Source organism: Pseudomonas sp. RC10-4-2 (assembly GCF_050433085.1).
GTDB classification, from domain to species: domain Bacteria; phylum Pseudomonadota; class Gammaproteobacteria; order Pseudomonadales; family Pseudomonadaceae; genus Pseudomonas; species Pseudomonas aeruginosa.
In genome coordinates, this window is record NZ_JBNPXX010000001.1 from 1,004,288 (window position 1) to 1,061,460 (window position 57,173).

The following is a 57,173-nucleotide window of genomic DNA, read 5'->3' on the forward strand; positions in this document are numbered from 1 at the left end:
TCCCGCGTGTGCAACTCTAGGCCCTGCACCCCGCAACGGCGGTAGTAGCTCTGGCGGACGCGGGTGGCCTCGGCGCTGTCGCCGAACACCGAGACCACCGCCGCCACGCTGCGCTCGGCGAGGGAGTCGAGCAGCCGTTTCGGCTCGCGGAAGTTGCCCAGCAGGTTGAACGGCAGCAGGTACAGCGCGCGCGAGCCGACCGAGGCACCGCGCCTGGTGTGGTTGAGGATGTCGTCGACCACCGTGTCCGCGCGATCGCTCATGCCCTCGCGCTCGATCCGCGTGCGCAGCGTCTCGATCGCCCGCTGGTCGAGGTCGACGCCGAGATAGCGGGCATTGAGCAGGCGCGCGATCTCCAGCGCCCGGCCGTCGTAGCAGCCTAGCTCGACCAGTGCGTCGCAGCGCAGGTAGGCCATCGCCTCGAAGGTCATCAGGCTTTCCATTTGCAACAACGGCAGCACGTCGTCCGGAAAGTTGGCCAGGGTCATTATCGTCCTCGGTCCGAACTCCAGCTCGTAGAAAGCCGACTCCCGATGCGTCCCGATCGTGAGATCCATGTTCTGACTCACCTCTTCCTCCAGCGAATCTCGCTCTGGTGTTGGTTGATCGAAGGCGATGCGCGTTCCCATGTCCCGGCACCGCCTTCGCCTGGCAGAGAAGCGACGGAACGCCGGCGTTCGCTGGCCTCAGGCGGCGCGGTGCTTCTCGACCAGCTGGAACAGTTCGTCCACCGTTTCCAGCAGGTCGAGTTCGTCGTCGACCCCGGTGACGCCGAACTCCTTGCGCAGCTTCAGCGACAGCTCGCTGACCACCAGCGAATCGAAAGCCAGGTCTTCCATCCTGCTGTCCCGGCTGATTTCCTCCTTCGGCACGCCGCTGGCGACGCTGAGCACGGTGAGGAGATGGTCTTCCATGTCGTTGGGCATTGTTCTTCCCTCTTCAGTCCATTGTCGGAACGATCTTCGGCCAGCGCAGGGCGACCGAACCCCAGGTCAGTCCGGCACCGAAACCGGTGAGGACCATGTTGCCGCCGTCGCGCAGGATGCCTTGGCGCAGGCCGTGGGCCAGGGCCAGGGGAATCGAGGCGGCGACGGTATTGCCCACCTCGGCGATGTTGCTCACCACTCGCTCGACGGGAAGGTCGAGCTGGTCGGCGACCGCCGCGAGAATGCGTGTGTTGGCCTGGTGCGGGACCAGGTGATGGAGGTCCGAAGCTTGCCAGCCGACCCGGTCGAGCACCCGCCGCACCGAGTCGCTCATCTGCGTCACCGCCTGGCCGAACACTGCCTTGCCGTCCATCCGGAAGTAGTTGGAGGCCTGTCCGGAACTGCGTTCGGCGCGACTGACGGCGGGGGTCATCAGCAGGTCGAACTGGTGGCCGTCGCTGCCGAGGTCGAAGGCCAGCAGCGCGCCTTCTTCCTCGGCATCGCCGGCACGCAGCACCACCGCTCCGGCGCCGTCGCCGAACAGTGCGCGGGTCGAGCGATCGGCGGGGTCGAGGGTATGGCTGAAAGTGTCCACCCCGACCAGCAGCGCGCTGTCCGCCAGCCCGGCGCTGATCAGCGAGCCGACGCTGGCCAGGCCGTAGACGAAGCCGGTGCAGGCGGCGGACAGGTCGAACGCGAGCGCGCCGACCAACCCCAGGCGCGCCGCGACCCTGGGCGCGGTGGCCGGGCAGCAGAAGTCGCCGGTGCTGGTTGCCAGCACCACCGCATCGACTCGCTCCAGCCCCGCCGAGGCGAGCGCGGCGGAGGCCGCCCGCAGGGCCAGGTCGCCGCTGCCGAGGTCGCCGGCGATATGCCGCTGGCGCACGCCGGTGCGGCTGCTGATCCAGGCGTCGGAAGTGTCCAGCTCGGCGGCGAGCATGTCGTTGCTGAGCACGGCCTCGGGCAGGTAGCTGCCCAGGCCGCAGACCACGGCGGCGCGCGGCATGGCTCAGGCTCCCTGGACGATCTTGGCGGCGGCCTCGACCCCGCCCAGGGCCTCGAGGTGCCGCAGCGGATTCCAGAAGTCGCGGTAGAGCAGGATCTGTCCGTCGCGGGTGCGCAGCACCGAGATGTAGTCCTGCGCCAGCTTGCCGCCGGAAACGGTGGCCACGCCGTCGCCATGGAATTCGCCGATGGCCAGGTCGGGGTCGGCGGTCTCGTAGAACTGCACGTCGGTGAAGCGCACGGTCAGGTGCTCGGGAAACAGGCGCATGTGCGCCCAGATGGTTTCGCGGCCCTCGAAGCGGGTCTTCCAGCCCGGCGGGGCGTAGGGGAATTCGAGTACGCCTTCCGGATGGAACAGGTCGCACCAGCCACGGGCATCGCCGTTTTCCAGGAGGCGCAGGCTGTGGACGAGAATTTCCTTGGCATTCATTGGGCGATCCTCTCGATCGGGTTGGCGTGGGAGGCGGTGTTCGCCGGGGCGCTGCATCCGGTGCGCACCGGCACGCTGATCAGGGCGCGGAGGAAGGTGATCGGCAGCCATTGCAGCTCCGCGTGGGGCACCGCCAACTGGAGGTCGGGGAAGCGCGCGAGCAGGCGCTGGATGGCGATCCGCCCCTCCAGCCGGGCCAGCGAGGCGCCGACGCAGTAGTGCACGCCGAAGCCGTAGCCGAGATGGCCATCGGTGTTGCGGGTGAGGTCGAGGCGGTCGGGATCGTCGAAGCGCTCGGCGTCGTGGTTGGCGGTCAGGTTGGAGACCAGGATGTATTCGCCGGCGGGAATGGTGACCCCGTCCAGTTCCACGTCTTCTACGGTGAAGCGCAACATCGAGGCGCGCACCGGACTGTCGTGGCGGACCAGTTCTTCCATGGCGTTGGGCAGGAGTTCCGGCTGCGCCCGCAGCAACGCCAGTTGCTCCGGGTTGACCAGCAGGGTGACCAGCGCGTTGCCGATCATGTTCATGGTGGTCTCGAAGCCGCTCATCATCAGCAGGTGGGCCATGGAGACGAGTTCCGCTTCGCTCAACTGGCCGCTCTCGTCGGCGGCCTGCACCAGCCCGCTGTAGACGTCGTCGGCCGGCTGCCGGCGCTTGGCCTCGAGCAGCACGCGCAGGTAGTCGACCTGCGCATCGGCCAGGGCCTGGGCCTCCTCCGGCGACAGCAGTTCCGCCTGGCGCTCCCAGGACTGGCGGGCGTGTTCGCGCTCGGCCTCGGGAATGCCCAGCAGCTCGAAGATCACCGCGATGGTCAGCGGGATCGCGAAGTCGGCCATCAGGTCGGCCTGTTCGCGGCCGGCCATGGCGTCCAGCAATTCCTCGGTGATCCGTTCTATATGCGGTTGCAGGCGCTCCACCTGGCGCGGGGTGAACGCGCGGCCAACCAGCGAGCGCAGGCGGGTATGGTCCGGCGGGTCGAGGTTGAGCATGTGGTGGCTGAGTCCCTCACCGATCCCCGCGCGCGGGCTGCCGGTACGCTTCGCGTAGAGTTCGGCGGCCTGCCGGGCGTCGCGGCGGACGCCCGGATGGTTGAGGACCTTGCGCGCGTCGCGGTAGCGCGTCACCACCCACACCGGATGCTCGGCGGCGCGATGCGCGGGACGCGGCGCGCCGTCCACCTGCAGGCCGTCGTAGAGCGCGTGCAGTGGCGAGATCAGTTCCTCGCCCAGTCTCAGTTTGCGATCAGGCACGTTGCTCCTCCTTCGCCGCCGGGGCGGCGGTGACGATGGGGCGGAACATCCCGTCGATCACGCTATCGGGCAGCAGCCGCGCCAGCAGGGTACCGCGGCGCACGTCGGCGCCCACCCGGTAGCGGGTCCGCGGCTTGGCCGCGGTGAGCGCGGCATGCACCGCGGCGGCGACATCGGCGGGCTTGGTCGCGCTGTTGCGCGCGCCGTCCTCGTTGGCCTGGAGGAAGCGCAGGTAGGTATCGCGATAGAGGTCGGCGACGGCGTCGGGGGCGTCGGCCAGGGCGCGCTCGCCCTCGCTGGCGATCTTGCCCCAGATCGGCGTCCAGATCGCCCCGGGGCTGACCACCGAGACCTGGATGCCCATGGGTGCCAGCTCGCGGCGCAGGGCGTCGCTCACTCCCTCCTTGGCGAACTGCGCGGCGGAGTAGGCGCCCAGGTAGGGAATGGCGACCGAGCCGAGGCCCGAGGTGACGTTCACCAGGCGCGCCGCGCCGCCACGGCGCAGCAGCGGCAGGATCGCCCGGGTCACCGCGAGCTGGCCGATCAGGTTGACTTCCAGCTGGCGCCGCAGCAGGTCGCTGGAGACGCATTCCAGCGGCGCGGAAATGCAGATCCCGGCGTTGTTCACCAGGCCCCAGAGCCCGGTATCGCCGACTTTCTCCGCCACCTGCGCGGCGGCCCGGCCAATGGATTCCTCGTCGGTGACATCGATCAGCAGCGTGCTGATCCGGCCGGACGGGCAGGCGTTCGCCAGGCGCTCGCCATCCTCCTGGCGGCGCACCCCGGCGATCACCTGGAAACCCTGTTCGGCCAGGTGCAGCGCGGTTTCCCGGCCGAGGCCGCTGGAGGCGCCGGTGATCAGTACGTGGCGGCCCTGGGGCGAGAGAGGTTTGCTGGTGAATAACATGTCATTGCTCCTCGAGGGCGGATCGTTGGGGGGCGTGGATCGCCGACAGCAGGGTGCCCAGGCAATCTTCGGCCAGGCGTTCGGCGCGTTCGCCGGGGACCGCTTCGTCGATATAGGTGAAGTTCCAGAACAGCCGGCCATGGCTGGAGTTGATGGCGGCCACGAAGTAGCCGTTCACCGAGATGCCGGTGAGGAACTGCGCGTCGGAGAGGCGCAAGGCGCCGATCCGCTCGGGGAACGGATAGCGACCGATGTTGGAGGAGCACAGGTTGATCGGCCCTTCGGCTTCCATGAAGGCCATGAATGGCCGCGCGTCGGCCATGCAGCGCGGCGCAGCGCTGGCGACCAGGGTGACCAGGTTGAAATGATGGCCCTGGCGACGGCGTTCGCCGAGGTCGTCGGTGAGCGCGCGGGCGACCTCCCAGAACGGCCGGGCGATGTCCAGCACCACCGGTACCGTGGCGACGTAGGTGCCTACTTCGTCGGGGCGCACCGGCGGCTCCAGTTCGTCGCGGAAGTCGATCGGCGAGCCGATGGCGATGTGGCTAGGGCGGCGCTGGTGGTCGTGGCCGGCGGCGATGGCCAGCGCCGCGGTCAGCGCGCCGTGTACCGTGGTGCCGTGTTCGCGGGCGCGTCGTTGCAGCTGTTCCAGCTGCGCGCCGTCCAGCTCCCGGTGCAGCAGGCGGGTACGCCGCGCTTCCAGCGGCACCGGGTTGCTCGGCTCGATCCGGCCCGGGCGGTGGCGGCCGACCAGCGCTTCGTCCTGGGCGGTCTGCTCGGCCAGGCGCGCCGCGCCTTCGTCGCCGGTGAAGCGGCGCGGACGCAGATCCTCCGCCGGCGGCAGGGCGCTGGCGGTCCAGGGTTGCGCGGCGGGGTCGGCGGCCAGGGTCAGCCATTGTTCGGCGAGGGTCAGCACGGTAGTGCCGTCGGCGATGATGTGCGGTACCACGACCAGCAGGTCGTGGGCGCCGGCGTCGGTGGCGATCGCCACGGTACGGATCAGTGGCCCGCTGTCCGGATCGATGCGTTCCGGCAATTCGCGCTCGTTGATTTCCCGCAGCCATTGCTCCTCGCCGCCGCCGCGCACCTCGCGCAGCGGGATGGGCCGCTCGCAGGGCACCCAGCGCGGATCGAGCCCGGCATCGTGCTCGATCCGCGCGCGCAGCAGCGGATGCCGCGCCTGCAGCGCGTCGAGGCCGCGGCGCAGGTCGTCGATGGACAACCGGCCATGGACCCGCACCCGGGAAATCACGTTCAGCGCGGAGAACTGGTCGCTGAGCCAGTACCAGCGTTCCACCGCGGACAGCGGGCGTCGTATCTCGGCCATCATTCGACTCCTGGGAAGGTCAGTGCCAGTTCGTTCTGCCGGGCGAAGGTTCGCTCCGGAGCGAAGCGGAAGTAGAGATCGCGGGCGACGGTGCGCAGCGGATGCTCCAACTGCTCGATGCGGCTCAGCGCCCGCGAGGTCTCGACCATCGCCCTGGCGCGGTCGCGACGGCGGTTCTCGTAGGCGCGCAGGGCGGCTTGCGGGTCGTCGATGGTGGCCAGGCAGTGGGCCAGCACCGCGGCGTCTTCGATGGCGATGGCGGCGCCCTGGCCGAGGCTGGTCAGCATCGGATGCGCGGCATCGCCGAGCAGGGTCACCGGGCCGTCGCCCCAGCGCTCCAGGAACGGTCGGTCCTGGGCCGGCAGGCTGCTGATGTCGGCCTCCGGGGTCGCCTCGATGACCGCCTGCACTTCGTCGGCCCAGCCGGCGTAGAGGCGCTGGATGCCCGCCTTGCCGCCGCGCCAGTCCTTCGCCTGTTCGGCCGGCATGTTGCGGGTGCCCCACCAATAGACGTTGCCTTCGCCGATGTCGGCGAGACCGAAGCGCTGCCCACGGCCCCAGTAATGGGCGACGTAGCCCGGCGTCACCTTCGGATGGCGGAACGCCGGCGTGGCGCGCCAGATCACGTAGTGCCAGTCGGTGGGACGCTCCGGGCCGGTCATGGTGGCGCGGATCGCCGAGTTGAAGCCATCGGCGCCGATCAGCACGTCGGCGTGCACTTCGCGGCCGTCGCTGCAGAGCACGGTGACGCCTTCGCCGTCGGCGTGGCGCAGATAGCCGGTGGCGCTCACGCCCAGTTCGATGCGGCAGTCGCGGGCCTGTTCCAGCAGCGCCTGCTGCAGGCTCGCGCGGTGGATCGCCAGGCTCGGCTGGCCGAGCTGGCGGGCCAGGCCGCCGAAGTCGATGGCGCGGATCGGTCGCCCGCGCCGGGTGAGGAACCGTAGCGAGTCGAAGGCCTGGGCGCGGGTAAGGTCAGGGCGCACGCCGACCCTCTCCAGGGCGGTCAGCGCGTTGGGCATCAGCGACAGCGCCGAGCCGACCGCGCGCAGCTCCCTGGCCCGCTCGTAGAGTTCGACCTCGAAGCCGGCGGCTTTCAGGCAGGCGGCCGCGGCGAGCCCGCCGATGCCGGCGCCGGCGATGACGATCTTCAGGGGATGTCTGCTCATGGGCGGGTCCGTTCGCTGGAGGTGGAGGGTTCGAGCAACGCGGCGATCTCTGCCGCGACCGTCTCGACATAGGGTTCTTTCATCAGCACCAGGTGGTCGCCGGGTACGTCGATCACATCGAGGCGGCCGCTGGTCCAGTGCTGCCAGCCGTTCTTCGGGTCGCCGTAGTGGGTGCCGGCGGCGTCGTGCATCGGCTTCAGCGCCAGCGGCAGCGGGCCGTCCGCGCGCAGCAGGGTCATGTCCTGGTCGCTGACTTCCGGGCGATAGCCGATGAGTGCCTGCCAGCTCGCCCGGAACAGCTCGTAGAGCCGCTGCACGGTGGCGCGCGGGGTGCCGGCGGGAAGTACGCCGGCCTCGATGGCGCGTTCGACGATGTGGTCGAGTTTCTGCTCCAGGCTCGCGCCTTCAGGCAGCGGCTCGACCTCCTCGTCGCTGCGCTCGAACCAGACCAGTTCCCAGTAGAAGAACAGCAGCAGGGCTTCGTCGCTGGCGCTGCCGGCGTGGTTGCGGTCGACGGTGATGGAGTCGAGCACGATCAGTTGGGCGACCGCCTGCGGGTCGAGCGCGCGCAGTTGCCGGGCCATCTCGTAGGCGACGAAGCCGCCGAACGACCAGCCGCCGAGGTAATAGGGGCCTTCCGGCTGCACCCGGCGGATCGCCGCGAGGTAACTGGCGGCGATGTCCTCGAGGACCGCCAGCGGCGTACTGCCCTGGCCGGTGCCGGCCGCCTGCAGGGCATATACCGGCTGGTCCGGCGGCAGTGCGCGAACCAGCGGCAGGTAGCAGAGCACGTGGCCGCCGAGCGGGTGGACGAGGAACAGCGGCGGGCGGCTGCCGCCGGCACGGATCGGTACCAGCGGGTCGAAGGCGCGCACCGCCGAGCGTTCCCGCAGGCGTTCGGCGAGGCCCTCCACGGTCGGCGTCTCGATCAGCGCGGCCATCGGCAGGTCGACGCCATAGCGCTTCTCGATCAGCAGCATGAAGCGCATCGCGCTGAGCGAGGTGCCGCCGAGGTCGAAGAAGCTGTCGCGGATGCCTACCCGGGGACGATCCAGCAACTCGCCGAGGAGTCCGGCCAGGGTGCGCTCGTAGTCGTCGCGCGGGGCCAGGTACTCGATGTTCGTCCCGTGCTCCAGCGGCAGTGCGCGCAGGGCGGCGTCGTCGCGCTTGCCGCTGGGGGTGAGGGCGAAGCCGTCGACCCAGGCGAAGTGTGCCGGCACCATGTGTTCCGGCAGTTCGCTGCGCAGTGCCTGCTTCAGTTCGGCGAGATCCACCGCCTCGGGCTCGCCGAGCAGGAAGGCAGCGAGGAATGCATCGTTGCCCTGGCGCTCGCGAGCCACCACCGCCGCGCCGCGCAGGCCCGGCTGGCGCTCGGCCTGGCGCATGATCGCCAGCTCGACCTCGGCCGGCTCGATGCGGAAGCCGCGGACCTTGACCTGGGTATCGGCGCGGCCGAGCCAGACGATCTCGCCGTTGCCGAGGATGCGCCCGAGGTCGCCGGTGCGGTAGAGCCTGGCGCCGGGGCGCCAGGGATGTTCGACGAAGCGCTCGGCGGTGAGTTCGGGGGCGCGGTGGTAGCCGCGCGCGAGGCAGTCGCCGCCGAAGTACAGCTCGCCGGTAACGCCGACCGGTACCGGGCGCAGCGCGGCGTCGAGCACCTGCACCTCGACCCCGTCCAGCGGCCGGCCGATCGGCGGCAGGTCCGGGTAGTGCGCCGGATCGCCGCTCAGCGAGTGGTAGGTGACCTGGTGCGTCTCGGTGGGACCGTACTGGTTCTCCAGCAGCAGCCCGGGCATCGCCGCGCAGAACGCGCGGACGTCTTCGGTGATGCGCAACTGCTCGCCGGAGGACACCACCACGCGCAGGGCGCCGGGGCGCACGCCCAGCGCGTTGGAGGCCTCGGCGAGGCGTTGCAGGGCGACGAAGGGCAACAGCACGCGCTGGACCTGGCGGCGTTCGAGGACATGCAGCAGCGCGGAGGGGTCCATCCGCTCGCGGTTGGAGATGAGTTGCAGCTCGCCGCCGCCGCACAGCGTGGAGAAGATCTCCTGGAAGGCCATGTCGAAGCTCAGCGGCGCGAACTGCAGGGTGCGCAGCCCCGGTACGCCGCTGGCGACGCGCAATTGCCACTGGGTGTAGTTGGCCCACATCCGGTGGCTAAGCTCGACGCCCTTCGGCCGCCCGGTGGAACCGGAGGTGAACAGCAGCATGGCCAGCTCGTCGAGCTGCGGCGCGGCGAAGGTCTCGGGCTCGATGTCGGCGACCAGTTCCTCTACCGGCAGCACCCGTTCCGCCGCGGCGACATGGGCGTGCTCGGGATGCGCGACCACCCGGAACGGCTGTGCGGTCTCCAGGATCAGTGCCAGGCGCTGCGCGGGATAGCTGACGTCCAGCGGCACGCAGACCAGGCCGGCGCGCAGGATGCCCCAGATCGTCGCGATCATCTCCGGCGAACGGTTCAGCGCCACTCCGATCGCATCGCCGCGGCGCGCGCCGGCGCGGACCAGGCGGGTGGCCACGCAGCGCGCCACATGGTCGAGGTCGCGATAGGTCCAGCGTTGCTCCTCGAAGGCCAGCGCGGCGCTGCCCGGCAGCGCCTCGACCTGGCGTTCGAACAGGCTGACGACGTCGACCAGCGGCTCGGGCTGGGAAGCGGCGTCGCGGCGAGGGGCGAGGAAGGCGAAGTCGGCGGCTTCGTCGGGATGCTCGGCGAGGCGCCACAGGAGCTCGACGAAGGTCGCGCCGATCAGCGCGGCCTGGCTGCGGCTGATGCCGCGGCCGTCGCTGTCGATGCGCAGGTACATGCCGTCGCTGGGCGTGGCGATCACGTTGACCAGCAGGGCGAAGTTGGTTTCTTCCCAGACGTGGAAGTCGCGCAGTTGCCACAGCGGTTCGAGGACATGCAGGTTGACGTAGTTGAAGGCGCTGCTCAGTTCGTCGCCGACGATCTGCTGGATGGCGCTGAGCGGATAGCGGCGATGGGCGTGTCCGTCGCGCTCCTGGCGGAACAGCGCATCGGCTACCTCGATCCAGCTATGCCCGGCAATCTCCGAGCGGACCGGCACGGTATTCAGGAACAGGCCGACCATGCGGTCGGCGTCGGGCAGTTCGGGGCGGCCGTTGCTGATCGCGCCGGTGACCACGCTGTCGCTGCGGGAGAACAGATGCAGGGTCAGGCAATGGGCGGCGAGCAGCAGCGATTTCAACGGCAGTCCGCGTTGCGCCGCAGTGGCCTTGAGTCGTTCGAGCAGCCCGTCCGGCAGCGCTTCGCGATGGCTGGCCGGACCTTGCGCGGCTTGCGGCTCGTGGGCGCCGAAGCCGTCGAGGCGGGTCATCCTCGCGCCCTCCAGCAGCCCGGTCCAGTACCCCACGGCGGCCGGCGAAGCCAGCGCGGCCAGCTCCTCGCGGACATGGCAGGCCAGCGCCGGCGCGGGGCCCGGCAGCGGCTCGCCACGGTAGGCGGCGACCAGCGCGACGATCAGGTTGGCCACGCTCCAGCCGTCGAGGATCGCATGGTGGAAGCTGAACACCAGGTCCAGGCCGTCCTCGCGGACGAACGCGGCGAACAGGAATAGCCCGGGCTGTTGCAGCGAATAGCGATGGAAGCGGCGTTGGCGGATGTGCTCGTCGAGCACCGTCCCGGCCTCCGGGTTGCCGCGCAGGTCCAGGATCAGCGGTTCGCTGCGCGCCTGGGTATGCACCAGTTGCAGCGGTTCGGATGCACCGCTGAGGTCGAACGACGAACGCAGCGCGGGATAGGCGGCGACCACCCGGTCCAGCGCGTGGCGGAACGCGGCTTCGTCCCAGGCCAGGTCGAAGCGGTAGTGGAACACGTCGTGGTAGACCGACGAGTCGGGGCGCTGGCGGCTATGGAAGAGCAGGCCGAGACTCAGCCGGCTGGTCGGGAAGGCGTCCTCCAGCCCTTCCAGGCGCGGCTTGTCGACTTCGGAAACCAGTTCGAAGGGCTGGTAGCTTCGCTCCGCGAGCGGACGCACCAGGCGTTCGGCGAGGCCCGCCACCGTCGGGTTGCGCATCAGGTCGGCGAGTTCGAAGCCCAGGCCGCGCCGCTGTGCGGCGGCGCGGATGCGCAGCATCAGGATCGAGTCGCCGCCGAGGGCGTAGAAGTCGTCGTGCACGCCGACCTCCGCCACGCCGAGGACATCGGCCCACACCGCCGCCAGTTCGGCCTCGGTCGCCGTGCGCGGCGCAACCGCCGCCACCTGTTCCGGCGGTGCCGGCAGTTGCCGGCGGTCGAGCTTGCCGTTGGCGCTGAGCGGGAGGCTGTCGATGCGCACGAAGAAGGCTGGCAGCATGAAGTCCGGCAGCGTCGCCGAAAGTCCGGCGCGCAATTGACCGGGGTCGAGTTCCGCCGCAGCCACGTAGTAGCCGACCAGGTGCGTGCCGCGTACCGCCGAATCGCGTGCCACGACCGCGGCGTCGCGTACGCCAGGAAGCGCGGCGAGGCGGTCGCGTACTTCGTCGGGTTCGACCCGGTTGCCGCGGATCTTCACCTGGTCGTCGGCGCGGCCGAGGTATTCGAGGTTGCCGTCGGCCAGCCAGCGGGCCAGGTCGCCGGTACGGTAGAGACGGCCGCCGGCGACGAAGGGGTCGACGAGGAAGCGCTCGGCGTTCAGCTCCGGCCGGTTCAGGTAGCCGCGGGCGACGCCGACGCCTCCTATATATAGCTCGCCGACGGCACCGAGGGGCTGCGGCCTGAGCGCGTGGTCGAGGACGTACAGGCGCAGGTTGTCGATCGGCCGGCCGATCGGGACCCGCGTGGGGTTGTCGCTGGCGCACTCATGGTCGGACACGTCGACGGTGGCCTCGGTCGGTCCGTACAGGTTGACCAGTCGCACGGCGTCGCCGAACAGCCGGCGGAAGCGCGCGACCTGCAACGGCGCGAGGGCTTCGCCGCTGCAGAACACCAGGCGCAGCGAGCTTGCCGCCGTGCGGGCGGTCGGGTCGCCGTCGAGCAGGTCGAGGAACGGCGTCAGCATCGACGGCACGAAGTGGATGACCGTGACCGCGTCGCGCTGGATGCTCCGCAACATTTCCCGCGGGTCCTTCTCGGCGCCGGGCAGCAACAGCGACAGGCGGGCGCCGGTGAAACTCCACCAGAACAGTTCCCAGACGGACACGTCGAACGTCACCGGAGTCTTTTGCAGAAGCACGTCGCGTTCGCCGATCGGATAACGACGCTGCATCCAGTTCAGGCGGTTGACCACCGAGCGGTGCTCGACCATGACGCCCTTGGGCATGCCGGTCGAACCGGAGGTATAGATGACATAGGCCAGGTCGCCGGGCGCCACGTTGGCCGCCGGCAGGTCGCCGGTGCTCTGCGGCAGGCGTTCGAGGTGCAGCACGCGCGTCTCTCCGAGGCTCTCGCCGAGTGTCGCTGCGCGCTCGTCCACCAGCACCACGCGGGCACCGCAGTCTTCCAACAGCAGGCGGACGCGCTCCAGGGGATGGTCGGGATTGATCGGCACATAGGCGCCGCCGGCGCGCTGCACGCCAAGGATCGCCGGCAGCAGGTGGGGACCGCGGGCGACCAGTAGCGCTACCCGCTCGTCGGTCCTCACACCCGCTGCGCGCAGGGCGTCGGCCACGGCCTGGACCTTGGCGTCCAGCTCGGCATAGCTGAGCGTGCCGCCGTCGGCTTCCAGCAGCGCGGTGCGTTGCGGGGTGCGCGCCACCTGCTCGGCGAACAGTGTGGGCAGGGTAGCCTGCTCGGGGAATGCCTGGTCGGTGGCGTTGCGGGTGTGGATCAGTTCCTCGCGCTCGGCGGCCGACAGCGGATCGAGTTCGCCGAGGCGGCGCTCGCCGCCCTCCACCAGGGCGCGCAGGAAGGTTTCGATATGCCGCGCCGCGGCGTCCATGGGGAAGTCGGCGTCGAACACATCGCAGGCGTATTCGAAATCCACCTGCGCGTCGCTGTGCCCGTCGAACTCGGAGACCCAGATGGCCAGCGCGTCCGGGTCATGGGCGTGGGTTTGCGCCACGGTCTCGACGCTGGCGTTCGGGATCGCCTGGGCGGCGGGCCAGCGCATATAGGAAAGGGTGGTGTCGAACAGTGGCGAGGCGCCGCGCAACAGGTCGCCGAGGGGCATCTTCTGGTGGCGCAGCAGCGTCCGGGTCGCCTCGCGCAACTGCGCCAGGAATTCGTCGACGGTCTGTTCCGGCGCGGTGCGGATGCGTAGCGGCAGGGTATTGGCGAAGTGCCCGACCACTTGCTTGGCCGCGCGGTCGGCGCGGTTCAGCACCGGTACGCCGAGGACCACGTCGTCGTTCTGGTGGATCCGCGCCAGGTACAGCGCCACGGCGGCGGAGAGGAACAGGAAGGGCGATTCGCCACGATCGCGGATCGCATCGAGCAGTGTGCGTTCCAGCGTCAGCCTGTGGCGCGCGGTGCGGCGCAGCCCGGCCGGGCGCCTGCGGGTGAAGAGGGCCGGCTCCAGGCCCTCCAGGGCCTCGGCGAAATAGGCGCGGTCGCCGCGGTACTGTTCCGAACCGGAGTAGTCGTCGGTCTCGAGTTGCGCCAGGAGGGAAGCCGTCGGCATCTGCGCCTGTGGCTCGCCTAGCTCGCCCAGGTAGCCGGCGCGCACCCGGCTGAGGAATAGCTGCAGGCCCCAGGCGTCGCTGACGATATGGTGGGTGCGCACGTAGACGTAGAGCGCCTGGTCGCTATGCAGCAGGGCCAGGTCCACCAGGCTGCGGCCGTCCAGCGGGTAGGCGTGGCGGAAGGCGTCGCGCAGCCAGGATCGCACGGCGGCCTCGGGGTCGCGGTCGGCGCGCAGGTCGACGTGGCGCGCCTCGAACTCGGCATCCGTGTCCAGCCACTGGTACGGCGTACCGTCCGTCTCGCCGAGGCGCAGGCGGAACGCCTCGGTGTCTCGCGCCGCCTGCAGCAGCGCCCGTTCCAGGGCCTGGGTATCGACCTCGCCGGTGAAGCGGTCGTAGCTGAAGATGGTGTACTGGTCGAGTTCCGGAAACTGCGCGGCGGCGACCCAGATGTCCCGTTGGTAGGGCGATAGCGGCAAGCGAGCGAAACGAACCATCCCTGCGTCCTCTTCAACAATCCATCGATTCGGCGAACACGGGCACCGCACGCCTCGCCGGACAGGTTCCACCCGTCGACGTTTCAGCGCGCCGTAGCCAGCGTGGTTGGCAGGGAAGCGGCGGCACCCGAAGCAAGAGCGGGGTGTACTATTACTTTTGGCAGGCTCGAAGAAATAGCTGTTAATTCTTGCAGGGTAATCGCGTTGTTAACTGTTAATTCTGGTAGGTATTTACGAGGCAACTTACAAATCTGTTAGGTTCCGGGAAACGTGCGTCGCGGCCCTGCATGGCTATGCTTCACGAGATTACCTTCGCCGGTCTTTTCGAAGTTGAAGCAAGCCTTTCGAAAGTGTCTGGCTGATGCATAATGGGCCGCTCGGAAGAGGCGCATTAACGGATATATATCCGCGCCCTGGCGAACAACGAACGCATGCCCTGAAAGGTTTGCCGGATGGATTACCAACAGTTCCAGGAGGTTGCATGAAAACCGATGACAAGGACCGCGAAGGCGGCGACTCCCACGGCGCCATCGGCGCCAAGCTGATGGAGTACGCGCTCAAGGTCAGGAAGGTGTTCGTCACCGGCGGGGTCGACGAGAAGATGGCCAAGGACGTCGTCCAGCAGCTGCACATCCTCGCCTCGATCAGCGACGATCCGATCTACATGTTCGTCAATTCCCCGGGTGGCCACGTCGAGTCCGGCGACATGATCTTCGACGCGATCCGCTTCATCACACCGAAGGTCATCATGATCGGTTCCGGCAGCGTTGCCAGCGCCGGCGCGCTGATCTATGCCGCGGCGGACAAGGAAAACCGCTATTCGCTGCCCAATACCCGCTTCCTCCTGCACCAGCCGTCGGGTGGCATCCAGGGGCCGGCGAGCAACATCGAGATCTACCGCCGCGAGATCGTGCGGATGAAGGAACGCCTCGACCGGATCTTCGCCGAAGCCACCGGGCAGACGCCGGAAAAGATCAGTGCCGACACCGAGCGCGACTTCTGGCTGAACGCGGAGGAGGCCGTGCAGTACGGCCTGGTCAACAAGATCATCGTTTCGGAACGGGAGATCACGCTGCCTGGCCAGTGAGTTTCCGCAGGCCGGATAAATACGAAGGCGGGCGCGAAGAGCGTATTTCCCGATTCTCTTCTCGCTCGCTTTTCTTTCTTTAATTTCCGATCGATAGGGTAACTTTTCTTACTTTTATTTTGCTTGTTCTCAAAATGCCATCAGCAAGAATGGCTGGCTTTTGCAAAGTTTCACGTCGCGCGCCCGTTATTTTCAATCATTCTATCAAGCGACATTTTTCAGGCTTACGGAAATTACCTTCCGTCTGCCGGCCTTGTTTGACTCGACCTGACGTAACAATGGACAAGCGCCGGGAAAGTTCCAGCTTCCGCGGCGCTTGCCGGTATTTCCAGTGAATTGTTTTCAGGCGTTCGCCGCGCGCCGGGCCGCCGGCGAGTTGGCCAGGTATTCCAGGGCTTCCTGGGTATTCGCCTCGTGCTCGGGGTGGTACCAGGGATTGAAGTAACGGGCGACGTCGCGGAAGGTGCGCGCGAGGTTCGGCAGCAGGCCCTGCTTGCCGAGCCGCCACCAGGTTCGTAGGAATCCCTGGCGCTTGGCGCCGCGCAGGCTCGGGTCCTGGTCGAGGAGGGTGCGGGTGCCGTCGGCGAGCAGGTAGACCAGTATCGCGATGACCAACAGCATGGTCAGTTGCCGGGTGACGAAGCTGCCGCCCAGATGCACGTGCAGGTCGTGGGCGACGCTGCGGTGCTCGACTTCCTCGGCGCCGTGCCAGCGCAGCAGGTCGAGCATCACCGGGTCGCTGCCGCGGCGATCCAGCTCCCGGGCCTCCAGCACCCACTTGCCGAGCACGCAGGTGAAATGCTCCACCGCGGCGATGATCGCGCAGCGCTGGCGCAGCCACCAGCCGTCGAGGGCGCGGGTCAGGCGGTTCTGCCCCAGCGGGTAGTCGCAGAGCAGGCGTTCGAAAAGGAAATCCATCTTGTCGGTGAACGGCTTGGAGTCGATGTCGAACCTGCTCAGGTAGCGCTGGATCGCGCCGTCGTGGGCCCGCGAATGCATCGCTTCCTGGCGGATGAAACCCTGCACGTCGTCGCGCAGGCGGGCGTCGCTAACCAGCGGCAGGGCCTTGTTGTAGAGGCGGCAGAACCACAGTTCGCCGGAAGGCAGGAGCATGTGCAGGACGTTCATCACCTGGGACGCTTCCGCTTCGCCGGGAACCCAGTGCAGGGGGGTATCGCTGAAGTCGAAGCGGACCTTGCGCTGGACCAGCTTGTGGTGGAATTCGCTCATGGCAGGCTCTCAGGAAGTCAGGTCGAAGCGCGCGAGAAACCGCGTGGCCCAGGGCGCGAAGCGCCATTGCAGGGCGCCGAGGTGCACCTCGCTGCCCACCGAGACCACCGCCTTGTTGCGCTCCACGGCGCGCACCAGCTTTTCCCCGACGGTGTCCGGGCTGAGCCGGCGTCGCTTGTAGAAGCGCTGGATCTTCGCCTGGCGCCGCGCCTGGCGTTCGGCGTCCATGCCGACGAAGCGGGTGGCCTGGACAATGCCGGTATCGACGAAGCCCGGGCACACCGCGGTGACTCCGATCGAACGTCCGGCCAGTTCCGCCCGCAGGCATTCGCTGAGCATCAGTACCGCGGCCTTGCTGGTGGCGTAGGCGGGGTAGTTGCGCGACGGCGCGAAGGCCACGCCGGAGGCGACATTGACCAGGTGCCCCGGCTTGTTCGCCGCGATCATCTGCCGGCCGAACAGGCGGCAGCCGTCGATCACGCTCCACAGGTTGACCCGCAGCAGGCGCTCCCATTCCGCGGGCGAGGTGTCGAGCATCGGTCCGGCCATGCCGATGCCGGCATTGCTGACTACCACATCCGGGACTCCGAGGGTGTCGCGCACCCACTCGGCGAAGGTCTCCATGGCCTGGGTATCGCCGACGTCGACCTGGTAGACATGGGCCGTGGCGCCAAGGGCGCGGGCCAGTTCGGCGCTGCGTTCGGCGGCTTCCAGATCGAGATCGGCGGCGAGCAGGCTGGCGCCGCGCTCGGCGAAGCTGAGCAGGGTCGAACGGCCGATGCCGCCGCCGGCGCCGGTGACCACCACCAGCTTGCCGCTCATCGAGCGCGCGTCGGGCCGGACCTGGGCGCGTTGCAGGGCCGGCGGCGACTCGCCGGTTTCCTGGGCGTCGATGAACTCGCCGAGCCAGCCGGCCAGTTGCTCCGGCTCGGCCAGCAGTTGCCAATGGCCGACGCTCGCCTCGCGCCGCCACAGGCGTGGCGCCCACAGGCTGAGGTGCTGGAACAGCTGGGCGCCGACGTAACGGTCGCGGGTCGGTACGATCAGTTGCACCGGCACTTCGGTGTGGCGCTTGCGCGGACGGAACAGGCTGCGGATGAAGTTGCCGCGGTACAGCTTGACCCCGTGCCGGCCGTCGCTGGCCTGGGTCGGGTTGACCTGCGGATGGCGGACGCCTTCGGCGTGCTTCAGGAACTGCGGCCAGAGCCGGGCCAGGCCGGCGCTCCAGAGCAGCTCGGGTACGACGGGGGTATGGAAGAAGGCGATGTACCAGGAGTGGAGCAACTGGCCGAATACCGCTTTCAGGGCCTTCGGACTGCGCTGCCTGAGGTGTTCGCGCATCCAGAAACCGACATGGTCCAGGCAGGGCCCGGAGATCGAGGTATAGGACGCGATCAGCGGTCGGCACTGCGGATCGGTGACGCTTTCCCAGGTCTGGATCGAGCCCCAGTCATGGGCCAGCAGGTGTACCGGGCGGTCCGGGCTGGTGGCGCGGATCACCGCCTGCAGGTCTTCGCTGAGCCGCTGCAGGTGGTAGTCGCGGCTCCAGCGTGGCTTGTCCGAAGCGCCGGCGCCACGCACGTCGTAGGCGACGATGCGGTAGCGCCCGGCCAGTTGGCGGATCAGCGGCAGCCAGGTCTCGTGGTTGTCCGGGTAGCCATGCACCATCAGCAGCGTCGGCTTGCCGTTGTCCGGCGCGCCCCAGCAATGAACCGCCAGGCGCACGTCGCCGGATTGCACGAACAGGCGTTCCGGCTGCAGGTCGGGGAGGGCGAGGAGCGCGTTCATGCGGCCTCCCGTGCTTGCGGCAGCAGTCCGCGCGCCTGCCAGCGGCGGACGTGCGGCAGGTCGTCGTCGAGCCAGTAGGCGTCGTCTTCGGTGACCACCAGCAGTTCTTCGAACTTGGCGCCCACCCCGCGTAGCCCCAGGTGCGGTTCCACTGCCCAGAGACCGGGCGTCGGCGGGTGCTCGGAGCGCTTGCCGCTGGACCACAGCGGCGACCAGCCTTCGCGCTTGCCGGTGACCAGCGCGTTGCGCGTCAGGGTGTACAGGTTGCGCACGCCGAAGCGCGCCACCGAGGGACCGCGGCGGTTGCCGAGCTTTTCCACGCGATGGGCGAGCACTTCGAAGGGATAGGCCTTGTGCCGTGGCAGGGTGCCCTGGATCACGCAGAGCCGGTCGACCGCCTGGCTGACTTCGGCCAGGGGGCGCCGTTCGCGGACCAGGTCAAGGATGGTGCGTCGGTGTATCAGCAGGTCGTCCATCAGCCGCTCCTGCAACAGGTTGTGGCCTAGTGCGCCGGAGTAGCCGACATCGGCGGTATAGGCGCCGAGGGTCGGCGCGCAGTCGAGGATGAACGGCATGCCTTCCTCCAGGCGCTGCTTGCCGGGGTAGAAGGCCAGGTTGAAGCCACCGAGATGACGCAGGCCGTCGAAGCCCTTGAACGAGGTGCGGCTGCCGAACCAGGCGAAGGGCTGGTGGAACCAGTCGTCGACGCCATGATCCTGCAGCCAGGTCTTCATCAGCGCCGCGGCTTCCCTCTCGCTGATGCCGGCGCGCAGTTCGCCGTGGATGGTTTCGCAGCAGGTATAGGCCAGTCGCTGGACCTGGCGGAAGTGATCGAGATCGTCGGGAGTGGGTACCCAGGCGCCTTGGGACATGGCTCTCTCCAGGCTGGCTTGTCGTTATTGTGACATTGATTGATGTCATGGTTGATGCTGGCCCATAAGCAGGCGTTGCGCCAGCCCTGGGAAGTCTCTTCACGCCGGTGTTACGGCACTTGCTACCGGCGCCGGAAGGCCCGGGGCAGAAGGCTCGGGACGTTTCCCCCGGGTTTTGGCGGTGGTGCCGGAGAAGCGGCTGACCGACGAGTCCAGTCTTTGGTTGGCGCCCGCGCATCCGGACGCCGGCAAAGAGCGTTGCGCCCCCGGAGGTTGTGGCCGTTCGGCGGGCCTCGTTATGATCCGCCTCCATGAGCACACCCCTGACCCTCCTGCAGCGCCTGCTGCAACGTGGCGAGCAGCCGTCCGCCGAGGATGCCCGCGAATACAGCGTCGACGAACTGGCTCGCGCGGCCGGCAGCAGCGTGCGCAACGTACGCGCCTACCAGGACCGCGGCCTGCTGCCGCCGCCGGAGCGGCGCGGCCGGGTCGGCGTGTATTTCGACAGTCATCTCAAGCGCCTGCGGCTGATCAGCCAGTTGCTCGAGCGCGGCTATTCCAGCGCCAACATCAAGGAACTGCTGGAAGCCTGGGAACAGGGCCGCGACCTCGACCATGTGCTCGGCCTGGACCAGGCGATCATCGGCGAGTGGAACCTGGAGACGCCCGGCAGCATCGGCTTCGACGAACTCCAGGCGATCTTCGGCGACGAACTGAACGACCGGGTGATCGACAAGGCCCAGGCGCTGGGCCTGCTGCTGTTCGACGGCGAGCGCATGAAGATCCCCAGTCCACGGCTGTTCCAGGCCGGGCTGGAACTGTACCGCAGCGGCATCCCGCTGGAGGCGCTGCTCGATCAACTCGGCGAGTTGCGCAGCGACACCGAGCATCTGGCGGCGGGAATCGTCCGCCTGATCGTCACCCACCTGGTGGACGGCCGCGGCACCGACCTGCTGCCCGGGGCGCCGGACCTGCAGGAGCTGGCCAAGGTGTTCCTGCGCCTGCGCCCGCTGGCGGAACACGTGGTCCAGGTGGAACTGGCGCGCGGCCTCAAGCTGTCGGCCAACGAAATGCTCGGCGAGCGTGTCGGCGAGATGCTGCGCAAGCTGGAAAAGCCTTCCTGACTCTTCTTCAGATCTTCCGCGCCGCCGCCTGGATCTGTTCCCGCAGCCAGGCGCCGGCCGCTTCGCGCTCGGCGTCGCCGCGCCAGATCTGCACATAGTCGAAGCGCGGGATCGCCAGCGGCGGCTCGCAGAGCGCCAGTTCCTCGGGTAGCCGCAACCTTTCGAGGGTGCGTTCGGCGATGGTCAGTACCAGGTCGGTGCCGGCCAGCAGCGCCGGGGCCACGGTGAAGTGCGGCAGGGTCAGCGCCACCTGCCGGCGCAGGCCGCGTTTTTCCAGGGCGCTGTCGACTTCCTCGGCCGGGTTGTCCTGTAGCGAGACGCGCACGTGGCGGGCCGCCAGGTAGCGGTCGAGGGACAGGCCGTCGGGGCGGTCGAACAGGCTGCGCCGACAGACGCAGACGAAACGCTCCTCGAACAGGCGCCTGGCGCGCACGCCCTCCGGAAGCAGGGGGAATACCCCCAGCGCGCAGTCCAGCTGTCCTTCGGCGACCTGACGGGCGGTTTCCAGGCGCGGTTCCTGGACTATCCCGAAGCTCACCCCGGGCGCCAGCGCCTGTTGCTGGCGCAGCAGCGCCGGCAGCACCACCCAGGCGCCGTAGTCGGACATGCCCAGGCGGAAGTGGCGTCGGCTGCGCACCGGTTCGAAGGTCGGCCCGCCGATCACCCCGCGTACCTGGTCGAGGCTGGCCTGGAGCTTCGGCGCCAGCTCCAGCGCCAGGCTGGTCAACTGCATGCGGCTTTTCACCCGCACCAGCAGTGGATCGCCGAACAGTTCGCGGAGACGCCCGAGGGCGTGGCTGACCGCCGGCTGCGACATGGCCAGGCGCTGCGCCGCGCGGGACACGTGGCGCTCGCTGAGGAGCGCGTCGAGCACCACCAGCAGGTTGAGGTCGATACGGCGTAGGTCATGAATCTGCTGCATGGAAGGTGTACCAACTATCGATTTCCATTCGCGAAGTGGATAGCAAAAACTCTGCTCCAGAGGCAAGGGCCGGAGGAGGAGAATCAGCATGCCCAATTATCTGATGGTACTGATGGCAGTTTCGGTGGGCGGCATGGTGGTGCTGCAGGCCGGCAGCAACGCCTTGCTCGGGCGCCTGCTCGGCCATCCGCTGAGCGCCAGCCTGACTTCGCTGGGCGTCAGCCTCGGGGTGGTCAGCCTGGGCCTGCTGCTGGTGCGGGTGCCGCTGCCGGCTATCGCCAGCCTCGGCGGCGCGCCCTGGTGGAGCTGGCTCGGCGGGCTGTTCGGCGCGGCCTACCTGACGGTGGCGATCCTGGTCGCGCCGCGCCTGGGTGCCGCCACTTTCATCGCGTGCGTGGTGGCCGGGCAGATGCTGGTCTCGGCGCTCTGCGACCAGTTCGGCTGGGCCGGTTTCCCGGTGCGCCGGTTGTCCTGGGAGGGCTATCTCGGCCTGGCGCTGGTGGTGGCGGGGGTATTGCTCCTGCAATGGCGGGGAAGAGCGTGAGGAGAGTGCCGGCGAAGGCTGTCAAGTGGAATCTGGCCTAGACCAAAATCTTGATCTCAAATTGTGATGAAGTTGGCATGAATAGTTGTTGCAAAGCGTGTTGAAACCAAAGCGTCTTTTTCCCTCACTAGCGTCGTCGGGGTTCGAACAGCTTGCTGCCGAGTGAGCCTGCGGGCGTCATGGATGCGCTCGGCAGCCCTGTGCCACACCCTGACCTGGTGAGTCCCCCGATGATTTCGAAAAGCAGAAGAAGCTTCATCCGCCTGGCCGCCGGTACGGTCGGCGCCACCGTCGCCACCAGCATGCTGCCGTCGAGCATCCAGGCGGCCCTGGCGATTCCCGCGCACCGCCGGCATGGCAACCTCAAGGACGTCGAGCACGTGGTGATCCTGATGCAGGAGAACCGCTCCTTCGACCACTATTTCGGCACCCTCAAGGGCGTCCGCGGCTTCGGCGACCGCATGGCGATCCCGCTGCCCGATGGCCAGCGGGTCTGGCACCAGAAGGGCAGCAAGGGCGAGATCCTGCCCTACCACTTCGACACCAGCACCACCAGCGCCCAGCGCGTCGACGGCACCCCGCACACCTGGCCGGACGCCCAGCAGGCCTGGAACGAAGGGCGCATGGACAAGTGGTTGCCGGCCAAGACCGAGCGTTCCCTGGGCTACTACAAGGAGCAGGACATCGCCTTCCAGTTCGCGATGGCCAACGCCTTCACCATCTGCGACGCCTATCACTGCTCGTTCCAGGGCGGCACCAACCCCAACCGGCTGTTCCTCTGGACCGGCACCAACGACCCGCTCGGCCAGCACGGTGGTCCGGTAACCACCAACGACCACGACAGCAACGGCCCGGTGGAGCAGGGCTACACCTGGACCACCTATCCCGAGCGCCTGCAGGCTGCCGGCATCACCTGGCGGGTCTACCAGGACATGGCCGACAACTTCTCCGACAACCCGCTGATCGGCTTCCGCCAGTACCGCGCCGCGGCGCCTGACTCGCCGCTGATCGTCAACGGCCTGAGCACCTGGAAGCTCGATGCGCTGAAGCGCGACGTGCTGGCCAACAGCCTGCCGCAGGTGTCCTGGATCGTCGCCCCGGCCAAGTACTCCGAACACCCTGGCCCGTCCAGCCCGATCTGGGGGGCCGAGTACACTTCCTGGGTACTCGACGCGCTGACCGCCAACCCGGAGGTCTGGAGCAAGACCGCGCTGCTGGTGATGTTCGACGAGAACGACGGCTTCTTCGACCACGTCGCCCCGCCGGCCGCGCCGAGCCTGAACAAGGACGGCACGCTGCGCGGCAAGACCACCGCCGACGCCACCCTCGAATGGCACACCAAGGGCGATATCCGTTATCGCAACCAGCCCTACGGCCTCGGCCCGCGGGTGCCGATGTACGTGATCTCGCCGTGGAGCAAGGGCGGCTGGGTCAACTCCCAGGTGTTCGACCACACCTCGGTGATCCGCTTCCTGGAGCAGCGCTTCGGGGTCATGGAGCCGAATATCAGTCCCTGGCGTCGTGCCGTCTGCGGCGACCTGACCTCGGCGTTCAACTTCGCCAACCCGAACAACGAGCCGTTCCCCGAACTGCCCGACACCAGCCAGGCCGACGCCATCGTCGCCAGCCAGATCAAGCTGCCGAAGCCGAAGCCGCCGGCGGTGGCCGCCATGCCCAAGCAGGAAATGGGCATCCGTCCGGCTCGCGCCTTGCCCTACGAGCTGGGCGTGCATGCGCGCTACCGCAGCGGCGGAGATGCGCTGAGCCTGACCTTCGCCAACACCGGCAAGGCCGGCGCGGTGTTCCAGGTGTTCGACCTGCTCGACAGCGAGAGCCCGCCGAAACGCTACACCGTCGGCGCGCGCAAGCGCCTGCACGACAGCTTCCAGGGCGACGCCAGCGGCGACTACCACCTGGAAGTGCACGGTCCGAACGGTTTCCTCCGGGTCTTTCGCGGCAACCTGCGGCGCGACCTGGCGGAGCGCAAGGCGCCGCTGCCGGAAGTGCGGATCGACTACGAGCCGCTGTTCGGCAACCTGCGCGTGCAACTGATCAACCGTGGCCGCCATCCGGTCAAGCTGACGGTCAAGGACAACGTCTATCGCCAGGGCGAGCGGCGTACCGTCAACGTGCCGCCGGGACAGCGCCGGGAAGTCCGCTATTCGCTGCGCAGCAGCGGCAACTGGTACGACTTCAGCGTCAGCGCGCAGGGGGCGGACAGCTTCCTGCGGCGTTTCAGCGGTCGCATGGAAGATGGTCGCTCCGGCTTCAGCGATCCGGGCATGGGCCTGGGCACGCTGACCTTCTGACCCGGACGGCCGCGCCGGCTCCCTGCAATGGGGCGGCCGGCGCGGACGGCCTGCGCCCTAGTCGAGGGGAACCGGGTAGAGGGTATTGAGGATCCACTTGCCGTCCTTCAGGACGAAACCGTACGAAATCTCCTTGGCCATGTACGTATCCCAGCGCGTGCAGGCGCCCTGGCCGTCGGCCTGCTTGCAGGAGTAGGCATCGATCTTGCCCATGTGCAGCTTCTCCAGGGAAACCACCTGGAACTTGCTGTTGCCGCTGCAGTCCACCGGATTGTCGATGTATCCGTACTGGCGCCAGGCCGCGTCGTAGTTGCCTCTCGACTTGAACAGGGTCTTGTCTTTCTGCGACGAGCCGGACGGCGGCGTCATCCCGTAGATGTGCTGGGTCACGTGGCCGCCCATCGAGGTATTGCGCGTGGCGTCGGCGCTTTGCTGCACGCTGGTGATGTCGCGGCAGGCGGCGGCGTTGGCCGAGGAGGCCAGCAGCAGAAGGGCGGAGAAACCCAGGCCGGCGACGCACTGGCGTGCGTCGGGGCGGGGCAGTGAAAAGCGGTTCATCGGCGGCTCCTGTGAGATGGATTGCTTATGAAGGAACGCCGCCGCGCAGTTTTCGTGAAGATGCCTCAGTCGCGATAGCGTGGTGGCGGCGCGTAGCCGCCGCCGTTCCGGGCGTCGGCGGGAAATGCCTGCGGTCCGTCGGCCGGCGCCTCGCGACCGCTGGCCGGAGCGTCCAGCTCGAACAGGGCCACGCCGATCACGCCGAGGTTGCGGCTGTCGCCGGCCGCGCTGTTGCTGGCGTAGGCATCGTCGGGGCTGGCGAAGCGGAACGCCGCGACTTCCCGTTCGTTCTTGCGGAAGCCCTCGATCACCAGGCTCTCGCCCGGTTCCAGTACATAGCCGCGGTTCTTCAGGCTGCCCGGCTGGCCGTTGAGCACGTCCAGGCCGTCCACCGTGGCGACCACCTCGTAGGTCGCGCTGCCGAGGTTGTTCAGCCACAGTCGGTAGCGCTGGCCTTCACGACCCTGCAATTGCAGGGTGCTGCGGTGCTGCACGAGGTCGAACTTGCCGCCATCCTCGTCGAGTACGGCGAAGCCCACCCTGCCCTTGGCCAGGGGCAGTTCCTTGATGGCACGTCCATCGAAGCGGCTCGCGCTGTAGAACACCTGGCGGCGATCGACCGGTTGCTCCGATAGACGTCGCAGGGCCACCGAGGTGACCGGCGAGGCGACGCCTTCGCCCCATTGGGTGCCGAGCCGCTGCTCGGTCGGCGCGCCGGCCTGCTGTTGGGGCAGGCTGCAGCCGCCGAGGGCCAGCAGGCCCAGCAGTAATGCGGATAGCAGTGGTTTGCGCATGGTTCCTTCCTCTCCCTGGACACCTGGAGGCGGGGTGCCTCCCTGATGGCTCCGAGCACCGATGATGCCCGATCTTCGGCGGGCTTCGTAAATTTCCTCGAACGGGCGCGGCGGCGCGTTTTCCTATTGGCTGACCCAGCGCTGCCGCGCCCAGGCGCTCAGGCTGTCGACCCCGAGCACCAGGACCAGCATGGCCAGGATCACCGTGGCGGCCTGGGCCTGCTGGAACAGGCTCAGGCTGAAATAGAGCATCTGCCCGAGCCCGCCGGCACCGACGAAGCCGAGCACGCTGGCCATACGGATATTGTTCTCCCAGCGGTACAGGGTATAGGCCACCAGTTGCGGCCAGACCCCCGGCAGGGTGCCATAGGCGAATGCCGCGAGGCGTCCGCTGCCGGCCAGGCGCAAGGCCTCGGCGGGCTGCGCCGGGGTGTTCTCCAGGGCTTCGGCGAACAGCCGGCCGAGCACGCCGCCGGTGTGCAGCGCCAGGGCGAGGGTCCCGGCGTTCGGCCCGAGCCCGGCCGCCAGCACCATCAGCGCGCCCCAGACCAGCTCCGGCACCGCGCGCAGCGCATTGAGCAGGAGTCGCGCCAGGCTCTGCGCCGGCACGCCGAAGCGACCTGCCGCCGGCAGCGCGAAGAGCAGGCCGAGCAGCGCCGCCAGCAGGGTGCCGATGGCCGACATGGCCAGGGTTTCCAGCAGCCCCCGGCCAATCGCCCGCAGGTGCGGAGCGGACAGGTCGGGCGGGAAGAACTCGCTGGCGTAGGCGGCCATCTGGCCCAGTCCCTTGCCGCTGAAAAGACCTGCGGTGTCCATGTCCAGATAGGCGAACGAGGCGCCCACCGCGGCCACCACCAGCAGCGGCCAGAGCAGCAGGCGCCAGGTCCGGCTCATGCCAGCCTCCCGCGCAGGAAGCGGCTCAGCAGGTCGGCGAGGAGGACCAGCAGGAGGAAGGTCAGCAGGATGCTGGCAACCTCGCCGCCGGCGAACATCCGCAGCGACAGGTCGATCTGCTGGCCGAGGCCGCCGGCGCCGACGAAGCCCATCACCACCGAAGCACGGATCGCGCACTCCCAGCGATAGACAGTGTAGGAAATCATTTCCCCGGCGGCGTTCGGCAGCACCCCGTAGGCGAACGCCGCCAGCCGCGATCCGCCGCCCAGCAGCAGGGCGCGGGTGGGGCGCGGATCCACCGACTCGAAGATTTCCGCGTAGACCTTGCCGAGCATGCCGGCATAGGTGATGGCGATGGCCAACACCCCGGCGGTGGGCCCTAGGCCCACGGCGCGGACGAACAGCAGCGCCCAGACGATTTCCGGCACGCTGCGCAGGAGGATCAGCAGGCCGCGCACCGGCCAGCGCAGTGCCCGTGCCCACCAGGCCGGCAGGCCGCCGCGCGGCAGTGCCGAAAGCGACAGGGCGCGGGTCGCCAGCAGTGCGGCGGGAAACGCCAGGAGCCAGGCCAGGGCCATGCCGGCGGTGGCGATGGCGAGGGTTTCCAGGGTGGCGCGGCCGAGCAGGGCGAGGAACCCGGGATCGTGTGCCGGCGGCCAGAAGCCGGCGAGGAAACCGCCCATGGTGCGCGCGTTGTCGCCGCTGAACAGGCCGGGGATATCCAGTTCGCTGAGGCGCAGCCCCGGCCAGAGCAGCAGCAACGCGGCCAGGGTCAGCAGCAGGCGCGGCAGGGCGGCGGGGTCGCGCGGCGGAGAAGCGGCGTTCAGCATCGTGGGATGTGCACCACGGCGGGTTCGCCGGCCGGGCTGGCGCGCTCGGCCTGCAGTTGTTCGTTGGCGTAGAGGGCGTCCAGCGCGGCGCGGTCGACTTCGCCGGCGGGCAGGTCGAAGGCGATGCGTCCGGCGCGCAGCCCGATCACCCGGGGGAAGTGTTGCAGCGCCAGGTCCACCGCGTGCAGGCTGGCCAGCAGGGTGCTGCCGCGCGCGGCGGCCTCGCGGTTGAGCAGGGCCAGGGTATGGCCGGCGAGCACCGGGTCCATGGCCGAGACCGGTTCGTCGGCGAGGATCAGCTCGGCGCGCTGGTAGAGCACCCGGGCGATGCCGACCCGCTGCAACTGGCCGCCGGAAAGCTGGTCGCAGCGCTGGAACAGCTTGTCGCCGAGATCCAGGCGTTGCAGTGCGTCGTGGGCGCCGGCGCGGTCCAGCGGATAGACCAGGCTGACCAGGCTCTTCCATAGCGGCCACTGGCCGAGGCGCCCGGCCAGTACCGCGCTGACCACCCGCTGCCGTGGCGGCAGCGGTGGTGCCTGGTGGACCAGGCCGATGCGCGCGCGCAGGCGTTGGCGGGCGGCGGCGGATAGCGCCCAGGGCTCCTCGCCGAGCAGTTCGACACGGCCGGCGCTGGGCCGCCATTGGCTGGCGAGCACCCGCAGCAGGCTGGTCTTGCCGGCGCCGGAAGGTCCGATCAGGGCTACCCGTTCGCCAGCGGCCAGGCGCAGGCGGATGTCGGCAAGGGCGCGTTGGCCGTCGGCGTGGACCAGGTCCACGCCGTCGAGGCTCAGGCTCACTTCAGCAGGCCGGCGGCGCGTGCGGACTCCTCGATGCCCTTGTAGTTGTCCGGATTGGTCTCGATGAAGCGGCTGGCGGCCTGCAGGTCGAGGATCTCCTTGTCGGCCGGTTTCGCCGGGTCGAGGGCGAGGAAGGCCTGCTTGATCTTCTCGGCCAGGGCCGGGTCGAGGTTGCCGCGCACGGTCCAGTTGTAGTCGTAGTAGGTCGGCGTGGTGGCGAAGACCTTGACCTTGGCGGTATCGACCTTGCCGCTGTCCACCAGCTTCTGCCAGACCGAGGCGTTCAGCACGCCGGCGTCGACCTTGCCGGCCTGGACCCAGGCTACGGTGGCGTCGTGGGCGCCGGAGTAGGCGACGCGGGAGAAGAACTGCTCGGGGACGATGCCGTCCTTCTGCATGAAGTAGCGCGGCATCAGGCTGCCCGAGGTGGAGGAGACCGAGCCGAAGGCGAAGGTCTTGCCCTTCAGGTCCTGCAGGGATTTCACCTGGGGATCGGCCGTGATGAATTTGCTGGTGAACTGCTGGTCCTGCTCGCGCTGCACCAGGGGAATGGCGTTGCCGGTCTTCAGCCGCGCCTGGACGAAGGTGAAGCCGCCCAGCCAGGCCATGTCCAGGCGGTCGGCGGCCAGCGCCTCGACCACCCCGGCGTAGTCGGCCACCGGGACGAACTTCACCGGCATGCCGAGTTGCTTCTCCAGATAGGCGCCGAGCGGCTTGAATTTGCGCAGTAGCTCGGTGGGCGCCTCGTCGGGGATCGCCGAGACCTTGAGTTCTTTCAGGGTTTCGGCGTGGGCGAGCGCGGCGGACAGGGACAGGGCGATGCCGGCGGCGAGCGCCAGGGAGCGTTTCAACATGGGAGAGTTCTCCGGTTCAATGGCGGAAAAAACCCGGGGAGTATAGTGGTGCGCGGCCCGCTTGGGCAGCCGTCGCGGCGTTGCTCGCCGGCGCCTCGCGGGTAATATGGCGCTCCCCGTGCCCATTCGCTGCGTATTGGAGTTCGCCATGTCCGCTTCCCTGCCTTCCCTTGCCTTCGCCGGTCTCGGCCTGATGGGCGTGCCCATGTGCCGCCGGCTGCTGGCCGCCGGCTATCCGCTGGCGGTGTGGAACCGTTCGCCGGGCAAACGCGAGTTGCTCGCGGCCGAGGGCGCGAAAGCCGTCGAGGTCCCGGCCGAGCTGGCCGCCGACGCGGAAATCCTGATGCTTTGCCTGGCCGATACCGCGGCGGTGCGCGAAGTGGTGTTCGGCGCCGGCGGCATCGTCGAGAACGCCAGGCCCGGGCAGTTGCTGGTGGACTTCTCCAGCGCCGAGCCGGCCGCCACCCGCGAGATGGCCGCCGAGCTGGAGGCGCGCTGCGGCGTGCGCTGGGTCGACGCGCCGGTCTCCGGCGGCACGCCGGGCGCGGAAAGCGGCAGCCTGGCGATCATGGCCGGCGGACGCGCAGCGGATATCGAACGCCTGCGGCCGGTCCTCTCCCGGCTTGGCCAGCGCCTGACGCGCATGGGCGAGGTGGGCGCCGGGCAGGTGACCAAGGTCTGCAACCAGATGATCGTTGCCTGCAACGCCCTGGTGATCGCCGAAGTGGTGGCGCTGGCGGAGCGGGCCGGGGTCGACGCCAGCCTGGTCGCTCCGGCGCTGGCGGGCGGCTTCGCCGACTCGAAGCCGTTGCAGATCCTCGCCCCGCAAATGGCCGAGAGCCGTTACGAGCCGGTCAAGTGGCACGTACGGACCCTGCTCAAGGATCTCGATACCGCGGTGAAGCTGTCCCGCGAGCAAGGCGCGGCCACCCCGATGAGCGGGTTGGCCGCGCAGTTGATGCGTCTGCACGGCAGCCAGGGCTATCTCGAACGCGATCCGGCGACCCTGGTGGAGCAATACCGGACCGCCGTCGAGTGAACCTCAGGCCTGGTTCAGGCTGCGCAGCGGCGGCGCGGCGTCGAAGCGGTAGGCGCGGAGGAACTCTTCCAGGGCCGCCAGCGGCAGCGGCCGGCTGAACAGGTAGCCCTGCACCAGCTCGCAATGGTTCTCCCGCAGGAACGCCAGTTGCTGCGGGGTCTCCACGCCCTCGGCGACGACTTTCAGATGGAGCTTCTGGGCCATCGCGATGATCGCCTGGGCGATTTCCATGTCCCGCTGCGAGGCGGGGATGTCCATGATGAACGAGCGATCCACCTTCAGCGCGTCCAGCGGCAGGCGCCGCAGGTAGGCGAGCGACGAATAGCCGGTGCCGAAGTCGTCGATCGACAGGCTGACGCCCAGCTCGCGGAGGCGTTCGAGCAGCGGGATGGTCTGGTCGATGTTGTACATCAGCGCGTCCTCGGTCACCTCCAGTTCGAGGAAGCACGCCGCCAGCCCGGCCTGCTCCAGCGCATGACGGACTTCGTCGACCAGGCTGGCCCGGCCGAGATTGCTGGCGCAGCAGTTGACCGCCACCCGCAGCCGTTCGTGGCCGGCCAGGTGCAGGCTGCGCAGGTCGCGGCAGGCGCGTCGCAGCACCCAGTCGTCGAGCTGGTCGATCATGCCGTTGGCTTCGGCCAGGCCGATGAAGCGGTCCGGACCGAGCAGGCCCTGGGTCGGATGGCGCCAGCGCACCAATGCCTCCAACTGGTGTACCTCGCCGTCGGCGAGGGCGAGGATCGGCTGGTAGTGCAGCTCCAGTTGGTCGTCGCGCAGGGCCTGGCGCAGTTCCTCCTCCATCTGCAGTTCCTGGGTCGCCCGCACCAGCAGTTGCCGGCTGAAGAACTGCGCGTTGTTGCGCCCGCAGGCCTTGGACTGGTGCAGGGCCAGGCCGGCGTTCTTCAGCAGCTCCTCGCACTGCTCGCCGTCGTTCGGATAGAGGCTGACGCCGACGCTGGCGGTCATCACCAGGGTGCGCCCGTCCAGAGCGATGGGTTCCTTCATCTTCTGCATCAGGCGTTGCGAGAGGATGTGCGCCTCGTGGTCCTGGGTGAGGTCGGCGAGCACGCAGAACTCGTCGCCGGCGAAGCGCGCCACCACGTCGCTATCGCGCAACACGCTGCGGATGCGTTCGGAGACGATCTTCAGCAGTTGGTCGCCAGAGTCGTGGCCGAGGGAATCGTTGATCCGCTTGAAGTGATCGAGGTCGAGGAACATCACCGCCAGGCCCTTGCCTCTCAGGCGACAATTCTCCAGGTGCTGGACGAACACTTCGTTGAATGCCGTGCGGTTCTGCAGGCCGGTCAGGCTGTCGTAGCGAGCCATCTGGCGCAGCGAGGCGTGGGCGTGGTCGAGCTGGTTGAGCAGGGCGTTGACCCGGCTGTTTTCGCTGAGCCGGCGCTCCCGTTGTTTCTCCGACCATGCGGCCCAGATGCCGCAGGCGGCGATGGCGCTGGCGAGCACTCCGGTGAGCCAGCCCAGGCGCAGCGAGTCGGCGCTGGCTTGCAGTTCCAGCGGCGTGCCGGCGGGTACGCTGAGCACCAGCGCGGCCATCCCGGTGAAATGCATGGCGGCGATGGCGCCGGCCAGCAGCAGGCTGGCGATCAGTTTCATGTAGCGGTAGCGCGCGCTGCGCCGGCCGCGCAGGTAGGGGACCGCGGCGAGGGCGGTGAAGGCGGCGCCGATGGCGATCAGTACCGAAAGGGCGAACAGCGATGGCTGGTAGTACTGGGTGGCCACCGAGCGCATCGCCGCCATCCCGGTGTAGTGCATGGCGGCGATGCCCAGGCCGATGCAGCAGGCGGCGAGCAGGCAGGGCAGCAGGCCGAAGCGCGGGCGGGCGGTCATGTACATCGCCAGGTACGAGGCGGCGACGGCGATCAGCAGCGACAGGCCGGTGATCGGCAGGTCGTAGCGCAGGGCGATCGGCGCGTGGAACGCGAGCATGGCGACGAAATGCGTGGCCCAGATGCCGCTGCCCAGGCAGAACGCCCCGACCCATTGCCAGCGGCGCGGGTGGCTCAGGCTGTTGCCGACCCGCTCGACCATGTCCAGCGCCGTGTACCCGGCGAGGCAGGCGACGAGGAAGGCGAGCGCCACCAGCGACGGAGAATAGGTGCAGTTCTGCAGCACGTAGCCGTCGACGGGAGACTCTCCGAGGAAGCGCAGGCCTTGCCAATCCATAGCGGTGTCTCCCTGGACACGGAAAACCCGCGGACGGCGCGGGTGCGGGCTGGGGGTGGCATTGTGCTTCCAGTATAGATAGCGGGAGCCACCTGCAAGGTCGGCATGGAAGGAAGTCGCTGGCCGCCGACATACGGCCGGTTTCGGCATTTTCCCGGGGAGAAAAGGCATAGCTGAGCTTGTTCCGGCTCCATCGCCACGGGCATGATCGCTGCGCCCGCGAGGGCTCGCGAGGCTTCACGAAATTTTGACCAGGCGCCCGATAGAGTTCGGGCGCCCCGCCACGGGGGGTGGCGGCGGTCCGTTACGTTTCAGGAGTTGCTTCAATGGGTGGGGGTATCAAGCGTTTCTTGCCGGCTATCGGTTCGACCCGGCTGGTGATGCTGTTCGCGCTGGTTCTGGTGGTGTTCTACAACGCGGCGACCTGGAAGGCCCTGCATGGCCTGGTGCCGCTGCAAGGCTTGAAGGGCTTCGCGTTCTTCGCCTCGTTCGCGGCGTTCCTGTGGGCCGCCTTCACGCTCCTGCTGACCCTGGTTTCCTTCCGCCCGCTGCTCAAGCCGGCCTTGACCCTGGTCGCCCTGTGCTCGGCCGGCGCGACCTACTTCATGGGCAGCTACGGCATCAGCATCGACACGGTGATGGTGCAGAACGTCTTCGAGACCAACGCCACCGAGGCCGGCGACCTGGTCAACCCGACCCTGCTCGGCTATCTGCTGTTGCTCGGTGTCCTGCCTTCGCTGCTGATCTGGCTCTGGCCGGTACGCTACCGGCCGTTCTTCCGCGGCCTGCTGAACAAGATCCTGACGCTGCTCGGCTGCCTGCTGATCGTCGCGGTAATGGTAGGCAGCTTCTATTCCACCTACGCCCCGATCTTCCGCGAGGAAGACAAGCTGACCCACTTCATCAACCCGACCAACTACATCTACGCGGTGGGCAAGTACGCCAAGCAGCGCCTGGTGATCAAGGAACACCTGGTGGTCGAGCCGATCGGCCTGGACGCCCGCCAGGCGCCGGCTGCGCTGCAGCGACAGAAGAAATCGCTGCTGGTGTTCGTGGTCGGCGAGACCGCCCGTGCCGATCATTTCTCGCTGAACGGCTACGCCCGCGAGACCAACCCGGAGCTGAGCAAGCAGGACATCGTCAACTTCACCCAGGTCCGTTCCTGCGGCACTTCCACCGCGGTCTCGGTGCCCTGCATGTTCTCCCAGTACCCGCGCGAGGACTACAGCGACAAGAAGGCCAAGACCCACGAAGGCCTGCTGGACATTCTCCAGCGTGCCGGCGTGCAGGTGTTGTGGCTGGAGAACAACAGCGACTGCAAGGGCACCTGCCTGCGGGTGCCCAACCGGGACATCCCGAAGACCCAGCCGAGTCCGTTCTGCGACGGCAAGAACTGCCTGGACGAGTCGCTGCTGGTAGGCCTGCAGGAGTACATCGACGGGCTGCAGGACGACGCCATCATCGTCCTGCACTCCGATGGCAGCCACGGTCCCGAGTACTACGAGCGCTACCCGAAGGAGATGGAGCGCTTCCAGCCGGTATGCCGGACCAACCAGCTCGGCAGTTGCAGCAAGGAAGAGCTGGTGAACGTCTACGACAACACCATCCTCTATACCGACCACTTCCTGACGAAGGTGATCGAATTGCTCAAGCGGAATGCCGACAAGCGCGATACGGCGATGATCTACGTGTCCGACCACGGCGAGTCGCTGGGCGAGAATGGCGTCTACCTGCACGCGGCGCCCTATTCGATCGCGCCCCAGGCGCAGATCCACGTGCCGATGGTCATGTGGTTCGCCCCGCAGGCGCTGGGCAACTGGGGCATCCAGCGCAGTTGCCTGGACGGCAAGCGCGACGACAAGGACCTGAGCCATGACAACCTGTTCCACTCGGTGCTCGGCCTGCTGGACGTACAGACTTCGCTGTACCAGCCGGCGCTGGACATCTTCGCCAGTTGCCGCGCGCCCAGGGCAGCCCAGTGAGCGACGGGGGCTGAAAGAAAAAAGGCCGTGGAGGATTCCCCCCACGGCCTTTTTCGTCGGCTTTCGCCTTATTTGTCGCGGACCAGCAGGACCGGACGCGAAGCCACGCGGATCAGGCCTTCCGCCACGCTGCCGAGCATCAGGCGGCGCATGCCGCGACGACCATGGGTGCCCATGACCACCACGTCGGCATCGCTGGCCTGGGCCTCGAGCTCGATGCGCTCGGCGATTTCCTCGCTGGCGCGCTCCTGGCAGACGCGATCGAAGGTGGCGCCTTCGACGTTGCTCGCCTCGACCTTCTCGCGGGCCTTGGCCAGGACGTCATCGGCGGCTTTCAGCGCGGCTTCGCGCAGCGGCTCGGGGTTGTAGTACACCGCGTAGTCGGGAAGGTGGCGCAGCGGGCTGTCGACGATGGTGATGACGCGCAGCTTGCCGCCGCTGAGGCCGGCCAGCTTGATGGCCTCTTCCAGGGCGCGGTCGGAGACCGGGCTGCCGTCCACGGCTACCAGAATGCGATCGTACATAAGGTGTCCCTCCAGAGTGAGTGTCCGCCCGCCGGGCGTTCTTGAAACTTCAAGGACACTGTAGACCCTCGCGGCCGGCGGACCTTTGCCGGAGGTCAATAAGTCGCAGGGCGACCGTCGCGATTCCGCTGCGACGCCTGGCTCGCGGCCCGGCGGGGGCCGGGGAACGGGGCGAACGGTCGCCGCGCGGCCATTCGCCGTTGCGGCCTTCGCTGGAAATGAAATGAAAGAAGCCATGGGGGATGCCCATGGCTTCTCGTTTCGCGCAGCCGTTGCCGGGCGTCAGCCGGCGACCAGGATGCGGATCGCCTCGAGGCGCAGGGAGGCCTTGTCGAGCAGGGCCAGGCCTTCCTCGCGCTGGGTGCGCAGGCTGTCCAGCTCGCTGTCGCGGACGCTCGGGTTGACCGCCTTGAGCGCGGTCAGGCGCGCCAGTTCCTCGTCCATGGCGGCGGCGAACTGCTGCTTGGCCCTGGCCACGCGTTCCTCGTGGCGCGGGACGATCTTGCCCTCGGCCACGTCGAACTGCTTGGCCAGCACATCGCGCTGGGCCTGGACGAACTTGTTGGCGCTGACCCGTGGCACGCTTTCCAGCTGGTCGTTGAGGGTTTCCAGGGACACCCGGCCGGCCAGGTCGTTGCCGTTGGCGTCGAGCAGGCAGCGCAGGGCCTGCGGCGGCAGCCAGCGGCCGAGCTGGAGGGCGCGCGGTGCCACGGCTTCGCTGACGAACAGGAGTTCGAGCAGCACGGTGCCGGGCTTTAGCGCCTTGTTCTTGATCAGCGCCACCGAGGTGTTGCCCATCGAGCCGGACAGCACCAGGTCCATGCCGCCCTGAACCATCGGATGTTCCCAGGTGAGGAACTGCATGTCCTCGCGGGCCAGCGCCTGGGCACGGTCGTAGGTGATGGTCACGCCTTCGTCGTCGCCGAGGGGGAAGCCGGCGTCGAGCATCTTCTCGCTTGGCTTGAGGATCAGGGCATTTTCCGAATGGTCTTCGCTGTGGATGCCGTAGGCGTCGAACAGGCGCTCCATGTAGATCGGCAGGGCGAAGTCGTCGTCCTGTTCCTCGATGGCCTCCACCAGCGCCTCGCCTTCGCCGGCGCCGCCGGAGTTCAGCTCGAGCAGGCGGTCGCGACCGCTGTGCAGCTCCGCTTCGAGGGCTTCGCGACGGGCGCGGCCTTCGGCGAGCAGCGCGTCCCAGGCCTTGTCCTCGCCGCCGTCGAGCAGCGGCAGCAGGCGCGGGCCGAACTCGTGTTGCAGGGCGTTGCCGGTGGGGCAGGTATTGAGGAAGGCGTTCAGCGCCTGGTGGTACCACTGAAACAGGCGCTGCTGGGCGCTGTTCTCCAGGTGCGGTACGTGCAACTGGATGGTGTGTCGCTGGCCGATCCGGTCGAGGCGGCCGATGCGCTGCTCGAGCAGGTCCGGGTGGGCCGGCAGGTCGAACAGCACCAAGTGGTGGGCGAACTGGAAGTTGCGGCCTTCGCTGCCGATTTCCGAGCAGATCAGCACCTGGGCGCCGAACTCTTCGTCGGCGAAGTAGGCGGCGGCGCGGTCGCGCTCGAGAATGCTCATGCCTTCGTGGAACACCGTGGCGGAGATGCCCGAACGCAGGCGCAGGGCGTCTTCCAGGTCGAGGGCCGTCTCGGCGTGGGCACAGATGACCAGGACCTTGAACTGCTTGAGCATCTTCAGGGTATCGATCAGCCACTCGACGCGCGGGTCGAAGCGCCACCAGCGGTTGTTGTCGTCGCCGTCTTCCCACTGCTGCTGGAAATTCACTTCCGGATACAGGTCCGGGTGTTCGCCGGCCGGCAATTCCTCGTACTGGCTCGGCATCGGCAACGGATAGGCGTGCAGTTCGCGCTGGGGGAAGCCCTGCACGGCGGCACGGGTGTTGCGGAACAGCACGCGACCGGTGCCGTGGCGGTCGAGCAGCTCGCGGACCAGGCGCGAGCGAGCGTCTTCATCGCCGCCCTCGACGCTGGCCAGCAGCTCGTCGCCCTCGCTGCCGAGGAAGCCGTGGATGGCCTTGCGCGCGCCGGCGGAAAGACTGCCGTGGTCGAGCAGTTCCTGCACCGCTTCGGCGACCGGGCGATATTGCTCGCTCTCCCGGCGGAACGCTTCGAGGTCGTGGAAACGATTCGGATCGAGCAGGCGCAGGCGCGCGAAGTGGCTGTCCTGGCCGAGTTGCTCCGGGGTCGCGGTGAGCAACAGGACGCCGGGAATGATCTCCGCCAGTTGCTCGACCAGCGCGTATTCGGCGCTGACCTGGTCCTGGTGCCAGACCAGGTGGTGGGCTTCGTCGACCACCAGCAGGTCCCAGCCGGCGGCGAACAGGGCGTCCTGGGCGCGTTCGTCTTCCTTCAGCCACTCCAGGGCGACCAGGGCCAACTGGGTGTCCTCGAAGGGATTGCTGGCATCGCTTTCGGCGAAGCGCTCCTTGTCGAACAGGGCCACCTGCAGGTTGAAGCGCCGGCGCATCTCCACCAACCACTGGTGCTGGAGGTTTTCCGGGACCAGGATCAGCACCCGCCCGGCGCGGCCGGAGAGCAACTGGCGATGGATGATCAGGCCGGCCTCGATGGTCTTGCCCAGGCCCACTTCGTCGGCCAGCAGGACGCGCGGCGCCATGCGGTCGGCGACTTCGCGGGCGATGTGCAACTGGTGGGCGATCGGCTGGGCGCGGGCGCCGCCGAGGCCCCAGAGCGAGGACTGGAGCAGTTGGCTGCGGCGTTCGAGAGTGTGGTAGCGCAGGGAGAACCAGGGCAGGGGATCGATCTGTCCGGCGAACAGACGGTCGCTGGCGAGGCGGAACTGGATGAAGTTGGAGAGCTGGGTTTCCGGCAGGGTGCGCTGCTCGTTCTGCGCGGTGAGGCCGTGGTACACCAATAGGCCCTCGCTTTCCTCGACCTCGCGAACGGTCATCTTCCAGCCTTCGAAGTGCGTCACTTCATCGCCGGGGGCGAAGCGCACGCGGGTCAGCGGCGCATTGCGCAAGGCGTATTGGCGGGTATCGCCGGTCGCCGGATAGAGCACGGTGAGCAGGCGGCCATCCTGGGCCAGGATGGTCCCCAGGCCCAATTCCGCTTCACTGTCGCTGATCCAGCGTTGCCCCGGTTGATACTGCGCCATGTCCACCTCCCAAAAAAGCCGGGTATGGTACCGCAACGCGTGGCGTTGAGCGACGCTTGGCGATGGATTGCGTGTTGCGCCACGGCTTCGTCGGAGAGCCGTCCGTCGGTACGGGAGCGCCCGCCTGGCGGCTGGTTCTCAAGTCGAGCGGCGGGTCGACCGATAACCCTTGTAGAAGAACGCCGCAAACCGGCACGCTGCGAGAACCCATGACGCGGCACTACCCAGAGAGGTTGCCTGCATGCTTCCGCCGATCCCCCAGGGCCTGATCCCGGTCACCGTCCAGCAGGACCCGCCCAAGCCCCGTCCGGCCACGCCGCCGGTCGCGCCGACCCAGGCTGGCGCGGGCAGCGATGGCGTCGCCTTGCGCCAGGAGCGCGACGAGGAAAGCTGGCTGGAAGAGGAATACCGCCGTCGCCAGCGCCGCCAGGGCGGCGAGGCGCACGCGCGGAGCGACGAGGGGGACGAGGCGCCGGCTGACGAGGCGGGGGAGAGCGCCCAGGCGGACGAGCTGCCGCGCAAGGGACAATTGATCGACATCGAAGTGTAACCCTGGTTTTCCAGGCTTCAGCAGCGGCCTTGCGGCGTAGTAACCTGCGGCCCATGGACCTGTTCGCCGACGCACCCCTGACCCTGCCGGACGCCGACCTGCGCTATCTCCCGCATTGGCTGGATGCGCCGCTGGCGAGCGCCTGGCTGTTGCGCCTGGAACAGGAAACGCCCTGGGAACAGCCGATCCTGCGCATCCATGGCGAGGAGCATCCGACCCCGCGCCTGGTGGCCTGGTACGGCGACCCTGACGCCGCCTACCGTTATTCCGGCCAGGTCCACCGGCCGCTGCCATGGACCGCGTTGCTCGGCGAGATCCGCGAGCGCGTGGAGCGCGAGGTCGGCCAGCGGGTCAACGGCGTGCTGCTGAACTACTACCGCGACGGCCAGGACTCCATGGGCTGGCACAGCGACGACGAGCCAGAGCTGCGCCGCGATCCGCTGGTCGCCTCGCTCAGTCTCGGCGGCAGCCGCCGCTTCGACCTGCGGCGCAAGGGCCAGACCCGCATCGCCCACTCTCTGGAACTGACCCATGGCAGCCTGCTGGTCATGCGCGGCGCAACCCAGCATCATTGGCAACATCAGGTGGCGAAGACCCGCCGCTCCTGCATGCCCCGTTTGAACCTGACCTTCCGCCTGGTGTACCCCCAGCCATGAACGACGACGACAAGGTGATCGACCTCAGCGCCGAGCGCGACAAGCGCATCCACGACGTGCACGAGAAGCGCCTGCAGGAGGTCCGCAAGGCCTTCGAACAGGTGTTGCCGCTGGGCAAGCCGCGGAAGAAGCCGAAAGGCAAGCCGAAGAAGCGCTGAAGCCTCCGCCGCCGCGTTCGCCGGCGGCGCATTCCTGCGGGCAACGTGCGGCGATCGGGCAGGTTTTTCCCGGTTATCTGCGGCGTCCGACCGCATTCTCCCTCCTGCGAAACTTGACCTGGGTCAGTGTCATGCACCTGGCCGAAAAAGCCCGTCCGGGCGATTGATCCAGGTCAATATTGCGCCGCCGCGCCTCGCTAATCTGAGCCCATCGAGCAACACCCAACCGGCAACTGGAGGCCATCAACATGTTCATCGACGAAGTGGTTCTCGCAGGGATTCTTACAGTAGGCCTCATGGTCGCTTTCTTCGGTGGGGTCGGTTACTTCATCTGGAAGGATTCCCATAGCCGCAAAGGCTGATCCTCCCGGATACACAGAGCACGCAAGGCACTTAGGGCGACTTCGGTCGCCCGTTTTTTTTGCGCCTGGAAAAACACCGGCGCAGCGATCGGGATACTACGAATGTCGCTGGACGATATTGTTAGCAGCCTAATAATATAGGCTGCACATATCGCCTCGGCGTTCGCCGGCTATCTATGCTGATGTAGACCCCGTTTCGGAAGACCCTGTGCCCATTCACTGGAAGCCGTTCCTGGCACCCTCGACGCTGGCGCTCAAGTTCGCCATCAAGACGCTCCTGGCCGGCGGCCTGGCGTTGTGGTGCGCCTTTCGCTTCGACCTGGAGCAGCCGCAATGGGCGCTGATGACCGTGCTGATCGTGTCCCAGCCGTTGTCCGGCATGGTGGTGGCGAAGGGCTTGTTCCGCCTGCTCGGCACCCTGGTCGGCACCGCGATGTCGGTGCTGATGATCGCGCTGTTCGCCCAGGCGCCCTGGTTGTTCCTGCTGGCCATCTCGCTCTGGCTGGGGCTCTGCACGGCGGCCTCGACCTCCCTGCGCAACCACGTTTCCTATGCCTTCGTACTTTCCGGCTATACGGTGGCGATCATTGGCCTGCCGGCGGTGGACCAGCCGCTGCTGGTCTTCGAGCAGGCGGTGGCGCGTTGTACCGAGATCTGCCTGGGGATCATCTGCGCCTCGGCGGTCAGTGCGATCCTCTGGCCGCAGCGGGTCGAGCAGAACCTCGACAAGCAGGCCCACGCCACCTGGCTGCTGGGCATGCAGGCCGCGCGCGGCGAGATCGACCCGCGCCAGCGGCAGCCGCAGGGGCTGCTCAACGCGCTGAGCAAGATCGTCGAGGTCGATGCGCAGCGCGACCATGCCTGGTTCGAAGGCGAGCGCGGGCGGCGCCGGGCCGGCGCCCTGGCGTTGCTCTCGCGCGACCTGCTCAGCCTGTTGCGCACCGCGCGCGGCGTGGCCCGGCAACGGGCGCGGCTGAGCGAAGAGGAAGAGCGCCGGGTGGAGCGCTGGCTGGCCGCGCTGGCCAGCGCCCTGGAAGGAACTGATCCGGCGTCGATGCAGGCGCTGCGCGAGGAGTTGGCGCAGGTCGCGGTCGAGCCGCAGTGGAGCAACGACCAGCGTTACCTGCTGACCCGCTGCTCGGTGCTGCTGCTCAAGGCGGTGAATGCCGAGAAGGGCATGCGCGCGGTGGCCAGCGGCGAGGTCGAGGGGCGGGTGGGCAGCGCCGGCACCCTGTCCTGGCACCGCGACCTGCAGATGGCGCTGTTCTACGGCGCGCGTAGCGCCCTGGCGTTGCTCGGGCTGTCGGTCTACTGGATCTATACCGCGTGGCCGGCGGCGTCCGGCGCGATGCTGCTGGCGGCGGTGGTGTGCAGCCTGTTCGCCAACCGCGACAACGCGGTGGCCATCGGCCTGAGCTTCCTGCGCGGCATCGTCTACGCGATCCCGGCGGCGATGCTGGTCAGCCAATGGCTGCTGCCGCAGTGGAATGGCTTCCCGCTGCTCTGCCTGGCGATGGGCGTGCCGCTGTTCTTCGCCACCCTGGGCATGGCCGTACCGGTTACCGCCGGCACCGCCACCTCGTTCGCGATCCACTTCATCGTCCTGGTCGCGCCGCGCAACCAGATGGACTACAACCTCGCGACCCTGCTGAATTCCGCCCAGGGCGTGCTGATCGGAGTCGGCTTCGCGGTGGTGATCTTCCGCTTGCTGACCTTGCGTCCGGGCTGGCTGACCCGACGCCTGCTGGACGCCACCTGCGTCGATCTCGGCCGCCTCACCCGGCGCCCGCTGGCGCAGGCGGAGAACTGGTTCGGCGGGCGCATGGCCGACCGCCTGTTGCGCCTGGCGCGGCACGCCAACCTGTTGCCGGAGCAGGAGCGGCGGCGTTGGGACGATGGCCTCCTGGCGCTCGACCTGGGTAACGAACTGATCCACCTGCGGGCCTGCCTGGAGGGCGCCCGTGGCGTCCTGCGCAAGGCGCGCGACCGCTTCCTCGGGGAACTGGGCGAACTGCTTGAGGCCGGTCCCGCGGGTCCGCGCAGTGACCGCCTGGAGCGGATCAGCCTGCCGTTGCGCGAAGCCCTGGAGCGTGACGCTCGCCACGACGACGAAGCCAGCCGCCTGGCGCGCGCGGCCCTGGCGCAACTGCTGTTCACCTGGCAGCAGTGGTGCCATCAGGAGGAAAGCCATGAGTCTGCATGAATCGGCCTGGGGCGGCGTCTACCTCAGCCCGCTGTTCGTCTATGCCCTGCTGGCGCTGGCGGCCACCGCCGCGCTGCGGGTGCTGATCCAGAAAACGCCGTTGCGTCGCTGGGTCTGGCACGAGGCGCTGTTCGACTGCGCCCTGTTCATTTTGATGTTGAGTGGCATTACCTGGGCGGCTACGACCTGAATCGTCGCCCCGAGAAGGAGATTCGCATGCGTGCATCGCTTCGCGTCGTCGTCACCCTGCTGGTGGTCGCTGCCGCTGTCCTCGCCGGCATCTGGCTCTGGCGCTACTACATGCTCTCGCCCTGGACCCGCGATGCCCGGGTGCGGGCCGACGTGGTGGTGGTGGCGCCGGACGTGTCCGGCTGGGTGACCGACCTGGAGGTCAAGGACAACCAGGTGGTCAAGGTCGGCGACGTGCTGATGCGCATCGACCAGGAACGCTACCAGGCCAACCTGGAGCAGGCCCGCGCCGTCGCCGAGACCCGTCACCAGCAATACCTGTTGCGCCAGAACGAGGCGGCCCGGCGCAGCCGCCTGGGCATCGGCGCGATCAGCGCCGAGGACAAGGAAAACGCCCAGATCAATGCTGCCATCGCTCGCAGCGAGTACCAGGAGGCGCTGGCCCAGGTGAAGATCGCCGAACTCAACCTCAAGCGCAGCGAGCTGCGCGCCGCGCGCAACGGCCAGGTGACCAACCTGCGCCTGGCCCAGGGCAACTACGCCACGGCGGGCCAGGCGGTGATGGCGTTGGTCGACCAGCAGTCCTTCTATGTGGTCGCCTACTTCGAGGAAACCAAGCTGCCCGGCATCCGCGTCGGCATGCGCGCCCAGGTCCGCCTGATGAGCGGCGATCAGCCGATCGACGGCACGGTGGAGAGCATCAGCAGCGGTATCACCGACCGCAACTCGACGCCGGACGGCCAGTTGCTGGCCAATGTCGAGCCGACCTTCAACTGGGTGCGCCTGGCGCAGCGTATTCCGGTGCGCATCCGCCTCGACCAGGTGCCGGCGGATGTCCACCTGAGCGCCGGGATGACCGCCAGCGTCACCGTGCAGGGGGACTGAACGGCAGCGCTTGCGTGGCGCCATCCAGCGTGCTGGCGCCAAGCGCGCAGGCCAGCGCCGCCAGCACCAGGGCGAGGCCGACCCAGGGCGTCGCGGCGACTCCCAGTGCCGCCACCACCAGGCCGCCCAGCGCCGCGCCGAGGCCCACGCCCAGGTGCATGGCCGAGGTGTTCAGGGCGACGCCGGCGGAACCGCTGGCCGGATCGCTGCGCAGCAGGAAGCTCTGCACCACCGGCGAGATCATCCAGCTGATCGCGCTCCAGACCATCAGTACCGGCAGGAACCCGATGCTGCCCAGGCTCAGCGGCACCGCCGCCAGCGCCAGGGCGAAGGCCGCCGGTACCAGGCGCAGGGCGCGCCGGTGGCCGAGGCGGTCGGCCAGCCAGCCGCCGATATAGCCGCCGCTCAGCGCTGCCAGGCCGATCAGCAGGAGGATCAGGCTGATCTCGCTGGGCGAGCGAATACCGGCCATGCTCGCCAGGTACGGGGTGAAATAGGCGAACAGGGTGAAGTGCCCGCCGAGCAACAGGATCGATACCAGTTGCGCGAGCCACAGCGCGGGCTGGCGCAACTGCCGCAGGTAGCCTTCGCGGCCGGGCAGGTCGCCGGCCTGGCGTTGCGGCAGGTAGCGCCAGAGCAGCAGGCACAAGGGCAGCGAATAGACCGCGATGCCGGCGAAGATCCAGCGCCAGCCGAACCAGTCGCTGATCTGTACGCCCAGTGGCACGCCGAACACCAGCGAACCGCTGATGCCCATGAAGATCAGGCCGATCGCCCGGCCGCGCTGGGCCGGGGCGGCCAGCTCGGCGGCGAGCAGGCTGGCGAGGACGATCAGCAGCCCGCAACAGGCCGACATTCCCAGGCGAGCCAGGAGCAGGCCGAGATAGCCCGGAGCGAGGGCGGCGAGCGCGTTGCTGAGGGCGAACAGCAGCAGGGTCGCCAGCAGCAGGCGGCGGCGTTCGATGCGCCGGGTCAGCCAGCCGAGCAGCGGTGCGGCGAGGGCGAAGCCGAGGGAGAACAGGGTGGTGAGCTGGCCGGCCAGGCTGATGGAGACCCGCAGGTCTTCGGCCAGGGGCGGCAGGATGCCGATCAGGATGCTTTCCGCCAGGCCGGCGGCGAAGGTGGTCAGGGATAGCAACAGCAAGCGAAGGTCCATGGCGGCTCCGATTCCCGGTAAGGGGTTTCGGGCGGTGGAGTGCCTTCGGTTATCCCTGATGATTGAGGTAAGACAGCGGACAGGGTAGAGCAGCGCGCGGCGGCCCGGCAAGTCCGCCGGGCCGGATGGCCCGACGGTAGGGAAAGCCGCTCAGCCGATGCTGATCGGCGGCAGTTCGGCCAGCTCGACGCTGAGCTTCTCTTCCGGCGCCATGATCTCCGCTTCGCCGTCGACCACCTGCTTGCCTGCCTGGTTGAACACCCGCGTGGCCATGCGCACGCGATTTTTCGGCAGCTTCTCGAGGACTTCCAGTTCGACCTTCAGGTCGTCGCCGAGCTTGACCGGACGGGTGAAGCGCAGGGTCTGGCCGAGATAGATGGTGCCTGGGCCGGGCAGCACGGTGGCGATCGCCGCGCTGATCAGGGCGCCGCTGAGCATGCCGTGGGCGATGCGTTCCTTGAACTGGGTGGTGGCCGCGTAGGCGGCGTCCAGATGCACCGGGTTGCGGTCGCCGGAGACTGCGGCGAACAACTGCAGGTCGCGCTCGGCGATGCTGCTGGTGTACTCGGCCTTTTGCCCGACCTCTAGCTCGGCGTAGGGAATGTTCTGGACCTGGCTCATGTTCTCTCCTTTGTCGAATGATCCCGGCGGTGGCGCAGGGCCTGTTCCAGCCAGTCGATCAGGTCTTGGGTGACCGCGTCGCGGTTGCTCTCGTTGAACAGCTCGTGACGGGCCTCGGGATAGGTCTTCAGGGTCACCTGGCGCAGCCCGGCACTGCGCAGGGCGTCGGCCAGGTCGCCCAGGCGCTTGCCCTGGCTGACCGGGTCGCGTTCGCCGCCGATGATCAGCAGCGGCAGGTCGGCATCGATCTGCCGCAGGTGGGTGGGCGGGGTGATATCGGCCAGGCCGCCGAGCAGGTCCACCCACAACTGGTTGCTGCAGCGGAAGCCGCACAGCGGGTCGGCCACGTACCTGTCGACTTCCTGCGGATCGCGACTGAGCCAGTCGAAGGCCGTGCGATTGGGCTTGAACGCCTTGTTGAACGAGCCGAACGAGAGGAAGTCGATCAGCGCGCTCTTGCCCAACGGCCCCTGGCGCCAGCGCTCGAAGCGGGCGATCAGGCGGGCGATCCGGTAGAGCGCTTGCGGCTGGTAGTTGGAACCGGAAAGGATCGCCCCTTGCAGGCTGCAGCTGTGGTGCAGCAGGTAGGCCATGGAGATGTAGCTGCCCATGCTGTGGCCCAGCAGGAAGATCGGCAGTTCCGGGTGCTGCTGGCGGATATGGTGGTTCAGGCTGGCCAGGTCGCCGACCACCTTGCCCCAGCCGCCCTGGTCGGCGAAGTGGCCCAGCTCGTCGGCTTCGGCGGTCCGGCCGTGGCCGCGCTGGTCGATCGCATAGAAGTGGTAGCCGGCAGCGTTCAGCGCGGCGGCGAGACGCTCGTAGCGACCGGCGTGCTCGGCCATGCCGTGGGACAGCATCACCGCGCCGACGGCCGTTGCGCTCGGCCAGTGGCGGGTGTACAGCGGGGTTTCGTCGCTGGCGGGGAGCCAGTAGGCAGCGGCGGGCATGTTCGTTCCTTGTGCCGGGCGGACGCGTTCCGGCGCATTCTAGCAGCGTACGCGGCTTCGTCCCGGAAAAGCGCCACCCTTGGGCACGGGCCGCTCTGGAATGGCGGGCGGCGAAGAGCGACAGGCTGGAGATTCACACTATCAATAAGGGCAGGAGGAGTATTTGCGCTGTCCGACGCAACTGCTAAGTTGCCCGATGCCCCGCACATGCGGGCCAGACCCGCTCAGGTAAGAGGACAAGAATAAATGCAACCTGAATTCTGGAACGACAAACGCCCGGCCGGCGTACCCGACAGTCTCGACTTCGCCGCCTACCGTTCCGTGGTCGAGGTCTTCGAGCGCTCCTGCAAGAAATTCGCCGACCGCCCGGCCTTCAGCAATCTCGGCGTGACGCTCAGCTATGCCGAACTCGATCGTCTGTCCGCCGCCTTCGCCGCCTACCTGCAGAAACAGACCGATCTCCAGCCCGGCGACCGCATCGCGGTGCAGATGCCCAATGTCCTGCAATATCCCATCGCGGTGTTCGGCGCCTTGCGCGCGGGGCTGGTGGTGGTCAACACCAATCCGCTGTACACCGCCCGCGAAATGCGCCACCAGTTCAAGGACGCCGGCGTGCGTGCGCTGGTCTACCTGAACGTGTTCGGCAAGCTGGTCGAGGAAGTGCTCCCGGATACGCGGATCGAGTACCTGATCGAGGCGCGCATGGGCGACCTGTTGCCGGCGCTGAAGGGTTGGCTGGTGAACAGCGTGGTGAAGTCGGTGAAGAAGATGGTCCCCGATTATCGCTTGCCCCAGGCGCTGCCGTTCAGGCAGGCCTTGAAGCAAGGCCAGGGCCATGCCCTGCAGCCGGTCAGGGTCGGCCTGGAGGATGTCGCCGTGTTGCAGTACACCGGCGGCACCACCGGGGTCTCGAAGGGGGCGATGCTCACCCACGGCAACCTGGTGGCGAACATGCTGCAGGTCCACGCCCAGCTTTCCCAGCTCGGCAAGGATGGCCTGCCGCTGATGAAGGAGGCGCAGGAGGTGATGATCGCGCCGCTGCCGCTCTACCACATCTATGCCTTCACCGCGAACTGCATGTGCATGATGGTCAGCGGCAACCATAACGTGCTGATCACCAACCCGCGCGACATCCCCGGTTTCGTCAAGGAACTGAAGAAGTGGCGTTTCTCCGCGCTGCTCGGCCTCAACACCCTGTTCGTCGCGCTGATGGAGCACCCCGGGTTCAAGGACGTCGATTTCTCCAACCTGAAGCTCACCAACTCCGGCGGCACCGCACTGGTCAGCGCCACCGCCGAGCGCTGGAAGGGCGTCACCGGCTGCACCGTGGTGGAAGGCTATGGCCTCACCGAATGCTCGCCGGTGGTGACCACCAACCCCTACGGCGAGCAGGCACGCCTGGGTACGGTGGGGATACCGGTCGTGGGCACGGCGCTCAAGGTGATCGACGAGCAGGGCAACGAGCTGCCTGTCGGCGAACGTGGCGAACTCTGCGTGAAAGGTCCGCAAGTGATGAAGGGGTACTGGCAGCGTCCCGAGGCCACCGAGGAGATTCTCGATGCCGAAGGCTGGCTGAAGACCGGCGACATCGCGGTGATCGACGAGGACGGCTTCGTGCGCATCGTCGATCGCAAGAAGGACCTGATCCTGGTCTCCGGCTTCAATGTCTACCCCAACGAGATCGAAGACGTGGTGATGGCCCATCCGAAGGTGGCCAGTTGCGCGGCAGTGGGCATTCCCGACGAGAAGTCCGGCGAGGCGGTGAAGCTGTTCGTGGTGGCCCGCGACCCCAGCCTGTCGGTCGAGGAACTCAAGGCCTACTGCAAGGAAAACCTCACCGGATACAAAATTCCGCGACAGATTGTGCTCAAGGATGCATTACCGATGACGCCTGTGGGTAAAATCCTCCGTCGTGAGCTGCGCGAAATCGCCTGATAGCCTTACAAGGCTCTGAAACGGGCATTTGCCGGGGACAGGAAAGACCGTGACCGAGACTAATGTCTCGGTCATTTTTTTGACCGAATAGGTCATGTTTGGTGCTGGTCTGCCTCTGGCAAAGCTGATAATCTCGGCGCGCCTAATAGCCCTGGGTCCAGGGTTAGCGAGCAGATCACAACAAGATGCCGCCATGAGCGGTGAAGATTAGCTGTTGCTTAGGAGTGGGCTTCCATGATCGAAAACTTCTGGAAGGACAAGTACCCAGCGGGTATTGCTGCCGAGATCAATCCCGACCAGTACCCGAACATCCTGTCGGTACTGAAGGAGTCCTGCCAACGTTTTGCCACCAAGCCCGCGTTCACCAACCTGGGCAAGACCCTGACCTACGGCGAGCTGTACAAGCTGTCCGGCGACTTCGCCGCCTACCTGCAGCAGCACACCGATCTCAAGCCCGGCGACCGCATCGCCGTCCAGTTGCCCAACGTCCTGCAATACCCGATCGTGGTCTTCGGCGCCATGCGCGCCGGCCTCATCGTGGTCAACACCAACCCGCTGTACACCGCGCGCGAACTGGAACACCAGTTCAACGACTCCGGCGCCAAGGCGGTGGTCTGCCTGGCCAACATGGCCCACCTGGTCGAGGGCGTACTGCCGAAGACCGGCGTCAAGCAGGTGATCGTCACCGAAGTCGGCGACATCCTGCCGCCGCTGAAGCGCTTCATCGTCAACTTCGTGGTCAAGCACATCAAGAAGATGGTGCCGGCCTACAGCCTGCCGCAAGCCACCAAGCTGACCGACGCGCTGGCCAGGGGCGCCGGCAAGTCGTTCCAGGAAGCCGCGCCGCAGGCCGACGACGTCGCCGTGCTGCAATACACCGGCGGCACCACCGGGGTCGCCAAGGGCGCCATGCTGACCCACCGCAACCTGGTGGCCAACATGTTGCAGTGCAAGGCGCTGATGGGCGCCAACCTCAACGAGGGCTGCGAGATCCTCATCGCGCCGCTGCCGCTGTACCACATCTATGCCTTCACCTTCCATTGCATGGCGATGATGCTCACCGGCAACCACAACATCCTGATCACCAACCCGCGCGACCTGCCGTCGATGCTCAAGGACCTCGGCCAGTGGAAGTTCACCGGCTTCGTCGGCCTGAACACCCTGTTCGTCGCCCTGTGCAACAACGAAACCTTCCGCAAGCTGGACTTCTCCGCGCTGAAGCTGACCCTCTCCGGCGGCATGGCGCTGCAACTGGCCACCGCGGAGCGCTGGAAGGAAGTCACCGGCTGCGCCATCTGCGAAGGCTACGGCATGACCGAGACCGCGCCGGTGGTATCGGTCAACCCGTTCCAGAACATCCAGGTCGGCACCATCGGTATCCCGGTGCCCTCGACCCTGTGCAAGGTGATTGGCGACGACGGCCAGGAAGTGCCCCTGGGCGAGCGCGGCGAACTCTGCGTGAAGGGTCCGCAGGTGATGAAGGGCTACTGGCAGCGCCAGGAGGCCACCGACGAGATCCTCGACGCCGATGGTTGGCTGAAGACTGGCGATATCGCCATCATCCAGGAAGACGGCTACATGCGCATCGTCGACCGGAAGAAGGACATGATCCTGGTCTCCGGCTTCAATGTGTATCCGAACGAACTGGAAGACGTGCTGGCGACCCTGCCGGGCGTCCTGCAGTGCGCCGCGATCGGCATCCCCGACGAGAAGTCCGGCGAGTCGATCAAGGTCTTCGTGGTGGTCAAGCCGGGGGCGACCCTGACCAAGGAACAGGTCATGCAGCACATGCATGACAACCTGACCGGCTACAAGCGGCCGAAGGCCGTGGAGTTCCGCGACAGCCTGCCGACCACCAACGTCGGCAAGATCCTGCGCCGCGAACTGCGCGACGAAGAGCTGAAGAAAGCGGGCCAGAAGTAAGTCCGCCGTTGCCTGAAGAAGCCCCGCCGATGCGGGGCTTCTTCGTTGCAGGCAGTCGGTTGCGGATGAGCGTGCCTGTGCTGGCGTGCCGGCAGCGCATCACCTGCCGGAGGCCCCCCCATGGCCCGCCTCGATCCTGCCCTGGCCGAAGAAATACGCCGTCTGCCGATCAGCCGGCGTCTGGAACTGACCCAGGCATTGCTGCATCGCGCCGGCCTCGAGGTGGAGCGCCAATGGCTGCGAGTGGCCGAGGATCGCCTCGCCGACTGCCGGGCGGGGACCGCCGATGCGCTGCCGCTGGCCGAGATGCTCAAGCGACTGGGGCGCTGAGAGGGCCATCGCCCACCTGCAGCGTCGGCCGTATCGCGGCAGCGAGCGTTAACCGGGATTCTTCCTCTTCCGCTCAAATCTGCGACAATTCCGAATATTTTTCGCCTCGGCAGTGGCCGGAGCTTCTCCCGTCCTCCGCGACTGCGGCACGCTCACAGCATTCGAAAAGCCTAGATGACCGACCAGACTCCTTCCCTCGACCAACTCGTCCGGCGCCTCGACCAGGCCCAGATCAGCGACCGCCACCGCTTGCGCCGGCAGCTCCACGAACTGCGCAAGCAGCCCGACGACGCGCGCCTGGCGCAGTGGGTCGAGCGCTTCCAGACCTCCTGCGCCAAGGTCGAGGCGCGGCGCGCCAGCGTGCCGGCGATCCGCTACGACGACAGCCTGCCGATCGCCGCCAAGCGCGACGAGATCAAGGCCGCTATCGCCGCCCACCAGGTGGTGGTGATCGCCGGCGAGACCGGCTCGGGCAAGACCACCCAGTTGCCGAAGATCTGTCTGGAGCTGGGTCGCGGCATCCACGGCCTGATCGGCCATACCCAGCCGCGTCGGCTGGCGGCGCGCAGCGTGGCGACGCGGGTCGCGGAAGAGATCGGTACGCCGCTGGGCGCGCTGGTCGGCTACCAGGTGCGCTTCGAGGACCAGAGCGACGACAGCACCCTGGTCAAGCTGATGACCGACGGCATCCTCCTGGCCGAGACCCAGCACGACCGCTACCTGGAGCGCTACGACACGCTGATCGTCGACGAAGCCCACGAGCGCAGCCTGAACATCGACTTCCTCCTCGGCTACCTGAAGACCCTGTTGCACCGGCGTCCGGACCTGAAGCTGATCATCACCTCGGCGACCATCGACCTGGAGCGTTTCTCCCGGCATTTCGACGGCGCCCCGGTGATCGAGGTTTCCGGCCGCACCTATCCGGTGGAGACCTGGTACCGGCCGCTGGCGGCGGAAACCGACGAGGAGGGCAACCGGGTCGAGGACGACCTGTCGGTGGACCAGGGCATCCTCGCCGCCCTCGACGAGATCGCCGCCCACGAACGCGAGGTCGGCAAGCGGCCCGGCGACGTGCTGGTGTTCCTCCCCGGCGAGCGGGAGATCCGCGACGCCGCGGAGATGCTGCGCAAGGCCAACCTGCGCCACACCGAAGTGCTGCCGCTGTACGCGCGACTGACCCCGGCCGAGCAGCAGAAGATCTTCCAGCCGCGCCCGGGACGCAAGATCGTGCTGTCCACCAACGTCGCGGAAACCTCGCTGACGGTGCCGGGCATCCGTTACGTGATCGACAGCGGCACCGCGCGGATCAGCCGCTACAGCTACCGCGCCAAGGTCCAGCGGCTGCCCATCGAGGCGGTGTCGCAGGCCAGCGCCAACCAGCGCAAGGGCCGTTGCGGACGGGTCGAGCCGGGCATATGCGTGCGTCTCTACAGCGAGGAGGACTTCAACGCGCGTCCGGCCTTCACCGACCCGGAAATCCTCCGCACCAACCTGGCCGCGGTGATCCTGCAGATGCTGCACCTGCGCCTCGGCGACATCGAGGCGTTCCCCTTCATCGAGCCGCCGGACGGCAAGGCGATCAAGGACGGCTTCACCCTTCTGCAGGAACTGTCGGCGGTCAACCGCGAAGGCCAGCTGACCCCGCTGGGGCGCCAACTGGCGCGCCTGCCGATCGACCCGAGGCTGGGCCGCATGCTGCTGGAGGCGGCCCAGCAGGGTAGCCTCGAGGAAGTGTTGACGGTGGCCAGCGCGCTGTCCGTGCAGGACCCGCGCGAGCGTCCGGTGGAGCGGCAGCAGGCCGCCGACCAGGCGCACGCGCAATGGAAGGACCCGGATTCCGACTTCGCCGCGCTGATCAATCTCTGGCGTGGCTTCGAGGAGCAGCGCCAGGCGCTGGGTTCCAATGCCCTGCGCAGCTGGTGCCGGAAGAACTTCCTCAACTACCTGCGCCTGCGTGAGTGGCGCGACGCCCACCGCCAACTGACCCTGATCTGCCGCGAACTGAAGCTGCCGTTCGGGCGTCCGGCCAAGGCCGAGGCGCGCAAGCCGGAGGCGAAGAAAGGCGCGTCGGCCGACAACGAACGCGAGGTACCGGGGATCGATTACGCGGCGGTCCACAAAGCGATCCTGTCCGGCCTGCTCAGCCAGATCGGGCAGAAGGCCGAGGAAGGCGACTACCTCGGCGCTCGCCAGCGACGTTTCTGGATCCATCCGTCCAGCGGCATCGCTCGCAAGCGCCCGCAATGGATCATGGCCGCGGAACTGGTGGAGACCACCAAGCTGTTCGCCCGAATGGTCGCGAAGATCGAGCCGGACTGGCTGGAGCCGCTGGCTGGGCACCTGATCAAGACCAACCACTTCGAGCCGCACTGGGAGAAGCGTCGCGGCCAGGTGGTGGCGTTCGAGCAGGTCACCCTCTACGGCCTCATCGTCATCGGTCGACGTCCGGTGCACTACGGTCCGATCGACCCGCCGGTGGCGCGCGAGCTGTTCATCCGCGAAGGCCTGGTGCGCGGCGAGATCAACAGCCGCGCCAAGTGCCTGAGCGCCAACCGGCAGTTGCTGGAAAAGCTCGACGAGCTGGAAGCCAAGGCACGCCGGCGCGACATCCTGGCCGACGAGGAAACCCTGTTCGCCTATTACGACGCGCGCCTGCCGGCGGATATCTACCAGACCGCCAGTTTCGAGAAATGGTACGCCCGCGAGCGGCAGAACCAGCCGGACCTGCTGCTGATGCGCGAGGAAGACGTGCTGGCCCGCGAAGCCAGCGAAGTCACTGCGGCGCAGTACCCGGATCGCCTGCGCCTGGGCGATCTGCACCTGTCGCTGAGCTACCAGTTCGAGCCCGGCACCGCGCGCGACGGCGTCACCGTGCGGGTACCGGCGCCGCTGCTGCCGCAATTGCCGGCCGAACGCATCGACTGGCTGGTGCCCGGCCTGCTCTACGACAAGGCGGTGGCGTTGGTGCGCAACCTGCCGAAGGCGATCCGCAAGAGCTTCGTGCCGGTACCGGACTTCGTCCGCGCCGCCCTGGAGCGCATCACCTTCGGCGAAGGTTCGCTGCCGCAGGTGCTGGGCCGCGAGCTTCAGCGCATGACCGGCGTGCGGGTAGCCGACGAGGCCTGGGCCGAGGCGGCGACGCAGTTGGACGATCACCTGCGGATGAACATCGAGGTGGTCGACGCCCAGGGCAAGTTCCTCGGCGAGGGCCGCGACCTGGCCGAACTCACCGCGCGTTTCGCCGAAGCCAGCCAGGCGGCGCTGGCGATACCCCAGGCCGACAAGGAACAGCAGCGTCCGGTGGAGGCCAAGGCCTTTGCCAGCGTCGCCGAGAAGGCCCAGCAGAAGGTCGCCGGATTGTCGATGACGGTATACCCGGCGCTGGTGGAGGAGCAGGGCGAGGTCAAGGAAGGGCGCTTCCCGACCCAGGCCGAGGCCGACTACCAACACCGCCGCGCCCTGCAACGACTGCTGTTGCAGCAACTGGCCGAGCCGGCCAAGTACCTGCGCGCCAAGCTGCCGGGGCAGACCGAGATGGGCCTGCTGTACCGCGAGCTGGGACGGGTCGAGGCGCTGGTCGAGGACATCCTCCTGGCCAGTCTCGACAGTTGCGTGCTGCAGGGCGAAAGCCTGCCGCGCGACGGCGCCGCCCTGGCCGCGCTGGCCGAGCGCAAGCGCGCTGCCTGGAACGAGCACGCCGAGCGCCTGGCACGCCTGGTGCTGGATATCCTCAAGCTCTGGCACGGCCTGCAGAAGCGCTTCAAGGGCAAGGTCGAGCTGGCCATGACCGTGCCGCTGAACGACGTCAAGGGCCAACTGGCCAACCTGGTGTATCCGGGGTTCGTCCGCGCCACCCCGCTGGAGTGGTTGAAGGAGTATCCGCGTTACCTCAAGGCCATCGAGCAGCGCCTGGACAAGGTCGCCGGCCAGGTCCAGCGCGACCGGGTGTGGAGCGGCGAGCTGGGCGAACTCTGGGCGCAATACCAGGTGCGCCTCGCCAAGCACGCCCAGGAAGGCAAGCGCGACGCCGAGTTGCAGGTGTATCGCTGGATGCTGGAGGAGTACCGGGTCTCGCTGTTCGCCCAGCAACTGGGAACCCGGCTGCCGGTCTCGGACAAGCGCCTGGCCAAGCAGTGGAGCCAGGTCGAGGGCTAGTTCCAGGGATACCGCGCGAAATGAAAAAGGCGCGCCGGTCGAAACCGGCGCGCCTTTTTCGTTCTGGTCCGATCAGTCGCGCAGGTTCAGTGCGCGACGGATGGTGAAGAACAGGTCGGTCTGGTCGGTCAGGCCGGTGACATTGGCGGCCTGCGGGCCGTAGGCGGCGATGCGCAACTGGGTGCCGGTGTGCTCCTGGGAGCCTTCCTCGGAGTTGCCGTAGCTGATCGCCAGCGGCGCGCCGTCCTTGGTCGTGAGCAGTTGGGTCAGCCCCGGCGCGGCGGTTTCCGGCGGGATGATCTGGCTGGAGTGGGCGTGGTCGGCGGTGACGATCACCAGGGTCTCGCCATCGGCCTTGGCGAAGGCCAGGGCCTTCTGCACGGCTTCGTCGAGGTCGACGGTCTCGCCGATCTGGCCGCACGGATTCGCGGCATGGTCCTGCTTGTCGATGGACGCGCCCTCGACCTGCAGGAAGAAGCCGTTCGGATTGTCCTTCAGCAGCTCGATGGCCTTGCTGGTCATTTGCGCCAGGGTCGGGATGTCGGCGGTGCGCTTCGGGTTCGCCTCGCAGCTCACCGCCGGCTGGTTCAGGTTGCCGTGGTAGGTGGCGGTCGGACCGAGCCAGCGCACTGGCATGTTGCCCGGCGCGAACAGGCCGATCAGCGGCTGCTTCTGGTTGGCGCGGCGCACGGCTTTCAGCTCGTCGAGGTTCTCGACGATCCGGTAGCCGCGGGCTTCGGCCTGGGCGCGGAGGGTCTTGCCGGCATAGCGGCCAGCCTTGGCGGTTTCCGCGAAGGTCGCGGCGCCGCCGCCGAGAACCACGTCAGGGCGGGTCTTCAGCCACTGCTCGGTGATCGAGCCGGCGCCGCCGTTCTCCAGGGCATTGCTCGGGCACTGCTTGCTGGTGGCCTCGGGACCGTAGCACTTGCGAGCGGTGACGTGGGCGAGCAGGGCGGCGGGGGTGGCGTCCTGCAGCTCGGCGGTGGAGACGTTGCCGGTGGCTTTGCCGTTGAGCTTGGCCAGCTCCAGCAGGTTGCGGTGCGGCTGTTCGTGGATATCCACGCCGATCGCGCCGTTGTACGACTTGACCCCGGTGGTCCAGGCGGTGGCGGAGGCGGCGGAATCGGTCACGTAGTCCGGCAGGCCGCTGTCCTTGTGCAGGGAGTAGTGGGTGTACTGGCCGGTCAGCGGCAGCGCATCGATACCCTTGAAGTAGCCGCCCGCGCCGCGCGCGTAGTTGCGCGCCACGGTGATCTCGGAGTCGCCCATGCCGTCGCCGATCAGCAGGATCACGTTCTTCGCCTTCTTCTTCGACAGCGACTGCTTCAGGGCCTGGGTCAGGTCCTGCTCGACGCGCCGTGCGCCGCCGTACTCGCTGAGTTCGCCACGGGCCTGGCGGTTGAACAGCGACGGATCGTCCTGGCGCGCCTGGGCCGGCAAGGCGCTGCCGAGCACGGCCATGGAGACGGCAAGAGAGAGGGCGAGGGGATAACCTGGGGTCATGACGCATTTCCCTATGTTGAGGAGGTGGCTGTGCGAGACGGCGGGGCCATCCGGCGAGTGCTACGAAAGTAGGGAAGGGTGATGACGGGCTTGTGACAATTTCTTTCGAAGTGTGTGGCGCGCGCGACGCATCACGTCGTGACGAGCGGGGAGCGAGCCGGTATGGTGCGCAGGTCTATTCCGGTTCGTTCAAGGAAAGCCTCCATGAGTCTGCACGGCGTTTACGATTCCCAGAACATCTTCGCCAAGATCATTCGCGGCGAAGCTCCCTGCTACAAGGTCTACGAAGACGAGGACGTGCTCGCCTTCCTCGATCTGTTCCCGCAGTCCTACGGGCATACCCTGGTGATTCCCAAGCACGCCGAGGCGCGCAACCTGCTCGAGATCGATGCGCAGAACCTGGCCAAGGTCATGGCCGTGGTCCAGCGCCTGACCCGCGCCCTGGTCGAGGAGGTGCAGCCGGACGGCGTGCAGGTCGCCCAGTTCAACGGCGCCCCCGCCGGGCAGACGGTCTTCCACATCCATTTCCACGTCATCCCGCGCTTCAGCGGCGAGAATCTCGGCATCCATGCGGCGAAGCAGGGCGACCCGGAAGTGCTCGCACAACTTCAGGAGCGTTTGGCGCAGCGTCTGCAAGGCTGATTGCGCATGGGCCGGCCCGGTTCGGGGGCGGTCCTTCGCTCGTCGGATTTTTCTGAAATATTTTGTTACATACTGTCGAGGGTCAGGCGCGCCGCGGTTTTCCGGCGATGTGCGCAACAATTTGCACAGTTTTTTTGACGTAGCATCCGCGACATCCCGCTCTTCGGAGCGACCACGGCGAACAGGGACGCCAGCCGTGCAGGTTTTTCGAGCAACAGGGGACAGCGGATGTTCAACCCGGCCAACCAGACCCACTTCAGCCTCACCCTCGACGGCCTCCGCCACGACCTGCAGGTCCTCGCCTTCAACGGCCACGAAGGCATCAGTTGCCCCTACCGTTTCGAACTCGAACTGGTCGGAGAGCGCGCCGGCCTCGACCTCGAAACGTTCCTCCACCGGCCCGCCTTCCTCGCCTTCACCCCGCAGGGCCAGGGTGTCCACGGCCTGGTCTACGGCGCTGCCCAGGGCGATGCCGGCAAGCGCCTGACCCGCTATCGCCTCACCCTCGTCCCGCACCTGGCCTACCTCGCCCAGCGCAACAACCAGCGGATCTTCCAGCACCTCACGGTGCCGCAGATCGTCGCCCTGGTCCTCGAGGAGCACGGCATCCTCGCCGACGCCTACCGCTTCCAGCTCGGCACCCGGTATCCCGAGCGTGAATACTGCGTGCAGTACGACGAAAGCGACCTGCATTTCGTCCAGCGCCTCTGTGCCGAAGAGGGCATCCATTTCCATTTCCGGCACAGCGCCGAGGCGCACCTGCTGGTGTTCGGCGACGACCAGACGGTGTTCCCCCGCCTGGGCCGTCCCACCGCCTACGTGCACGACAGCGGGCTGGTCGCCGACGAACCGGTGATCAAGCGCTTCAGCCTGCGCCTGGCCAGCCGCACCACGCGCACCACCCGCCGCGACTACGACTTCGAGAAGCCGCGGCTGCTGCTGGAGGCCGGCAACCGCCCCGCTGCCGACGCCCCGGCCGAGCCGGATCTGGAGGACTACGACTACCCCGGTCGCTTCGTCGATCGCCAGCGCGGCAAGCTGCTCAGCCAGCGCGCCCTGGAGCGCCACCGCGCCGACCGGCGCCTGGGCGAAGGGGTCAGCGACCAGCCGCTGCTGGTCAGCGGGCACTTCCTGGAGATCGCCGAGCACCCGCGCGCGGAGTGGAACGACCTGTGGCTGCTCAGCGAAGTCTTCCACGAAGGCAAGCAGCCACAGGTGCTGGAAGAGAACGTTACCTCCGACACGTCGGCCAGCACGGACGACTTCCAGCAGGGCTACCGCAACCGCTTCCTCGCGACGCCCTGGGAGGTGTTCTTCCGCCCGCCGCTGGAACACCCGAAGCCGCGCGTGCTGGGCAGCCAGACCGCGGTGGTGACCGGCCCGCCAGGCGAGGAAATCCACTGCGACCGCTACGGCCGGGTCAGGGTG

The 57,173-nt window shown here is 67.8% G+C and carries 45 protein-coding genes (2 of these 45 running past the window's edge); 19 read left to right on the top strand and 26 right to left on the bottom strand.

All coding sequences use genetic code 11. The features are described from left to right. From FHW81_RS04725 to FHW81_RS04765, 9 genes are all read right to left on the bottom strand, one after another. Window positions 1–569: the 5' portion of an SAM-dependent methyltransferase gene (locus FHW81_RS04725; protein WP_003119643.1), read on the bottom strand. It extends 184 nt beyond the left edge of the window; 569 of the gene's 753 nt are visible here — the first part of the coding sequence; it begins with the start codon at window positions 567–569; its stop codon lies beyond the left edge, outside the window. Between the two features lie 117 nt (window positions 570–686). Further along, complete coding sequence (locus tag FHW81_RS04730; RefSeq protein WP_003106204.1) at window positions 687–926, bottom strand: acyl carrier protein; 240 nt, start codon at window positions 924–926, stop codon at window positions 687–689. 13 nt (window positions 927–939) lie between these two features. After that, on the bottom strand, window positions 940–1,932 hold the full coding sequence (locus FHW81_RS04735) for a beta-ketoacyl-ACP synthase III (protein WP_003091712.1): 993 nt from the start codon (window positions 1,930–1,932) through the stop codon (window positions 940–942). Between the two features lie 3 nt (window positions 1,933–1,935). After that, window positions 1,936–2,361, bottom strand: coding sequence for a nuclear transport factor 2 family protein (locus FHW81_RS04740; RefSeq protein ID WP_003091711.1), 426 nt, complete (start codon window positions 2,359–2,361; stop codon window positions 1,936–1,938). After that, on the bottom strand, window positions 2,358–3,614 hold the full coding sequence (locus FHW81_RS04745) for a cytochrome P450 family protein (protein WP_003091710.1): 1,257 nt from the start codon (window positions 3,612–3,614) through the stop codon (window positions 2,358–2,360). The genes FHW81_RS04740 and FHW81_RS04745 overlap by 4 nt, the downstream gene beginning before the upstream one ends. Next, window positions 3,607–4,521, bottom strand: coding sequence for an SDR family NAD(P)-dependent oxidoreductase (locus FHW81_RS04750; RefSeq protein ID WP_003106196.1), 915 nt, complete (start codon window positions 4,519–4,521; stop codon window positions 3,607–3,609). The genes FHW81_RS04745 and FHW81_RS04750 overlap by 8 nt, the downstream gene beginning before the upstream one ends. Before the next feature lies 1 nt (window position 4,522). Beyond that, window positions 4,523–5,851, bottom strand: coding sequence for a condensation domain-containing protein (locus tag FHW81_RS04755; protein ID WP_003119646.1), 1,329 nt, complete (start codon window positions 5,849–5,851; stop codon window positions 4,523–4,525). Beyond that, the gene (locus FHW81_RS04760; protein ID WP_003091709.1) at window positions 5,848–7,014 is read right to left on the bottom strand and encodes an FAD-dependent oxidoreductase; all 1,167 of its coding nucleotides are present in this window, start codon (window positions 7,012–7,014) and stop codon (window positions 5,848–5,850) included. Before FHW81_RS04760 ends, FHW81_RS04755 begins: the two co-directional genes overlap by 4 nt. Then, on the bottom strand, window positions 7,011–14,069 hold the full coding sequence (locus FHW81_RS04765) for an amino acid adenylation domain-containing protein (RefSeq protein WP_034014606.1): 7,059 nt from the start codon (window positions 14,067–14,069) through the stop codon (window positions 7,011–7,013). The genes FHW81_RS04760 and FHW81_RS04765 overlap by 4 nt, the downstream gene beginning before the upstream one ends. Window positions 14,070–14,550: 481 nt before the next feature. Here FHW81_RS04765 and FHW81_RS04770 point away from each other — a divergent pair, with 481 nt between their 5' ends. After that, a complete protein-coding gene (locus FHW81_RS04770) occupies window positions 14,551–15,156 on the top strand; it encodes an ATP-dependent Clp protease proteolytic subunit (protein WP_003091706.1) in 606 nt (201 codons plus the stop codon). Between the two features lie 342 nt (window positions 15,157–15,498). On the opposite strand, the gene FHW81_RS04775 is transcribed toward FHW81_RS04770, so the two are convergent. The 3 genes from FHW81_RS04775 to FHW81_RS04785 are packed head-to-tail and all read right to left on the bottom strand — an operon-like array spanning window position 15,499 to window position 19,046. Continuing rightward, window positions 15,499–16,386 (bottom strand): metal-dependent hydrolase, encoded by an 888-nt coding sequence (locus tag FHW81_RS04775; RefSeq protein WP_003113144.1) that lies wholly within the window; start codon window positions 16,384–16,386, stop codon window positions 15,499–15,501. A gap of 9 nt (window positions 16,387–16,395) precedes the next feature. Beyond that, window positions 16,396–18,174 (bottom strand): SDR family oxidoreductase, encoded by a 1,779-nt coding sequence (locus tag FHW81_RS04780; protein ID WP_003160767.1) that lies wholly within the window; start codon window positions 18,172–18,174, stop codon window positions 16,396–16,398. Then, complete coding sequence (locus FHW81_RS04785; protein WP_003091703.1) at window positions 18,171–19,046, bottom strand: M24 family metallopeptidase; 876 nt, start codon at window positions 19,044–19,046, stop codon at window positions 18,171–18,173. Before FHW81_RS04785 ends, FHW81_RS04780 begins: the two co-directional genes overlap by 4 nt. A 311-nt stretch (window positions 19,047–19,357) precedes the next feature. Here FHW81_RS04785 and FHW81_RS04790 point away from each other — a divergent pair, with 311 nt between their 5' ends. Then, window positions 19,358–20,170, top strand: a complete 813-nt coding sequence (locus FHW81_RS04790; RefSeq protein ID WP_003113147.1) for a MerR family transcriptional regulator — start codon at window positions 19,358–19,360, stop codon at window positions 20,168–20,170. A gap of 7 nt (window positions 20,171–20,177) precedes the next feature. Here the strand turns inward: FHW81_RS04790 and FHW81_RS04795 are convergent, their stop codons facing one another. Then, window positions 20,178–21,092 (bottom strand): LysR family transcriptional regulator, encoded by a 915-nt coding sequence (locus FHW81_RS04795; RefSeq protein ID WP_003113148.1) that lies wholly within the window; start codon window positions 21,090–21,092, stop codon window positions 20,178–20,180. A gap of 88 nt (window positions 21,093–21,180) precedes the next feature. Here FHW81_RS04795 and FHW81_RS04800 point away from each other — a divergent pair, with 88 nt between their 5' ends. After that, the gene (locus FHW81_RS04800) at window positions 21,181–21,636 is read left to right on the top strand and encodes a DMT family transporter (RefSeq protein ID WP_003162218.1); all 456 of its coding nucleotides are present in this window, start codon (window positions 21,181–21,183) and stop codon (window positions 21,634–21,636) included. Between the two features lie 230 nt (window positions 21,637–21,866). Then, window positions 21,867–23,945: a phosphocholine-specific phospholipase C gene (locus FHW81_RS04805; RefSeq protein ID WP_003117582.1), complete on the top strand. Its 2,079-nt coding sequence runs from the start codon at window positions 21,867–21,869 to the stop codon at window positions 23,943–23,945. A 57-nt stretch (window positions 23,946–24,002) separates the two neighbouring features. On the opposite strand, the gene FHW81_RS04810 is transcribed toward FHW81_RS04805, so the two are convergent. The 6 genes from FHW81_RS04810 to FHW81_RS04835 all read right to left on the bottom strand — a co-directional run bounded on the left by FHW81_RS04810 (window position 24,003) and on the right by FHW81_RS04835 (window position 28,672). Next, a complete protein-coding gene (locus tag FHW81_RS04810; protein WP_171893931.1) occupies window positions 24,003–24,503 on the bottom strand; it encodes a hypothetical protein in 501 nt (166 codons plus the stop codon). Between the two features lie 65 nt (window positions 24,504–24,568). Further along, window positions 24,569–25,297, bottom strand: a complete 729-nt coding sequence (locus tag FHW81_RS04815; protein WP_003113151.1) for a hypothetical protein — start codon at window positions 25,295–25,297, stop codon at window positions 24,569–24,571. Between the two features lie 123 nt (window positions 25,298–25,420). Next, window positions 25,421–26,191: a phosphonate ABC transporter, permease protein PhnE gene (gene phnE / locus FHW81_RS04820; protein ID WP_003091685.1), complete on the bottom strand. Its 771-nt coding sequence runs from the start codon at window positions 26,189–26,191 to the stop codon at window positions 25,421–25,423. Further along, on the bottom strand, window positions 26,188–27,021 hold the full coding sequence (locus FHW81_RS04825) for a PhnE/PtxC family ABC transporter permease (RefSeq protein WP_003113153.1): 834 nt from the start codon (window positions 27,019–27,021) through the stop codon (window positions 26,188–26,190). The genes phnE and FHW81_RS04825 overlap by 4 nt, the downstream gene beginning before the upstream one ends. Next, a complete protein-coding gene (locus FHW81_RS04830) occupies window positions 27,015–27,818 on the bottom strand; it encodes a phosphonate ABC transporter ATP-binding protein (RefSeq protein ID WP_003119655.1) in 804 nt (267 codons plus the stop codon). Before FHW81_RS04830 ends, FHW81_RS04825 begins: the two co-directional genes overlap by 7 nt. Next, on the bottom strand, window positions 27,815–28,672 hold the full coding sequence (locus tag FHW81_RS04835) for a putative selenate ABC transporter substrate-binding protein (protein WP_003113155.1): 858 nt from the start codon (window positions 28,670–28,672) through the stop codon (window positions 27,815–27,817). Before FHW81_RS04835 ends, FHW81_RS04830 begins: the two co-directional genes overlap by 4 nt. A 148-nt stretch (window positions 28,673–28,820) precedes the next feature. Here FHW81_RS04835 and FHW81_RS04840 point away from each other — a divergent pair, with 148 nt between their 5' ends. After that, window positions 28,821–29,711: an NAD(P)-dependent oxidoreductase gene (locus FHW81_RS04840; protein ID WP_003113156.1), complete on the top strand. Its 891-nt coding sequence runs from the start codon at window positions 28,821–28,823 to the stop codon at window positions 29,709–29,711. A gap of 3 nt (window positions 29,712–29,714) precedes the next feature. On the opposite strand, the gene FHW81_RS04845 is transcribed toward FHW81_RS04840, so the two are convergent. Further along, complete coding sequence (locus tag FHW81_RS04845; protein ID WP_023091136.1) at window positions 29,715–31,895, bottom strand: putative bifunctional diguanylate cyclase/phosphodiesterase; 2,181 nt, start codon at window positions 31,893–31,895, stop codon at window positions 29,715–29,717. A gap of 326 nt (window positions 31,896–32,221) precedes the next feature. On the opposite strand from FHW81_RS04845, the gene FHW81_RS04850 reads away from it, so the two are divergent. Next, window positions 32,222–33,877 carry a phosphoethanolamine transferase gene (locus tag FHW81_RS04850; RefSeq protein WP_003091675.1) on the top strand — a complete coding sequence of 552 codons (1,656 nt, stop codon included), beginning with the start codon at window positions 32,222–32,224 and terminating at the stop codon, window positions 33,875–33,877. A 68-nt stretch (window positions 33,878–33,945) separates the two neighbouring features. On the opposite strand, the gene FHW81_RS04855 is transcribed toward FHW81_RS04850, so the two are convergent. After that, window positions 33,946–34,401, bottom strand: coding sequence for a universal stress protein (locus FHW81_RS04855; RefSeq protein ID WP_003091672.1), 456 nt, complete (start codon window positions 34,399–34,401; stop codon window positions 33,946–33,948). Window positions 34,402–34,683: 282 nt separating this feature from the next. After that, entirely contained in the window at window positions 34,684–37,536 is a 2,853-nt protein-coding gene (gene rapA / locus FHW81_RS04860; RefSeq protein ID WP_003124326.1) for an RNA polymerase-associated protein RapA, read from the bottom strand. 235 nt (window positions 37,537–37,771) lie between these two features. Between rapA and FHW81_RS04865 the strand changes: the two genes are divergently transcribed. The 7 genes from FHW81_RS04865 (at window position 37,772) to FHW81_RS04895 (ending at window position 42,533) form a co-directional block, all read left to right on the top strand. Next, window positions 37,772–38,080, top strand: a complete 309-nt coding sequence (locus FHW81_RS04865; protein ID WP_003091664.1) for a hypothetical protein — start codon at window positions 37,772–37,774, stop codon at window positions 38,078–38,080. A gap of 53 nt (window positions 38,081–38,133) precedes the next feature. Continuing rightward, window positions 38,134–38,736 (top strand): alpha-ketoglutarate-dependent dioxygenase AlkB family protein, encoded by a 603-nt coding sequence (locus FHW81_RS04870; protein ID WP_003115462.1) that lies wholly within the window; start codon window positions 38,134–38,136, stop codon window positions 38,734–38,736. Next, complete coding sequence (locus tag FHW81_RS04875; protein WP_003091659.1) at window positions 38,733–38,894, top strand: hypothetical protein; 162 nt, start codon at window positions 38,733–38,735, stop codon at window positions 38,892–38,894. The genes FHW81_RS04870 and FHW81_RS04875 overlap by 4 nt, the downstream gene beginning before the upstream one ends. Window positions 38,895–39,142: 248 nt before the next feature. Then, window positions 39,143–39,256 carry a cytochrome c oxidase subunit CcoM gene (gene ccoM / locus FHW81_RS04880; protein ID WP_003091657.1) on the top strand — a complete coding sequence of 38 codons (114 nt, stop codon included), beginning with the start codon at window positions 39,143–39,145 and terminating at the stop codon, window positions 39,254–39,256. 208 nt (window positions 39,257–39,464) lie between these two features. Then, window positions 39,465–41,459: an FUSC family protein gene (locus FHW81_RS04885; protein ID WP_003107446.1), complete on the top strand. Its 1,995-nt coding sequence runs from the start codon at window positions 39,465–39,467 to the stop codon at window positions 41,457–41,459. Beyond that, complete coding sequence (locus tag FHW81_RS04890; RefSeq protein ID WP_003091655.1) at window positions 41,446–41,649, top strand: DUF1656 domain-containing protein; 204 nt, start codon at window positions 41,446–41,448, stop codon at window positions 41,647–41,649. The genes FHW81_RS04885 and FHW81_RS04890 overlap by 14 nt, the downstream gene beginning before the upstream one ends. A 26-nt stretch (window positions 41,650–41,675) precedes the next feature. Then, window positions 41,676–42,533, top strand: a complete 858-nt coding sequence (locus FHW81_RS04895) for an efflux RND transporter periplasmic adaptor subunit (protein WP_003091654.1) — start codon at window positions 41,676–41,678, stop codon at window positions 42,531–42,533. Here the strand turns inward: FHW81_RS04895 and FHW81_RS04900 are convergent. From FHW81_RS04900 to FHW81_RS04910, 3 genes are all read right to left on the bottom strand, one after another. Next, window positions 42,514–43,689, bottom strand: a complete 1,176-nt coding sequence (locus FHW81_RS04900; RefSeq protein ID WP_003117592.1) for an MFS transporter — start codon at window positions 43,687–43,689, stop codon at window positions 42,514–42,516. The two genes, FHW81_RS04895 and FHW81_RS04900, sit on opposite strands and share 20 nt — an antisense overlap. A 150-nt stretch (window positions 43,690–43,839) precedes the next feature. Then, window positions 43,840–44,310, bottom strand: coding sequence for a MaoC family dehydratase (locus tag FHW81_RS04905; protein WP_003091647.1), 471 nt, complete (start codon window positions 44,308–44,310; stop codon window positions 43,840–43,842). After that, window positions 44,307–45,257: an alpha/beta hydrolase gene (locus FHW81_RS04910; RefSeq protein WP_003160755.1), complete on the bottom strand. Its 951-nt coding sequence runs from the start codon at window positions 45,255–45,257 to the stop codon at window positions 44,307–44,309. The genes FHW81_RS04905 and FHW81_RS04910 overlap by 4 nt, the downstream gene beginning before the upstream one ends. 246 nt (window positions 45,258–45,503) lie before the next feature. Between FHW81_RS04910 and fadD2 the strand changes: the two genes are divergently transcribed. The 4 genes from fadD2 to hrpA all read left to right on the top strand — a co-directional run bounded on the left by fadD2 (window position 45,504) and on the right by hrpA (window position 53,600). Further along, window positions 45,504–47,192 carry a long-chain-fatty-acid--CoA ligase FadD2 gene (gene fadD2, locus FHW81_RS04915; protein WP_003091644.1) on the top strand — a complete coding sequence of 563 codons (1,689 nt, stop codon included), beginning with the start codon at window positions 45,504–45,506 and terminating at the stop codon, window positions 47,190–47,192. 234 nt (window positions 47,193–47,426) lie between these two features. Next, window positions 47,427–49,115: a long-chain-fatty-acid--CoA ligase FadD1 gene (fadD1, locus tag FHW81_RS04920; protein WP_003091643.1), complete on the top strand. Its 1,689-nt coding sequence runs from the start codon at window positions 47,427–47,429 to the stop codon at window positions 49,113–49,115. Between the two features lie 120 nt (window positions 49,116–49,235). Further along, window positions 49,236–49,445, top strand: a complete 210-nt coding sequence (locus FHW81_RS04925) for a hypothetical protein (protein ID WP_003091642.1) — start codon at window positions 49,236–49,238, stop codon at window positions 49,443–49,445. A gap of 174 nt (window positions 49,446–49,619) precedes the next feature. Next, a complete protein-coding gene (gene hrpA / locus FHW81_RS04930) occupies window positions 49,620–53,600 on the top strand; it encodes an ATP-dependent RNA helicase HrpA (protein ID WP_034014604.1) in 3,981 nt (1,326 codons plus the stop codon). 72 nt (window positions 53,601–53,672) lie between these two features. Here hrpA and phoA read toward each other — a convergent pair whose 3' ends face one another. Beyond that, window positions 53,673–55,103, bottom strand: a complete 1,431-nt coding sequence (phoA, locus tag FHW81_RS04935) for an alkaline phosphatase (protein WP_003112133.1) — start codon at window positions 55,101–55,103, stop codon at window positions 53,673–53,675. Between the two features lie 204 nt (window positions 55,104–55,307). Between phoA and FHW81_RS04940 the strand changes: the two genes are divergently transcribed. Continuing rightward, window positions 55,308–55,745 carry an HIT family protein gene (locus FHW81_RS04940; protein WP_003105490.1) on the top strand — a complete coding sequence of 146 codons (438 nt, stop codon included), beginning with the start codon at window positions 55,308–55,310 and terminating at the stop codon, window positions 55,743–55,745. Window positions 55,746–55,973: 228 nt separating this feature from the next. Then, a protein-coding gene (gene tssI, locus FHW81_RS04945) for a type VI secretion system tip protein TssI/VgrG (protein ID WP_034014603.1) crosses the window boundary here: on the top strand, window positions 55,974–57,173 show its 5' portion. 867 nt of this gene lie beyond the right edge of the window; only the first 1,200 of its 2,067 coding nucleotides appear in the window; its start codon is at window positions 55,974–55,976; its stop codon lies off the right edge, out of view.

What these genes read in the sequence shown, in the direction of transcription:
- FHW81_RS04790 (WP_003113147.1), top strand. Translation starts at nt 19,358, where the DNA reads ATGAGCACACCCCTGACCCTCCTGCAGCGCCTGCTGCAACGTGGCGAG.
- FHW81_RS04890 (WP_003091655.1), top strand. Translation starts at nt 41,446, where the DNA reads ATGAGTCTGCATGAATCGGCCTGGGGCGGCGTCTACCTCAGCCCGCTG.
- fadD1 (WP_003091643.1), top strand. Translation starts at nt 47,427, where the DNA reads ATGATCGAAAACTTCTGGAAGGACAAGTACCCAGCGGGTATTGCTGCC.
- FHW81_RS04755 (WP_003119646.1), bottom strand. Translation starts at nt 5,851, where the DNA reads ATGATGGCCGAGATACGACGCCCGCTGTCCGCGGTGGAACGCTGGTAC.
- FHW81_RS04835 (WP_003113155.1), bottom strand. Translation starts at nt 28,672, where the DNA reads ATGTTGAAACGCTCCCTGGCGCTCGCCGCCGGCATCGCCCTGTCCCTG.
- FHW81_RS04925 (WP_003091642.1), top strand. Translation starts at nt 49,236, where the DNA reads ATGGCCCGCCTCGATCCTGCCCTGGCCGAAGAAATACGCCGTCTGCCG.
- FHW81_RS04735 (WP_003091712.1), bottom strand. Translation starts at nt 1,932, where the DNA reads ATGCCGCGCGCCGCCGTGGTCTGCGGCCTGGGCAGCTACCTGCCCGAG.
- FHW81_RS04870 (WP_003115462.1), top strand. Translation starts at nt 38,134, where the DNA reads ATGGACCTGTTCGCCGACGCACCCCTGACCCTGCCGGACGCCGACCTG.
- FHW81_RS04750 (WP_003106196.1), bottom strand. Translation starts at nt 4,521, where the DNA reads ATGTTATTCACCAGCAAACCTCTCTCGCCCCAGGGCCGCCACGTACTG.
- phoA (WP_003112133.1), bottom strand. Translation starts at nt 55,103, where the DNA reads ATGACCCCAGGTTATCCCCTCGCCCTCTCTCTTGCCGTCTCCATGGCC.
- phnE (WP_003091685.1), bottom strand. Translation starts at nt 26,191, where the DNA reads ATGAGCCGGACCTGGCGCCTGCTGCTCTGGCCGCTGCTGGTGGTGGCC.
- FHW81_RS04815 (WP_003113151.1), bottom strand. Translation starts at nt 25,297, where the DNA reads ATGCGCAAACCACTGCTATCCGCATTACTGCTGGGCCTGCTGGCCCTC.
- FHW81_RS04805 (WP_003117582.1), top strand. Translation starts at nt 21,867, where the DNA reads ATGATTTCGAAAAGCAGAAGAAGCTTCATCCGCCTGGCCGCCGGTACG.
- hrpA (WP_034014604.1), top strand. Translation starts at nt 49,620, where the DNA reads ATGACCGACCAGACTCCTTCCCTCGACCAACTCGTCCGGCGCCTCGAC.
- FHW81_RS04760 (WP_003091709.1), bottom strand. Translation starts at nt 7,014, where the DNA reads ATGAGCAGACATCCCCTGAAGATCGTCATCGCCGGCGCCGGCATCGGC.
- FHW81_RS04850 (WP_003091675.1), top strand. Translation starts at nt 32,222, where the DNA reads ATGGGTGGGGGTATCAAGCGTTTCTTGCCGGCTATCGGTTCGACCCGG.
- FHW81_RS04845 (WP_023091136.1), bottom strand. Translation starts at nt 31,895, where the DNA reads ATGGATTGGCAAGGCCTGCGCTTCCTCGGAGAGTCTCCCGTCGACGGC.
- FHW81_RS04775 (WP_003113144.1), bottom strand. Translation starts at nt 16,386, where the DNA reads ATGAGCGAATTCCACCACAAGCTGGTCCAGCGCAAGGTCCGCTTCGAC.
- FHW81_RS04910 (WP_003160755.1), bottom strand. Translation starts at nt 45,257, where the DNA reads ATGCCCGCCGCTGCCTACTGGCTCCCCGCCAGCGACGAAACCCCGCTG.
- FHW81_RS04730 (WP_003106204.1), bottom strand. Translation starts at nt 926, where the DNA reads ATGCCCAACGACATGGAAGACCATCTCCTCACCGTGCTCAGCGTCGCC.
- FHW81_RS04785 (WP_003091703.1), bottom strand. Translation starts at nt 19,046, where the DNA reads ATGTCCCAAGGCGCCTGGGTACCCACTCCCGACGATCTCGATCACTTC.
- FHW81_RS04780 (WP_003160767.1), bottom strand. Translation starts at nt 18,174, where the DNA reads ATGAACGCGCTCCTCGCCCTCCCCGACCTGCAGCCGGAACGCCTGTTC.
- FHW81_RS04765 (WP_034014606.1), bottom strand. Translation starts at nt 14,069, where the DNA reads ATGGTTCGTTTCGCTCGCTTGCCGCTATCGCCCTACCAACGGGACATC.
- FHW81_RS04895 (WP_003091654.1), top strand. Translation starts at nt 41,676, where the DNA reads ATGCGTGCATCGCTTCGCGTCGTCGTCACCCTGCTGGTGGTCGCTGCC.
- FHW81_RS04855 (WP_003091672.1), bottom strand. Translation starts at nt 34,401, where the DNA reads ATGTACGATCGCATTCTGGTAGCCGTGGACGGCAGCCCGGTCTCCGAC.
- FHW81_RS04770 (WP_003091706.1), top strand. Translation starts at nt 14,551, where the DNA reads ATGAAAACCGATGACAAGGACCGCGAAGGCGGCGACTCCCACGGCGCC.
- FHW81_RS04840 (WP_003113156.1), top strand. Translation starts at nt 28,821, where the DNA reads ATGTCCGCTTCCCTGCCTTCCCTTGCCTTCGCCGGTCTCGGCCTGATG.
- FHW81_RS04900 (WP_003117592.1), bottom strand. Translation starts at nt 43,689, where the DNA reads ATGGACCTTCGCTTGCTGTTGCTATCCCTGACCACCTTCGCCGCCGGC.
- ccoM (WP_003091657.1), top strand. Translation starts at nt 39,143, where the DNA reads ATGTTCATCGACGAAGTGGTTCTCGCAGGGATTCTTACAGTAGGCCTC.
- FHW81_RS04825 (WP_003113153.1), bottom strand. Translation starts at nt 27,021, where the DNA reads ATGCTGAACGCCGCTTCTCCGCCGCGCGACCCCGCCGCCCTGCCGCGC.
- fadD2 (WP_003091644.1), top strand. Translation starts at nt 45,504, where the DNA reads ATGCAACCTGAATTCTGGAACGACAAACGCCCGGCCGGCGTACCCGAC.
- FHW81_RS04740 (WP_003091711.1), bottom strand. Translation starts at nt 2,361, where the DNA reads ATGAATGCCAAGGAAATTCTCGTCCACAGCCTGCGCCTCCTGGAAAAC.
- FHW81_RS04905 (WP_003091647.1), bottom strand. Translation starts at nt 44,310, where the DNA reads ATGAGCCAGGTCCAGAACATTCCCTACGCCGAGCTAGAGGTCGGGCAA.
- FHW81_RS04810 (WP_171893931.1), bottom strand. Translation starts at nt 24,503, where the DNA reads ATGAACCGCTTTTCACTGCCCCGCCCCGACGCACGCCAGTGCGTCGCC.
- FHW81_RS04940 (WP_003105490.1), top strand. Translation starts at nt 55,308, where the DNA reads ATGAGTCTGCACGGCGTTTACGATTCCCAGAACATCTTCGCCAAGATC.
- FHW81_RS04795 (WP_003113148.1), bottom strand. Translation starts at nt 21,092, where the DNA reads ATGCAGCAGATTCATGACCTACGCCGTATCGACCTCAACCTGCTGGTG.
- FHW81_RS04800 (WP_003162218.1), top strand. Translation starts at nt 21,181, where the DNA reads ATGCCCAATTATCTGATGGTACTGATGGCAGTTTCGGTGGGCGGCATG.
- FHW81_RS04865 (WP_003091664.1), top strand. Translation starts at nt 37,772, where the DNA reads ATGCTTCCGCCGATCCCCCAGGGCCTGATCCCGGTCACCGTCCAGCAG.
- FHW81_RS04875 (WP_003091659.1), top strand. Translation starts at nt 38,733, where the DNA reads ATGAACGACGACGACAAGGTGATCGACCTCAGCGCCGAGCGCGACAAG.